Here is a 57,671-nt window from a genome sequence, read left to right on the forward strand (position 1 = left end):
GTGGAGCGCCATTTCCGGCAAGACCACCCGCTCCCACTACAATGATTAAATCATCGCCAGGTTTCACTGCTATCGTACAAGTAGCGCTGCTACCCCCGCCTCCGCCTCCGCCCCCTGCACCACGCCCTTTTGCGCCTAAATCAAAAGCTCCCCCACCTCCCCCACCCCCACCCCCCGAGCCGATAACAGTGAATTTTAATTCATTGATTCCATTAGGGGCTTTAAACGAATAAGAACCCACTTGATTATAGATTGCAGTGGTAGCATGGGTAGGTATGATAATACTGGTTGCTAGTAGTCCAAATAATAACGAGAGAGAAGGTTTTAATGTAGGTGTGAAGGGCTCTCTGATGTCAAATATGCTAGTCGTTCTGTTTTGTAACATGATTATATCTCCTTGTAAGATTTTGAATGTCCATTGAAATGGATTTATATTGTCTTGTATTGGATATGGCGAGGTGAATATAGCTTTGATTTTTTGCATGGCGACCTGTTAAAACTAATAGTTTTTTATATCGTTTTGGAATGAATTTGCAAATCTTAGAAGAAAAGTGGCAGATTTATTAAATTCCCCCTGTGCTATTCAGTTTGGTTTTTCAGGGCGACCTTGGCCACTGGAAATTATTAGTTTTCCAGTGATGTCTTCGATTTTGTCGACGAACCGAGAGGTGCCGGTAAGCTGGCCGCGCTGGAGTGACTCCCTTATAAGTTTTAACTCGTGTGTTGGGATAACCTGTTCCATAAATAATTTATAGCGTTCACGCCGAATAGATTCGGTTGGTCAAAGTTCATAGAAGCAAGGATCATCGTCCAGCCAGTTATTCAGGGAGGGTGGTGGCGCTGAATGACACTGTTGCGTCGGGGTTANGTGGTGGCGCTGAATGACACTGTTGCGTCGGGGTTAAGGTGTAAACCTATGGGTAAGGGTATTTGAAGGTGAGTTGAACGCTAAGGTGAGCCGAGCCAGAGTGTTAAAACGTATTGATGAAAAAAACGCCGAGAAAGGCGGTTTTTTCGTCTGGAGTTACGCGGAAACCAGGTGTTCTATTGAACAATAAAGCGTAAATTTTGAGAGATTACAGTGTAAGTGTTGCTGGCATTGGTCTGCTCATAGTAAAGGTCGTAAGTGCCGGCTTTTGCAAACTTGTAAGCGATTTCGGATACAAAATGCTCTGCCCTATAATTTAAGAAACCTTGCAGTGTTTGCAGCGTTAGTAATGATTGAACAGGTGTTATGGTAGGAAGACCGGCAGAAGGCACCGGATAAAGATGGTAGATGACTGTGTCATTTATCCGCGTATTCTGATCAAGTAAGTGCAAAACAGAGATGTAGCGGTTGGCTATGCTGAAAATAGGAAGGACTTGCGGTGGCGACGTAAATGTTCCTGGCGGTGTCGCATTGTAAATTTTGGGTTGGACTCCGGAAGAAAAACCGGAAACCGGCGGTAAAGCGATACTCGTTGGTGTTGGCATGATTACTCCGGCTCAAGCCGATCTCGTTGGAAGCAATGTCCAGCGGTATTCGAAGGGGGGAGTTGAACGCTATGGTTAAGGTAGGTCTGGATGTTCCGTAAGAAGAGTGATCGCATAATCACTCATTTGGTCGTTAGGAGGGGAAAACTGCACCGGTACATTGAAGTTTCCTGCACTATCAGTCTGTCCCTGAGCTACAGCTATCCACGCGGGCTGTACACCTTGTATGAAGGGCTTAATCCAGAAAAATATTCCTGTATACGGAAAGCTAGTAGTTTCGTTAACTACCAAGGAGCGATATGGGCCTTCGCTGGGTGTAATGTTTGTAATATTTTGGCGTGCCATGATCAAAGTCTCATTTGAAGTTCGACTGGTGACAATACATAAAGCTTTTGGGATTGCCGGGTGATCTTGCGTTAGGGGTTTTATGTTCGTGGATTTGTAAGATGGCAGGTACTGTCAAAGTTGATAGTTTTTTATCTTCATTTGCGATAAAGGATTCTGCTTTATCGCAAATCAGAACAGTAGAAGGGCTAATTAGGTCAGAAATTTTCATAAGAAACCCGCCGAGACAGACTGTGTGAAAACCTAGCAATCTGCGCGGTGCTCAAAGAAAATGCTCCGTATCGAAAGATACGGAGCATTTTCTTTTCGTTATGGCTTACATCCAAGGACAGTCCCGCAGTCAGACCAGCCTGTTTCCGGTCTCGTTGGAAGAGTTGATCCCCGAGGATCACCTCGTTCGAGTCATTGACCTGTACGTCACTAAACTGGATCTGGTGCAACTGGGCTTTGATAAAGCGCAGCCTAAAGGCACAGGGCGCCCCTCTTATGATCCTGCCGATCAGCTAAAGCTCTACCTCTACGGTTATTTCCAGCGCATCCGTTCATCCCGGCGTCTCGAAGCCGAGTGCCAGCGCAACATCGAAGTGATGTGGCTGATCAACCGCCTCAAGCCCGACTTCAAGACCATCGCCGACTTCCGTAAAGACAACAAACCCGCTTTTATCGCGACGTGCCGGGCCTTCGTCCAGTTTTGCCGCACAGCGGGTTTGATCGCGGGTGATTTGGTGGCGATTGATGGCAGCAAGTTCCAGGCTGTTGCTTCATCGCGGCGCCATACGAGTTTGCACCGGCTCAAGCACCAGGAGCAGAAGCTGGACAAACGCATTGCCCAGCACCTGGCCGATCTGGATGAGGCGGATAAAACCGAAGCCGACGAGAAGGTTGACCGTAGCGCGATCAAGACGGCTTTAGCGCAACTTGAAATCAGGCATTCCAACAACCTGACGTGCCAAGCGCTGATGAAATCAATGGCACTTGAGCAATTCAATACCCACGAAAGCGATGCTCGAATGATGCGCACGCACAAAGGGCCGCGGGTCGGGTACAACGTACAGACAGCCGTAGATGCCGAACATTGCCTGATTCTGCATCATGAAGTGACTCAGGACAGCGATGATCGTAAGCAGCTTGAACCGATGGCCAAGGCCGCCAAAGAGCAACTGCAACAAGATGAACTGACGGTCATTGCTGATATGGGCTATTCAAATGGCAAGCAGTTCCAGGCTTGTGAGGATGAAAACATAACGGCTTATGTACCGTCGGCTCGGTCAAGCAACTCCTGCGGCAAGGAACAGGCGTTCTTCGACCGAACGATGTTTACCTACGACGCGTCGCAGGATCGCTATCAATGTCCCACCGGTAAATCGCTGGCCTTTAAACAGATCAGCAATAAGGGTCGTATCTACCAGGCGGCGGTCAGTGACTGCGCAAGCTGCCCGTTAAAAGCGCAATGCACCGACGCCCAACGCCGATACATCTCACGCCACGTGCACGAAGAAGCTTTCGAGCGAATGGAACGGCGAATGCAAGCACACCCCGAAATGATGGTCAGCCGAAGATCCATCGTGGAGCATCCTTTCGTCTGAAGCAGTGGCTGTTTGGCAACGCTCGCTTCTTGCTGCGACAGCTTGAAGGCGCGAGGGCTGAAATGGCCTTGGCGGTGAGCGCCTATAACCTGAAACGAGCGATTAACGTGTTGGGTGCACGCCAGATGATGGCATTGATGGGTTGAAAAGCCTTTTTTCGTCTGCCGTACACTCAAAAGCCAACGCCCCGAGCAAGTCGGGGCGTTGGCTTGAAGCGCCTTCAGTGTGTTTTCACACAGTCTGGAGAGGCGGGTTTCTTATTGGAGAGAATTGGTTAGCATTTGCTCCAGCCGAGCCGCGATTACTCCTTCAATCGAAAGGATGCTNTTGGTTAGCATTTGCTCCAGCCGAGCCGCGATTACTCCTTCAATTCGACGTGATCCAGTGTCTGGTTCACCGCCAGTTCACCGAGCATGACCACTTGCGCAATGCCCAGCAGGGTCTTGCGATGGGAGGTCTCCAGCAATGCTGCGAAATTGTTGAGCATGACAGTAGCCGAGCCGAGTGTTTCGCTGGCGTTGGCCAGCAGGGCTTCGGTGTTGTACTTCGGGTTGGCGAGGTACATGGACTCGGGTTCGACGGGTTCAACCGATCAGGTTGAGTTAAAGGGCAAACCCTGCAGTGTTTAACTGCAGGGCGCGGTGGCTTTTAACCTTGACTTGAGACCGNACTCGGGTTCGACGGGTTCAACCGATCAGGTTGAGTTAAAGGGCAAACCCTGCAGTTAAACACTGCAGGGCGCGGTGGCTTTTAACCTTGACTTGAGACCGGCTAATGGGTGTCCCCTTTTCTGTCGCTCCCCTTTTCTGTCCGTCCCCTTTTCTCTGATGAACGTGATGAACCAGCCCCGACACTACGTCAGCGTTGATATGCGTCTTTGTGCCTCCGTGAGCTATTTTTAGAAATAGATATAGCGAAAAGTGAGATAGAAACTAATGTTTACTTCCTGAGGTTCTAGAAAACTATCATTTTTAACAGTACTTTTTTTACGCAGGAGGGGGCAAAGTAAAAACTCGTCAATCGAAAGGATAATATTAAAATGAAATCCAGAATGATCTACAAAATTGAGACGCTTGTCGAAGCGGGAGATCCATTAGAAGTTAAAACGAAAGATGGTCAGTCCATAAGTGGTAAGTTGACAGGAGTGGATAATACTGCAAATGCTTTCATTGTGACGACAACAGACGGTAGAGTTAAATCTGTTAATGTAAGTGATATTGAGGTTCTGAAGATTGATGAATCTGATCATCATCAACCTTATTATTACCATGAGGTTAGGCTCGTTCCTATCGCTGCAGCCCTTACGGCAATAGTTTGTACAGCAGTCATTGGTGCTATTGGGACGGTCGTTCGTTGTGCCATGAACGAATATCACCTAACAGGAGGATGGCACCCACAATAACGTTACTAATCAGGCAAGTCGCTACCACTTGTTCATATCCAGCTTAAAAAGAAAGGGGCGGATTTATTAAAGCAGGTTTATTAAATTGTCCCCTTTTTTTGCGTGGGGGCAGTGAAGAAATAAATCAGTCCTTTTTCTTTCTTGCAAGTGTGCGATTGCTTGATATGTTTCAGAGCTTCTAGGTATAAGTTGCTAAAAGTGTCTAGCCCTCATGTTTGATTGGCAGCGTATGGTCTTGTTGGGGTAGTAGTAGTGAATTAACTTAATCATAATTTTTGGTGGTGTATAATGCCTAGCTATAAAGTCGTGCCGGCTCTCAGTATTTTTTACTCGGATAGCAACTTCCCTGCCGAGAAGGAAATAGGGTTGGACCCTAAGGATCCGAATAATGTTGCGTACAAAAAATACAATAAGCCCTTCGCCCAGTATCAGTTTTTGGGTGGATGTAATTTAAAAATTTCAAAAAATTCCATTGTTATTCAGTCGGGTGATCAGCTTGATTATTATGGTGACAATTTAACTGCGGGAAATACAGCGGCAAGTTTTCAATATGCCCACACCTTTCAGAGTTATGGGGCTGGGGTTTCGCAGGAACATCTGATAATGGTCGGTATGCCAGCCCTGAACATGCTTGGTCTAGGGCTCATTGAATTTTATGGGTCTTTAACTTCGACTAGTACAAATACAGTTTATGTTTTTTCTTCGTCGTTCATAACGATAGTTTAGCCTTGATTTAAAGCATGGCTAAAACTTTAGCGGGGTCAAGAGTAGATGTTTTCGTGATTCGTGCATAATTAAAAGACTCGCCATGATGCGGGTCTTTGCTTAAAAAATGAGGGATCTGTCATTGCAAACCCGTTTAAAGGCGGGTTTGCAATTGGGGGTATTTAGTTCGCATCGCTCCAACCGAGCCGCGATTACTCCTTCAGTTCGACATGATCCAGCGCCTGATTCACCGCCAGTTCACCGAGCATGACCACTTGCGCAATGCCCAGCAGGGTCTTGCGATGTGAGGTCTCCAGCAATGCTGCGAAATTGTTGAGCATGATGGTGGCCGAGCCGAGTGTTTCGCTGGCGTTGGCCAGCAGGGCTTCGGTGTTGTACTTCGGGTTGGCGAGGTACATGGGCTCGGGTTCGTTGGTGGAGGCCATGATTTGGGCGGCCGGGTTGAGGTAATGGTCGAGGGCGCGCTCGGCGGCTTCGTGGAGTTTTTTTGAATTGAGGGATTCGTAGGGGGATGCCGGGTCTGTGACCGGCGGGTTAGGTGTAGGTTTAATCATTTGCTAGATACCTGATTTGGAGTACCTCCGCTCTGGCTACTAAACAAAGTGGAGGTAACTGTACGCAGGTTAGTAGACCGGGGTATCTAGCAAGCCGGCGCACCCAAAGGTGCCCTGCGCACAGCCACCATCAAGCGCAGGTAACGAAATGCCTGACTGACAGTTGCTTGTACATCCAGCTAGAAACCACGGGCTACTAAACCCGATCACTGGGAATCAGTGATGCGAATCAAGTTACCGGCGGCCCTCCAGGCGCACAAGCCGGCGGATTCTGGCGTACCTGTAGGCGGCGACGCAAGCCGTTGTAGGGGGCATGAAGTAACGCTGAGTGTCTTTAAACGTGGGCGTTTAAGTGGGGGCTGTGGCGAGGAGGCTTGCCCCCGTTCGGCGGCGTAGCCGTCGTAAACTGGGTGTGCGCTGTACCAGCAAGAATGGGGTGGCAGGGTTTGGGGCTGCTATCGCAGCCCAACGGGGGCAAGCCCCCTCGCCACAATGGGTGGATTCCTGCGGGTTTTGCGGATGCCCGGGGTCCTGGGATTACGTATCGTGATCGATATCCAGCCTGCTGAACGTCACTTCCCCGCCCTCGCTGGTGTACCCAGTGTTGTCCTGCACATAAGCCCCGGCCTTGAAGTACAGCGGTTTATCCCTCCACATCGCGCTGATGTCGGTGTCCCACTGGTAGCCCGCCGCGCTGATGCCCAATGCTCCACCTGGGCTGAGGTGGATGAGGTAGGAGAATTCCTGATTGAGTTTCACGCCAGTGGCGATGGTGATGACCCGGGCGGTGTCGTCGTCGGGGTGCATGCGGACTTTGGCGACGATGTTGCCGGTCGAGGTGGAGGTTTTGTATTGATACTCGACCTTCACCAAGGGCTTTTGGCTCTTATAGGCGTGAATCTGGCCAATGACGATCTTGCCCGAACTGGGCACCTGGTTGACCGCCAGGGTCGCTCGCAGGAAATTGTCGGCGTCGGGGTAGTGCCAGTTTTTCAGCGTGCCGTTGCTGTAGGTTTCGCGCAGTTCGGTGCGAGGGTAGATCGCGTTTTCCGTGCGGGTGCCGGTGACCGGGGTCCAGAAAAACAGGGTGCCGGTGTCGGAGTGGAAGTATTGATCCTTGAAGCCGTCCACCAGCTTGGTGGTTTCGACGGTGTACGGCGGGCTGCCGACAGGAACGCTGAGGTTCCAGGTTGCGAGATCGATCATAATTCAAGCTTCCACATTTTTTTACTGCACGCACGTGCCAGAAGCTCTAGCCCGCGCCTTCGGGGGGGGGGTCTTTATAAGCGTAGAAGAAATCTTTGTTAATGCCCGTACGGCAGATGGTTGACGTCAACAACCTGTCGAAGTGCCATCTTTCCCGGTTTCCGGGGGCCTGCAGGACTTACCGTTAGTCGGCTTGTGAAACTTTGTCTAAATGGTGGCGCACTGACAGCTTCTGCTTTCGGGGATCCGGGTCTAGAGTGAAGTCGCAATAGGTGACCGGTTTTCACAAGAGACCGGCCTGACGTCCCGCACAAGAGATGCAGCATGGAATGCGCACAACCTATGCCAGCTGAAGGCAACTCAATCCTTTTAATTGTCGATGATTACCCTGAAAACCTGCTCAGCATGCGCGCATTGTTGCAGCGCCAGGACTGGCAGGTGATGACCGCGGCTTCCGGTTTTGAAGCCCTCAACCTTTTACTCGAACACGATGTCGACCTGGTGCTGCTGGATGTGCAGATGCCGGGCATGGACGGTTTCGAGGTGGCGCGCCTGATGCGTGGCAGCCAGCGCACCTGCCTCACGCCGATCATTTTCCTGACCGCTAACGAACAGTCTCAGGACGCTGTGATCAGGGGCTACGCCAGTGGCGCGGTGGATTACCTGTTTAAACCGTTCGACCCGCAAATTCTCAAACCCAAAGTCCAGGCGTTGCTCGAGCACCAGCGTAATCGCCGCGCCTTGCAGCGGTTGAGCCATGACCTGGAAGTCGCCCGGGCCTTCAATGCCTCGGTGCTGGATAACGCTGCCGAAGGCATTTTGGTGGTGGGTGAGGACGGGCTGATTCGTTTTGCCAACCCGGCGATGTCGCGCCTGCTCAATGCCACGGTGCATGACCTGCAAGGCAAAGAGTTTCTGGATTTCCTGCAAAAACCGCACATCCCGATCTGGGCCGATTCCGAGCTGTTTGCCGGTTACAAACGCGGTGAAACCCTGCGCCTGCACGATGCGCTGCTGCGTACCGCGCCCGGTCAGCAAGTGCCGGTGGCGTTGTCTTGCGCGCCGTTGCCCGCCGAACAACATGCGATGGTGGTGACGGTGCTGGACATGTCGGTGGTGCGCCATCTGCATCAGCAACTGGAGTTCCAGGCGGTGACCGACCCGCTGACCGGGCTGCTCAATCGCCGGGGTTTCTACCAGACCGTTGAAAATCTGCTGCTGCGCGGCGAACGCTCCGACAGCACTTGGGTGCTGTTGTACCTGGACCTCGACGGCTTCAAGCGGGTCAATGATTCCCTCGGCCACGATGCCGGCGACCGGGTGCTGCGTTGGGTGTCCGAGCAATTGAAGGCGTGCCTGCGGCCCTTCGATATTCTGGCGCGGATGGGCGGCGATGAGTTCACCGCGCTGCTGGACCTTGAACTCCCCGAGCAGGCGGCGAAGATTGCCGAAAAACTCATCGAGCGGGTGTCGGTCTGTCAGCAGATCGATGGCATGGACATCGCCTTGGGCGCCAGCATCGGCATTGCCACGTACCCTGATTGCGGGGCGAATCTGGACGGGCTGATGCGCGCGTCCGACATCGCCATGTACGAAGCCAAACGCGCCGGGCGTCAGCAATATCGCTTCTACGATCACGAAATGAACGGCCGTGCGCGCTCGCGGTTGATGCTTGAAGAAAGCGTGCGCACGGCCATCGAGAACCGTGATTTCAACCTGGTGTATCAGCCCCAGGTGGCGATTGCCGACGGGCAGATTCGCGGCTTCGAGGCGTTGTTGCGCTGGCAGCACCCAAGTGTCGGCGATGTACCGCCGGGGCTGTTTTTGCCGTTGCTGGAAGAGGCGCGGTTGATCAGTCGCCTGGGCAGCTGGATTTATCATCGCGGGGCCAAACAACGCAAAGCCTGGGAAACCTTGTTTGCCGAAGACCTGGTGCTGGGGGTCAGTTTGAGCAGCACGCAATTCGGGTTGCCCAACCTGGTCACCGAGCTGCGTCAGGTACTGGAGCGCCATGGTTTGAAGCCGCGGCAACTGGAGGTCGAGGTCACCGAAGAGGCCCTGATGCTTAACCCCGACGAGACCCGCAAGCAACTGCGTTTGCTGCGCAATCTGGGGGTGCGGGTGGCGCTGGATGATTTCGGCGCCGGGGCGTGTTCGCTGGCGCATTTGCGGGACCTGGAACTGGACACGCTCAAACTCGACCGGCACTTGATCGCCCGGCTGCCGGGGTCCGAACGGGATGCGGCGCTGGCGCGCAGTGTCATCGATTTGTGCAAACAGTTCGGCCTGCTGGTGATCGCCGAGGGGGTTGAAACGGTGGCGCAATATGAATGGCTGCAAGCCAACGGTTGCCAGTATGTGCAGGGCTTTCTGGTAGCACGGCCGTTGATGGCCGAGGACACCCGTCACTTTGTGGAACCGTTCGACTGGAGCGCGCTGACGAGTTGAATTCGCTACACTGGCGACCTTTTCGTGACTCGTGTTGCCGCCCCAATGACCGTGTTGAAATACCTCCAGGCCTATCCCGCTGCGTTGCAGGACCAGGTTCGCCAACTGATCGCCGAAGGGCGGCTGGGCGATTACCTGAGCCAGCGGTATCCGGAAAAACACGGGGTGCAGAGCGACAAGGCGCTGTACGCCTATGCCCTGGACCTCAAGCAGGAATACCTGCGTAACGCCCCGGCCATCGACAAGGTGTTATTCGATAACCGCCTGGACCTGACCCACCGCGCGCTTGGCCTGCATACCGCGATCTCGCGGGTGCAGGGCGGCAAGCTCAAGGCCAAGAAAGAAATTCGGGTGGCCTCGCTGTTCAAGGAAGCGCCCTCCGAGTTTCTGAAAATGATCGTGGTGCATGAGCTGGCGCACTTCAAAGAATCGGATCACAACAAGGCGTTCTACAAGTTGTGCGAACACATGTTGCCGGGCTATCACCAGGTGGAGTTCGATTTGCGGGTGTACCTGACTTGGCGGGATAGGCAATAGAAGATCAAGCTCAAAAGGAGCTACAGATGGATGTGAGCAAAACCAAGAGCAGCTTCTACCGCCGGTTGTACGTGGCGTACCTGATCGACAGCGGGCTGGCCAGCAACGTCCCGGCGTTGACCGAAGTGACCGGCATGCCCCGACGCACGGCCCAGGACACCATCGCGGCGTTGGCGGACCTGGATATCGTCTGTGAATTCGAGCAGGAAGAAGGCGCGCGCAACCATGCGGGGCGCTATCGGATTCGCGAGTGGGGGGCGATTGATCGGGGGTGGATCGAGCGTAATCTGCGGCAGATCAAAGCGGTGCTCGAGTATCCCTGATCGTTCCCACGCTCTGCGTGGGAATGCCTCAATGGACGCTCTGCGTCTGCTCTTGGGACGCGGAGCGTCCCGGGCTGCATTCCCACGCAGAGCGTGGGAACGATCAGCGTGGGAACAATCATTGCGGGCGGCGCATCCCGATATGCGGAATCTGATCCTCCAGATATTCCTCACCCACCACCACAAACCCGTACCGCCCGTAATACCCCTGCAAATGTGCCTGTGCCGAGAGGTAGATCGGTACCCCGGGCCAGTGCTTTTCGGCCTGTTTCAACGCCTGATTCATCAACTCATGCCCAAGCCCGGCACCGCGTGCCGGGGGTGCAATGATCACTCGGCCAATCACCACGTCGCCGCCTTGTAATTGCGGATCGAGCAATCGCAGGTAGGCCACCAGCCGATCCCCGTCCCAACCCATCAGATGGCAAGTGTCCCCTTCCAGATCCTGACCATCGACGTCCTGATAAGCGCATTGCTGCTCGACGACGAATACCTCGGCGCGTAGCTGCAAAATGGCGTACAGCTGCTCTTTGCCCAGATCGCTGTGGTGTTTGCAGACCCAATCGATTGTCATCTTCAGATTCCTTGAACAACGTTGCTCCGATACTAGGCGTCCTGGCCCGGGATGTCTTTATGGCAGAGAAATCTGTGATAAAGCCCAAAATGCCATCATTCATTTCTCGCGAAACTGCCTTCTTTGTGTAATCTGCGAAGAAGCGCTGTGCAATGACCTCAATGAACTAATGTTAGGAGCCGGGTTTCGCCGGTAAAGGGCCCGGGAGTTTTGGCTGAAAAACACGTCGGGCAGCCCGCCCGCTAAGGATTTTCTGGCATGCCGCGATTGCATCGAGCCTTTGCATTGATTGGGTTGCTGTTGCTGACACAGACCGCTGCAGCGGAAAAACTGCGTCTGGTCGCCGATGCCTGGCCACCCTTTACCGACGCCACGCTGGTCAATGGCGGTGTGGCCACGGACATCGTCAGCACCGCACTGGCCCGAGCCGGTTACGCCAGTGGTTTCGAACAGGTGCCGTGGGCGCGGGCCTTGTTTGGGGTGGGCGAGGGACGTTACGACGTACTGGTCAACACCTGGTACACCGACGAGCGCACGAAGCTGGGGCAATTTTCCGGCGAGTACCTGCTCAACCGCGTGCGCTTTCTCAAGCGCAAAGACACGCCAATCGAATTCAACAACCTGCAACAACTGCACACCTTCCCGATAGCGGTGGTCCGCGGTTATGCCTATTCGCACGAATTCGACGACAATGTGTCATTGCAGAAGGTGCCGGTGCATAACTTCGCCATGGCCGTGCGCATGGTTGCGGCCGATCGGGTCAAGCTGACCCTGGAAGACGAGTTCGTTGCCCGTTATTACCTTGCTCGGGAGTCACCCAAAGTGCGCAATGCCGTGGAGTTCCTGCCCAAGCCGTTGAGCGAGAACAGCCTGCATATTCTGGTGAGCCTGAAAAATCCGCAGCATGAACAGATCGTCGCCGGTTTCGACCGCGAGATTGCGGCGATGAAGGCTGATGGGAGTTATGAGAAGTTGCTCAGGCAGCATGGAATGTGATCTGAAAGGCCTGCGGTGCCTGAGCTGACGCTGCAAATCTCAGGCTTCGCTCGTGTCCTTGATCAAATGCGCCGCCAACGTGCGCAACGGCCCCAGTTGCCGACAGATCAATGCCAGTTGCGTCTGCACCAGCCGCTGCCCTTCATCGATTTCATCCGGCATCTGCTCAAGCTCATTGGCCAGTGCTTCTTCCTCATCACTCTGAATCGCAACCGGCTGTTTGCTCGCCAGGCCTTGGGCGATCTCGTCGAGGCTGGCGGCCAGATTCACGCCGGCGCCGTCGATCAAGTGCTCACGTACGCCCGTCGGCAGTTGGGTTTCACGGTGTGCCCCCAGTCCCGACAAATAACTGAGCAAGGTGTGCGATAGCACCAGGAAACGGAACCCGACATCCGCTTCCTTACGGAAGTGCCCCGGCTCCATCAGCATGTTGGCCAGCGTCGTCGACAACGCGGCGTCGGCGTTGTGCGCGTTACGTCGGGCCAGGCGATAAGCCAGGTCATCGCTTTTGCCCGCGGCGTATTGCTGCATGATCTGGCGCAGGTAAATGCTGTTGCAGGTCAGGGTATTGGCCAGCACTTTGTTCAGGCGTCGACCCTGCCAGTCTGGCAGGAACAGAAACACCGCCAGGCCGGCGATCAGGCTGCCCAGCAAGGTATCGAACAGTCGCGGCAGAAGCAGCCCGTAACCGTCACCCACCTGGTTGAAGCAGAACAGCACCATGACCGTAATGGCGGCAGTCGCCAGGGTGTAGCGGGTGGTGCGGTTGGTAAAGAACACCACCCCGGCAACGATGGCGAAACTCGACTGGACCAACGGGTTGGGGAACAGATCGAACAGCGCCCAGGCGACGGTCAGACCGATGGCGGTGCCACTAATCCGCTGGCCAAGTTTACGGCGAGTTGCGCCATAGTTCGGCTGACAGACAAACAACGTGGTGAGGATGATCCAGTAACCTTGCGAGGGGTGGATCAAATGCACCATCGCGTAGCCGACGCTCAATGCCAGGGGCAGGCGCAGGGCGTGGCGGAATAGCAAGGAGGTTGGCGTCAGCTGTGTGCGCAACCGCACCCAGACATCCTTGAGGTTACGTGGCGAACGGTCGAGCAGGCTGCTGTCGGTGGCGTCTGCGAGCGCATCAGGGTTGCTGGCGTCGCTGAGCAAACGGTCGAGGGTGCCGAGGTTGGCGGCCAATGCCCGCAACGAACGCAACAGGCCGCGCCAGGCCGGATTGCTCTGGATGCGCAGGTGTTCGAGGGAAGCGTGCAGGTCGCTCAGGGCTTCGGCGAAGTTTGGGTCATAGATGAACGGCTGGCGCATCTGGATCGATTCAGCCAGCGCGCGGCAGGCCTTGCCTTGCTGGCGCAGCAGGCGCTGACAGCGGAACAGCACGTCGCTGTGGAAGAACGCCTCGGCCAGCGCGTTGTAAGGGTAGTGCGAGGAGCTGGCGCGCTCATGGATGTCCTGGGCGAGGAAGTACAGCTTCAGGTAACGGCTGAGTTTCGAGCCCGGCCGGCCATCGCCGACCCGGTGCAGAATGATTTCCTTGGCGGCGTTCAGGGCCGCCACCACCCGACCGTTCTGCTGGGCCAGCTCCAGGCGACGCGCTTCCACGTCCATCTGCCGGATCGGTTCGAACAGCGACGATTTCAGTTTCAGGTAATAACCCAGTTCACGGAACAACCGCGCCAGGCTTTGCTGCACCGGCTGATTGGAAAACAGCGCCTGCCACAGTACCGAGAGCAAGCCATACCACGCCGCACCGGCCACCAGCAGCACCGGCTCGTGCCAGAAATCAGTGACCGCGCCGCCGCGCTGGTCCACACCGATCATGGTGTACACCGACAGAATCAGCGTCGCTGAAGCAATGGCGCCATAACGTTCGCCCAGCGCGCCGAGCATGGTCAGGCAGAAACTGGCCAAGGCAAAGGCGATGATAAAGAGGATGGGGTAGGGGAAGAGCAGTTCGACGGACAGGGCCGCGACCATAAAACACACCAGCGTCACGGCCAGTGCGTTGAGGCGGCCCTGCCAACTGTCGTCGGTTTCGGCCAAGGCACTGGCGATGATCCCCAGAAACAACGGGATCAGCAGCCCCATTTGATCCTGAGACCAACACAGCGCCATGGTGCCGGTCAGGGCGATGAACACCCGCACGCTGTAACTGAATTTATCCAGCGCCCAGAGGCGACGCAGAGACTGCCGAAATGTGGTCGATGACATGAAGTGCGAAGGCCTTCCGAGGCGATGACGCTAAATTGAGCCACTAATGACGCCGACGCAATGGCGCCGATCACATCAGACAGCAAAATCTGTTCCTTCCTCGTTCTGTGTTGCCTGTCAGGACGTCTTCGCGGGCAAGCCTCGCTCCTACAGGGATTTAGGTGACCCTTGTAGGAGCGAGGCTTGCCCGCGAAGAACGATAACGCGATCGGTCAGACGTACTGCGCCGCCGCGTAACCGGAGGCCCAGGCCCATTGAAAGTTGAAACCGCCCAGATGCCCGGTGACGTCGAGCACTTCGCCGACGAAATACAGGCCAGGGCTTTTCAGCGATTCCATGGTCTTGGACNATCGGTCAGACGTACTGCGCCGCCGCGTAACCGGAGGCCCAGGCCCATTGAAAGTTGAAACCGCCCAGATGCCCGGTGACGTCGAGCACTTCGCCGACGAAATACAGGCCAGGGCTTTTCAGCGATTCCATGGTCTTGGACGACACTTCGCGCGTGTCGACGCCACCCAGGGTCACTTCGGCCGTGCGGTAGCCTTCGGTGCCGGCCGGCACGACTTTCCAGCTCGCCAGTTTTTCGGCGATGTCCGCAATTTCCGCATGGGTGTACTGCTTCATCGGTTTGGAGACGAACCAGTTATCCGCCAGCAGGTTGGCCATCTTCTTGGTGAAGATTTCACCGAGCAGGGTTTTCAGTTCGCTGTTCGGGCGCTCGACTTGCTGCTGTTGCAGCCAACTCGGTACGTCGTGATCCGGCATCAGGTTGATCTCTACCGTGTCGCCGGATTCCCAGAATGAAGAAATCTGCAAAATCGCCGGGCCGCTGAGGCCGCGGTGGGTGAACAGGATGTTCTCGCGGAAACTCTGGTCGTTGCAGCTCACCAGGCAATCCACCGACGTACCGGACAGCTCGGTGCACAGTTCCTTGAGCTGATCGGTGATGGTGAACGGCACCAGGCCGGCGCGGGTCGGCAGCAGGTCGTGGCCGAACTGTTTGGCCACCTGATAACCGAAACCGGTGGCGCCGAGGGTCGGAATCGACAGGCCGCCAGTGGCGATCACCAACGATTCGCAGGTGATCTGGCCCAGCGTGGTGTCCAGCAGATAACCGCTTTCGAGCTTTTCGATGGTCTGGATCGAGGTGTCCAGGTGCAGGCTGACGCCGACCTGATCGCATTCATCGAGCAACATTTCGAGAATGTCGCTGGATTTGTTATCGCAGAACAGTTGGCCGAGTTTTTTCTCGTGGTACGGCACGCCGTGTTTGGCCACCAGACCGATGAAGTCCCACTGGGTGTAGCGCGCCAGTGCGGATTTGCAGAAATGGGCGTTCTGCGAGAGGAAATTGCCCGGTTCGGTGTACATGTTGGTGAAATTGCAGCGCCCACCGCCCGACATGAGGATTTTTTTGCCGGCCTTGTTGGCATGGTCAAGCAACATCACCTTGCGCCCGCGCCCGGCGGCGGTCAGCGCACACATCAACCCTGCGGCGCCAGCGCCAATGATCACGACTTCGGTAGAGCGCAAAACGGTGTCCTCACACAATGATCGTTCCCACGCTCTGCGTGGGAATGCCGCCATGGACGCTCTGCGTCCGCCGTTATGTGACGCGGAGCGTCACGGGATGCATTCCCACGCAGAGCGTGGGAACGATCGGCAATCTCTTACAGGATGCGCACGCGCAGCGAACGGCCTTTGATTTTACCGTCGTTCAGCCGCTGCAAGGCTTGCTTGGCGATCCCGCGTTCCACGGCCACATAGGCCTGGAAGTCGAAAATCGCGATCTTGCCGACCTGGGCACCCGGGATGCCGGCATCGCCGGTCAGAGCACCCAGAATGTCACCCGGACGCACCTTGTCTTTACGGCCCGCACCAATGCACAGCGTGCTCATTGCCGGCAGCAGCGGCCCGCCGCCTTGAGACGTGAGGTTATCCACCTGATCCCAATTCAACGGCGACTTCTGCAGTTGCTCGATGGCTTGGGCGCGGTGGGCTTCGGACGGTGCAACCAGGCTGATGGCGATGCCTTTCTCGCCGGCACGACCGGTACGGCCGACACGGTGAATGTGGATTTCCGAGTCACGGGCCAGTTCGACGTTGATCACCATGTCCAGCGCATCGATGTCCAGGCCGCGGGCGGCGACGTCGGTGGCGACCAGCACCGAAGTACTGCGGTTGGCGAACATCGCCAAGACCTGGTCACGGTCACGCTGTTCCAGATCGCCGTGCAAACCCACGGCGCAGATGCCTTTGGCGGTCAGGTGATCGACGGTTTCCTGAACCTGCTGCTTGGTGAAGCAGAAGGCCACGCAGGACGCTGGGCGGAAGTGACCGAGCACCTTGGTCACCGCGCTCATGCGTTCTTCCGGGGAAATCTCGTAGAAACGCTGCTCGATCTGGGTGTCGTCGTGGAACGCCTCAGCCTTCACTTGTTGCGGGTTGCGCATGAACTTCGACGCCAGCTGCTTGATGCCCACCGGATAGGTGGCGGAGAACAGCAGGGTCTGGCGACGCTCCGGGCACTGGGCGATGATTTCTTCGATGGAATCGTAGAAACCCATGTCGAGCATACGATCGGCTTCGTCGAGGATCAGCGTGTTCAGGCCATGAAGCACCAGTGAACCCTTGCGCAGGTGTTGCTGGATGCGTCCCGGGGTGCCGACGATGATGTGCGCGCCGTGTTCCAGGGATGCGATCTGCGGGCCGAAAGACACGCCGCCGCACAAGGTCAGGACCTTGATGTTGTCTTCGGCGCGGGCCAGACGGCGGATTTCCTTGGCGACCTGGTCGGCCAGCTCACGGGTCGGGCAGATGACCAGCGCCTGGCAACCGAAGAAGCGCGGATTGATCGGGTTCAACAGGCCGATACCGAAGGCCGCGGTCTTGCCGCTGCCGGTCTTGGCCTGGGCGATCAGGTCCATCCCCTTGAGGATCACCGGCAAGCTTTGCGCCTGGATCGGCGTCATCTGGGCGTAACCGAGGGAGTCGAGGTTAGCCAGCATGGCGGCGGACAGCGGCAAAGTATTAAAAGCGGTGGCGATGGTGGTCACGGGACTGGCCTGCAAAACAAAATGTCGCGCAGTGTACCAGTCCGATGGCCATTCGCCCTAAGGCTCTATGTGTTCTTCCGGATGTCTGACGCGCCGTCCGTCAGTTCTGGACAGTTGCGAAAAAATCGTCGCGGCCAACATGGCCATGATTCCGACGGTCACGAATGTGAGTTGAAATGCGCCCAAAACGGTATCAACGCCATCGTTTCCGATCTCTGCGGTAAAGCCACCCAGCAACGCACCGGCACAGGCTACACCGAGGCTCAGGGACAATTGCGCGACCACCGACAGCAAACTGTTGCCGCTGCTGGCGCTGGCGTCATCGAGGTCGATCAGGGTCACGGTATTCATCGCGGTGAACTGCAAGGAGTTGATCGCTCCCAGAATCGCCAACTGGGCCAGCAACAGCCAATACGGCGTCTGCTCGCTGACCAGGCCCATGCTGGCCAGCATGATCCCCAACGCCAGCGTGTTGCCGGTCAGCACGATGCGGTAGCCGAAACGCTCGATCAGCGGCCGCGCCACCGACTTGGCGACCATCGCCGCCGCGGCCAGTGGCAGCATGCTCATCCCGGCCTGAGACGGCGAATAACCCAACGCCACTTGCAGCAGCAAGGGCACCAGGAACGGCAACGCGCCGCTGCCAAGACGGGCGAACAGGTTGCCGAGGATGCCCACGGCGAAGGTCCGGGTCTTGAACAGCGACGGCGCGAACAACGGATTATCGATGTGCCCGGCGCGCAACCAATAGGCCGCCAGACACGCCATGCCGCCAAACAGCAGCAACATCACCCGCAAGTGCGGCAGGTGCAGCTCGCCCAGGCCTTCCATGGCGATGGTGATCAGCACCATCGCCGCGCCGAACAGCAAAAAGCCCAGGCTATCGAAGCGGGTTCGCTCGCTGCCGCGCAGGTCGGGAATGAATTTCCACACCGCGTAGCAACCGATGGCACCCACCGGCAGGTTGATCAGGAAGATCCAGTGCCAGGTCAGGTATTGCACCATCCAGCCGCCCATGGTCGGGCCGATCAGGGGGCCGAGCAGGCCGGGAATGGTGATGAACCCCATCATCCGCACCAGCTCCGAACGCGGGTACGCACGCAGCACCACCAGTCGTCCGACCGGCAACATCAAGGCACCGCCCAGGCCCTGGATCACCCGGGCGCCGATCAGCATGCTCAGAGTGCTCGACAAGGCGCAGAGCAATGAGCCGATGCTGAACAGCAGGATGGCGCCGAAGAAGATCTTCTTGGTGCCGAAACGGTCGGCGATCCAGCCGGAGGCGGGGATCAGCAAGGCGACGGTGAGCATGTAGGCGATGATCACGCCTTGCATGCGCAGCGGGTCTTCGGCCAGGTCCCGGGCCATGGCGGGGAGGGCGGTGTTGAGGATTGTCCCGTCGAGGGACTGCATGAAGAAGGCAATGGCGACGACCCACGGCAACCAGCGGGCAGTGACAGCGTCGAGAGGTGGGCGGTTGGGCATGGGGCCTCTTGGTGTCGGAAATGATCGTTCCCACGCTCGGCGTGGGAATGCCTCAATGGACGCTCTGCGTCCGCTTCGGTAGGGACGCGGAGCGTCCCGGGCTGCATTCCCACGCCGAGCGTGGAAACGATCTGTCAAACGTGGGAGCGATCTGTGTCAGAGGGTCAAGGTCAATCGGCTGACCAACGCCCCCGGCAGCAACGCCGAAGACGTATTCCGCTGGCTGTAGGTACTGGCCGACAACATCAGCTCGCGTTCCTCGGTCAACGCTTCCAGCTGCGAACCGAGCAGGCTGTAGGCGCTGTCGTCAAAACGCATGGTGCTGACCGGTGCCTGAATCTCGCCGTTCTCGACCCAGAAGGTCGCGAACCGTGTCATGCCGGTCAGGCGTGCTGCCGGTTGGTCCGAGTAGTTCAGGTACCAGAGGTTGCTGATGTACAAACCGGTGCCCAGTCGCTTGAGAATCTCAGCGTCAGGCAACGCGCCGGCCGCCATGTTCAACGCACTCGGCGATTCACCGCCGCCGGCACCGTTGGCGGTCAGGCCGTATTCGGCGGCGCTGCGTGAACCCACCAATTGGTCGCCCGCCTTGCCATCAACAATCAGCCTCAGATCGCTGCGCGGGTAACCTTCACCGGAGAACGCCGGGCTCAGGGAACCGCTGACTTTTTCATCCAGCGACACCAACGGGCTGAACGAACTGTCGCCACCGTAGAGCTTCTGCAACGGGCTACTCTTGCTGGCAATCGACTGCGCCGAAAAACCGCCCCAACTGAGCATGCCCATGATTTCTTCCAGCGCTGCTGGTGCGAGGTACGCGCGGTACTGACCCGGTGCCAGCGTGCGCAATGGCCGACCCAGAAACGCCAACTGCTCGCGGGCCTGCTGGAAGCGCCTGGCAAAGCCTTCGCTGTTCCAGTCGTGCCCGGCATAGCTGGCTTTCACCGCCTGACCGTTTTCATGGAACAGGCTGAAATCGAAGTTGAAGCTGTTGGCCTGATGCCAGCCGAACGCGCCCGAGGAGCTGGCGAAGCCACGACTGATCGGCCCGGCGGCATAGAAGCCGACCAAATCGAGCCCCTCGGCGGCCTGAGTGATTTCAGCGACCACCTGCTCGGTGTCTGGCAACGGATGATCCTGCACGTTGTTGCTCTGCCAGTGGTCATGGTTGAGCAGCAGGTAGGGGTCCTGAGGCAGCAACGGCAGGGTGTCGCGCAACTGTTGCAGCCCTTCGGCCAGACGCTGAAGGTCGACTTCCGGGTCGCCCGACAACGTGATGTCGAGGTCGGCGTGGCGACCAGCGTTGATCAGTTTGAGGCCGACGCTCGCCTGCTGCACCTGCCCGGCCTGACGGACCTTGGCGTGGTTGAAACGCACGAAGGCCGACGATTCGGCGGCATAGCTGAGGGTGAATTGTTCAGGCTCGCGAATCGCTTCGCGCAACCAGTTGACCAGTGTTTCAAATGACTCGGCCTGACCTTTGACTGTACTCATCAGGCGTCTCCTCCAAACACATCAACGTTGCTGAACACACAGGCCGGCGACGCATGGCCGACGCGGATCACCTGGTTCGGTTCGCCCTTGCCGCAGTTCGGCGTGCCCAGCACCTTGAAGGTACTGGCGTCGCCGACAGCGCTGAGGCTTTTCCAGAACTGTGCGGAAATCGCCCGGTAGTTGGGGTTTTTCACCACGCCCTTGAGTTCGCCGTTTTCGATCAGCTGAGCCCATTCGCAGCCGAACTGGAATTTGTTGCGCGCATCGTCGATGGACCACGAACGGTTGGTGCTCATCAAGATGCCGCGTTCGATGTTGCCGATCATTTGTTCCAGCGGCTGATCGCCCGGCTCGATGTTGAGGTTGGCCATGCGATCGATCGGCGGACGGTTCCAGCCGCAGGCGCGGCTGTTGGCAACGCCGTCCATGCCAGCCCGAAATTGCGAGAGCGCGCCGCCCAATGGCCGCAGCAACAATCCTTCCTTGATCAGAAATTGCTTGCTGGCGGCGGTGCCTTCGTCGTCATGGCCGTAGCTGGCGAGTTGTTCGGGGATGTCCGGGTCGAACGTCACGTTGAGCAGTGCGGAGCCGTATTGCAGGCGGCCGAAGTCTTGCGCCTTGACGAAACTGGTGCCGGCGTAATTGCGCTCATCGCCCAGGATGCGGTCCAGCTCCAGCGGGTGACCGATGGACTCGTGAATCTGCAGCATCATCTGGTCGGGCATCAGCAACAGGTCGCGCGGGCCTTGCGGGGTGTTCGGCGCCAGCAGTAATTGCAGTGCCTGATCGGCAATCTTCGGCCCGGCACCGATCAGGCCGCAGCGGCTGATCACATCAAAGCCGCCCTGCTGGCCGAAATTCTCACGGCCCAGGGTGCGGGTCTGGCTGTCGCTGCCGTCGTAGGCGGTGACGTCCATGCTCGGGTAGACGAAACGCTGAGCCTGGCGCAATTCGGCGCCGGCGCTGTTGAGGTAGATCTGCTCAACGTTGGTGATGCCGATGCTCGCCTGCCAGTTCACCAGGCGTTCGTCCTTGGGCACGGCGGCGGATTCGGCGCCGAGCAGTTGGTAGCAATCGCTCAGGGACGGGAAGGACTGGTCGACGTTCGGCGAGAAGTAGTCGGCGCGGTCGCTGGAAACGGCTTGCTCGCGCAGGTCGAGCAGGGCATGGGGCTTGAGGCGACGGGCTTGTTGCTCGGCTTTCTCCAGCGCGGCTTGCAGGCCGGACTGGGACAAGTCGTTGGTGGCGGCATAGGCTTCGACGCCGTTGACCCGAACGGTGAGCATTGCGCCTTCGTCCTGGCTCAGGCTCGGCGGTTCGGCGACGTTCTTGCGCACCGACAGATGCTGGCCGGACTCGCGCACATAACGCAGCGAAAAGAATTCAGCGCCCGTGCGCAACGCAGCGAAGCGCTGCTTGAGCTGGGGGTGGAAATCGAACATTCGGGAACCTCCTTGGTATGGAGTGGCGGCGAATCGGTGTTGCGAGGGGGGTGAAACGTTTGCGTGGCGCTAGATTAGGCCTGCGTGGGGGCAGGATCAAGCGAAGAGGGTGTAGGGGGGGATTTACCGCTTGAGTCGGCTGATCGTTCCCACGCTCTGCGTGGGAACGCCGCCACGGACGCTCTGCGTCCGCTGTGTGACGCGGAGCGTCACTGGATGCATTCCCATGCGGAGCATGGGAACGATCACTGCGACTTACTGCGCGGTAGGGCTCACATCCCGCAACGGCTTGCCACGCACCGGTGCACCGCCGGCCACGTAATACTTGGCCTTGCTGCGCGGCAGTGGTTTACGGCCGCGGATCTTGTCGGCGATTTTCTCGGCCATCATGATCGTTGGTGCGTTCAGGTTGCCGGTGGTGATGATCGGCATGATCGAGGCATCGACCACGCGCAGGGCTTGCAGGCCATGCACACGACCTTCGCCATCGACCACGGCCATCTCGTCGGTGCCCATCTTGCACGAGCAGGATGGGTGGAACGCGGTTTCGGCGTGCTCGCGGATGAACTTGTCCAGCTGCTCGTCGGTTTGTACCTCGATGCCCGGGCTGATTTCGCGACCACGGAAAGCGTCCAGCGCCGGCTGTTGCATGATTTCACGGGTCAGGCGGATGCCATCGCGAAATTCCTGCCAGTCCTGCTCGGTGGCCATGTAGTTGAACAGGATGCTCGGGTATTCGCGCGGATCCTTGGACTTGGCCTGGATGCGACCGCGGCTTGGCGACCGCATGGAACCCATGTGTGCCTGGAAACCGTGCTCTTTCACACCGTTGCTACCGTTGTAGTTAATCGCTACCGGCAGGAAGTGGTACTGAATGTTCGGCCATTCGAATTCCGGACGGGTGCGGATGAAGCCGCCGGCTTCGAACTGGTTGCTGGCGCCGATGCCGGTGCCGTTGAACAGCCACTCGGCACCGATGGCCGGTTGGTTGTGCAGCAGCAGCGACGGGTACAGCGAGACCGGTTGGGTGCAGGCGTATTGCAGGTACAACTCAAGGTGATCCTGCAGGTTTTCACCGACGCCCGGCAGGTCGTGGACCACCGGAATATCGAGCTTTTTCAGCAGTTCGGCCGGGCCGACACCGGAGCGTTGCAGGATCTGCGGCGACGCGATGGCGCCGGAGCACAGCAACACTTCTTTGCGGGCACGGACTTCAACGCGCTCTTCAGCCGCGCCGATCAGGTAGCGCACGCCGACCGCACGCTTGCCTTCGAAAAGAATTTTGTCGGTCAGGGCGTGGGTGACGATGGTCAGGGTCGAACGCTTCTTGGCGATGTCCAGGTAACCGCGAGCGGTACTGGCGCGACGGCCTTTGGGCGTCACGGTGCGGTCCATCGGGCCGAAACCTTCCTGCTGGTAACCGTTCAAGTCTTCGGTACGCGGGTAACCTGCTTGTACGCCTGCTTCAACCATCGCACTGAACAGCGGGTTGTTGCCGGCTTTCGGCGTGGTCACGCTGACCGGACCGTCGCCGCCGTGGTAGTCGTTCGGGCCGATGTCACGGGTTTCCGCCTTGCGGAAATACGGCAGGCAGTCGAGGTAGGTCCAGTCTTCCAGGCCGGGCAGCTTCGCCCAGCCATCATAGTCCATGGCATTGCCACGGATGTAGCACATGCCGTTGATCAGCGAAGAACCACCCAGGCCCTTGCCGCGACCGCATTCCATCCGGCGACCGTCCATGTGTGGCTCTGGATCGGTTTCGTATGCCCAGTTGTAGCGACGACCTTGCAGCGGGAACGCCAAAGCCGCCGGCATTTGCGTGCGGAAATCCAGACGGTAATCCGGGCCGCCCGCTTCGAGCAGCAGCACGGTGACGCCTTCGTCTTCAGTCAGACGGGTCGCCAGGGTGTTACCGGCTGAACCGGCACCGATGATGATGTAATCGAATACTTGGGACATTAAATGCACCCTCTTTGAAGTTGGTCAGGTCGCCCGTAGCAGCTGCCGAGGCACGAGGCTGCGTTGGGCTGCGCAGCAGTCCCCGAGGGCGGCCCTTCGGACCGCAACGCAGCCTCGTGCCTCGGCAGCTGCTACAGGTTGTGCGCGGGTGCCTTAGAACACTGAGGCGTAATCGCCCAGTTCGACCTGTACCGATTTGATGCGTGTGAAGTTGTTCAGCGAGCTGATGCCGTTCTCACGGCCCACGCCCGACTGCTTGTAGCCGCCGACCGGCATCTTGGCGTCGGACTCGCCCCAGGCGTTGATCCAGCAGATACCGGCTTCCAATTGATGAATCACGCGGTGGGCGCGGTTCAGGTCTTTGGTGACAACGCCGGCCGCCAGGCCGAAGTCGGTGTCGTTGGCGCGACGGATCACTTCTTCTTCGGTTTCGTAGCTCAGGATGCTCATCACCGGCCCGAAAATTTCTTCGCGCACGATGGTCATCTCGTCGGTGCAGTCGGTGAACACGGTCGGCGCCACGAATGCGCCTTTGGCGAATTCGCCGTCAGTCAGACGATCGCCGCCGCACAACAGGCGAGCGCCTTCTTCCTTACCTTTGGCGATGTAACCCAGCACGCTTTCCATGTGGGCGAAGCTGACCAGTGGGCCGAAGTTGGTGTTTTCGTCTTGCGGATTGCCGACGCGGATGCGTGCAACGCGCTCAACGATCTTGGCTTCGAACGCGGCTTTGAGGTGGCTCGGCACGAACACGCGAGTGCCGTTGGTGCAAACCTGGCCAGAGCTGTAGAAGTTGGCCATCATCGCGGTGTCGGCGGCGCGATCGAGGTCGGCGTCGTCGAAAATGATCAGCGGGGATTTGCCGCCCAGTTCCATGGTCACGTCTTTGAGCGTGGAGGCGGAAGCGCTGGCCATGACTTTCTTGCCGGTGTCGGTGCCGCCGGTGAAGGAGACTTTTTCGATGCGTGGGTGCTCGGTCAGCCAGGTGCCGACTTCACGGCCGCTGCCGGTCAACACGTTGAACACGCCAGCCGGCAGGCCCGCTTCGGTGTAGATTTCGGCCAGTTTCAGAGTCGTCAGCGAGGTGACTTCGCTTGGCTTGAAGATCATCGCGTTACCGGCCGCCAGGGCTGGAGCGGATTTCCACAGGGCGATCTGGATCGGGTAGTTCCACGCGCCGATACCGGCCACGATGCCCAGCGGCTCGCGACGGGTGTAGACAAAAGAGGTAGTGCGCAGCGGGATCTGCTCGCCTTCGATGGCTGGTACCAGGCCTGCGTAGTATTCCAGCACGTCAGCGCCGGTGACGATGTCGACGTAACGGGTTTCGGAGTACGCCTTGCCGGTGTCCAGGGTTTCCAGGGCGGCCAGTTCATCGTTGCGCTCGCGCAGGATGTCCACGGCACGACGCAGGATGCGCGAACGCTCCATGGCGGTCATCGCGGCCCAGATTTTCTGGCCCTTTTCGGCACTGACCACTGCACGCTCGACGTCTTCCTTGGTCGCACGCTGTACGGTTGCGAGGACTTCACCGTTAGCCGGGTTGATGGCTTCGAAGGTGGCGTCGCTGCTGGCGTCGGTGTAACCGCCATCGATGTAGAGTTTTTGCAGTTCGAAACGGGCCATAGTGTCCTCGCAAGTGCATTAAGTGGTTGGCAGGGGTTGAGCGGTTTTATGTGTGCTCTGACTCACCTGCTTGGCCAGTTGGAAATCCATGTATTCGTAAGCGATCTGGTGCGCCTGCGCGGTGTCGAAAGCATCTCCCGACAGCGCGCCGCGCAACCACAAACCGTCAATGAGGGCTGCCAGGCCACGGGCGGCGGTGCGCGCATCATCGAGCGGCAACACACGGCGGAACTGGCAGCACAGGTTGGAATACAGACGGTGATCGTTGATCCGCTGCAACCTGTGCAAAGACGGGTGGTGCATGCTGGCGGCCCAGAAGGCCAACCAGGTTTTCATTGCCGGGCCATTGACCTGGCTGGCGTCGAAGTTGCCTTCGATAATCACCTGGAGGTGGGCCCGTGGGCTGTTGTCCTCCAACGCATGACGGCGCGCGGTGACGTTCTCGCTGAGGACGCTCATCAGGTACTGCGCCGTGGCGGCGATCAGGCCGTTCTTGTCCTGAAAGTAGTGACTGATGATGCCATTCGAGACGCCGGCCAAACGGGCGATCAGCGCAATGCTGGCGTCCCCCATGCCGACCTGATCGATGGCCTGCAAAGTGGCTTCGATCAATTGCTGGCGGCGGATGGGTTGCATACCGACCTTGGGCATCTTGCACATCTCCTTAGGCCTTCCGGTGGACGAAATTCGGCTACCGGATTGAGGGCCAGTCTATTTTGTTTTGATTGAACGTTCAATCAACAAAGAATAAGATCTGCGACAATTCGTCGCTGCTTACAGATTTTTCCTACATGTAAATGACGATAAACCGACATCCAAAAATGCTCGAAACCCATACGCAGACGCGTTCCAGGGGTTTCGGGCTTTTTTCGGGGTGTCTTTATATCACCCGCCGGTCGGCTGCCAACTAATCGATTGGTCGGGTAACGCGTTGCCTTGTGTTCTTCTCTCGCACTGCCCGGAGCATCTGTGCCATGAGTTCTGCCTCTCTAATAAAGACCCCACCCGAGAAGGTGGCGGTCAACGGTTGGGTGTTCTACACCTCTACCGCGTTGATTCTGTTGTTGACCGCCATTCTGATCATCGCCCCGCAAGAGGCCGGCAGAATGCTCGGCATTGCCCAGGCCTGGTTGTCCCGCAGCTTCGGCTGGTATTACATGGTGGTGATCGCCGCCTACCTGGTGTTTGTGGTGGGCCTGGCGTTTTCGTCCTACGGCAAGCTCAAGCTGGGCAGCAAGGACGATACTCCGGACTTCAGCTACGGCGCCTGGGCGGGGATGCTGTTCTCGTCGGGTATCGGCATCTCGCTGCTGTACTTCGGTGCGTCCGAGCCGCTGGACCATTACTTCAATCCGCCGGAAGGCGTGGCCGGCAGCAACCTTGCCGCCCGTCAGGCAGTGCAGCTGACATTCCTGCATTGGGGCCTGCATGGCTGGGCGATCTACGCTTTGGTCGGCCTGGCCGTGGCGTACTTCGCTTACCGTCATAACCAGCCGCTGGCGTTGCGTTCGGCGCTGTATCCGCTGGTCGGCGAGCGTTGGGTCAAAGGCGCGGCCGGCCATGCGGTGGACGGCTTCGGCATGTTCGTGACCCTGCTGGGGCTGGTGACGAACCTGGGGATCGGTTCGCTGCAAGTGTCGTCGGGACTGGAAAACCTGTTCGGCATGGAACACAGCAACACTAACCTGCTGATCGTGATCATCGTGATGAGCACCGTGGCGACCATCGCTGCCGTGTCCGGCGTGGAAAACGGTATTCGCCGTCTGTCCAACCTGAACATCGTGCTGTTCAGCGGTCTGCTGATTTTCGTTCTGCTGTTTGGCCCGACCCTGCACCTGCTCAACGGCTTTGTGCAGAACATCGGTGACTACCTGAACGGCGTGGTGCTGAAGACCTTCGACCTGTATGTGTACGAAGGCGACAGCGAGAAGTCCGACCGCTGGTTGGGCCTGTGGACCCTGTTCTACTGGGCCTGGTGGATTTCCTGGGCGCCATTTGTCGGCATGTTCATCGCGCGTATTTCCCGTGGTCGCACGGTGCGAGAACTGGTGGCCGGCGTGCTGCTGATTCCACTGGGTTTCACCCTGGCATGGCTGTCGATCTTCGGTAACTCGGCCCTGGACCTGGTGATGAACCATGGGGCGGTGGAACTCGGCAAGACGGCGCTGCAACAGCCGTCGATGGCGATCTACCAGTTGCTTGAGCATTACCCGGCGTCGAAAGTTGTAATTGGCGTGTCGATTTTTGTCGGCTTCGTGCTGTTCCTGACCCCGGCGGATTCCGGCGCGGTAATGATGGCCAATCTTTCGTGCAAGGGCGGCAACGTCGACGAAGATGCGCCGCACTGGCTGCGGATTTTCTGGTCGGTGGTGATCACCCTGGTGACCATCGGTCTGCTGTTCGCCGGTAACTTCGAAGCCATGCAAACCATGGTGGTGCTGGCGGGACTGCCGTTCTCGGTGGTGCTGGTGTTCTTCATGTTCGGCTTGCACAAGGCCATGCGTCAGGACGTGCAGATCGAACAGGAGCAAGCGGAACTCGCGGCACGCGGTCGTCGCGGTTTCAGTGAGCGTTTGACTCAGCTGGATCTGCAACCGAATCAGTCGATCGTTCAGCGTTTCATGGACAAGCAAGTCAGCCCGGCGCTGGAAGAGGCCGTAGTTCAACTGCGTGGCAAGGGCCTGGACGTGCAAACGTTGCTGGGTAAAGCCAAGCGTTGCATGGGCCTGCGGATCGAGATGGAAGAGGGCAACCCGTTTGTCTACGAAGTGAGCCTGGACGGTTATCTGGCGGCGGCGAGTGAAACGGTGTCGGCCGAAAGCGCCGATGAACCGCGCGCACGTTATTACCGAGCCGAGGTGTACTTGCACAACGGCAGCCAGGACTACGACTTGATGGGCTTCACTCAGGATCAGATCACCCGTGACGTGCTCGATCAGTTTGAAAGCCATCGGCAGTTGCTTGGCCGGGTTTATAGCTGAGTAGCGATATGATCGTTCCTGCGCTTTGCGTGGGAACGCCAAGGGGCTCAATTGAGCCCCTTTTTTGTGCCTCGTTGATCGATTGTGGCGAGGGGGCTTGCCCCCGTTCGGCTGCGAAGCAGTCGTAGATCCTGGTTACGCGATCTATCTGAAATACCGTGGTGTCTGGATTGGGGTCGCTTCGCGACCCAACGGGGGCAAGCCCCCTCGCCACAGTAGTCAGCATTCCAGATCCAATCTGTGCACAAACAAAAACGCCGCGATCATCTCGCGGCGTTTTTGTGTCTGCTGTCTTGATTACCCCAGGTTCTTGCCGAGCAGTGCGTGGTACAGCTCGCTGTCGCCGAGGATCCCGACCACTTTGTTGTTGTCGTGCAGCACCAGCTTGTTGCCGGTCTGGTAACGAATCTGCAGCGCGTCGCGCATGCCGATGTTGGAGTCCACCAGCGTTGGTCGACGGCCCAGGGCTTCAACCGCTTGCCCCGGTATCCAGTTCTGCAGGTCCAGGCTTGAGCCGTTCTGGCGTGCGCCTTTGATGGTGTTGCCTTCGGCCAGGTCCAGCCACGAATCGCCACCCGGGTCCAGGCACACCGAACCGTTGATGCGTTTGCAGTTGTCCAGGGTGCGCATCAGGCTGCGACCGCACAGTACGTTCAGCGGATTGGTGTGAGCGACGAAGGTGCGCACGTAATCATCCGCAGGGTTCAGGACGATTTCTTCCGGCTTGCTGTACTGGATGATCCGGCCGTCTTTCATGATCGCGATACGACTGCCCAGCTTCAGGGCTTCATCGAGGTCGTGGCTCACGAAAACGATGGTCTTGCTCAGTTTGCGTTGCAGTTCCAGCAGTTCGTCTTGCAGACCCTGGCGGATCAGCGGGTCGAGGGCCGAGAACGGTTCGTCCATCAGCAGAATGTCGGCATCCATCGCCAGCGCACGGGCCAGGCCGACACGCTGCTGCATGCCGCCGGAGAGCTCATTGGGTTTCTTGTTACGCCACTGGGTCAGGCCCACTAGCTCAAGTTTCTCGTCCACCAGTTTGCGGCGTTCTTTTTCGGGGCGACCCTGCATTTCCAGACCGAAACTGATGTTCTCGCGCACCGTCAGCCAAGGCATCAGGGCGAACTTCTGGAACACCATCGCGATGCGCTTGGTGCGCATCATCTTCAGTTCCGCCGGGGTGCAGGAGGCGATGTCGATCTGTCGCCCTTCATGCTCGACGAACAACTTGCCACGGCTGACGGTGTTGAGGCCGTTGATGCAGCGCAACAGGCTGGATTTGCCGGAGCCGGACAGGCCCATCAGTACACAGATCTCGCCTTTCTCGATGTCCAGGCTGGCTTTTTCGACACCGACGATTTGCCCGGTCTTTTTCAGGATCTCGTTGCGGGTCATGCCCTGGTCGAGCAGTTTAAGAGCCGCGCGTGGGTCTTTGGAGAAGATCACGTCCACGTCTTCGAAGCGAATAATGCTCATGCGTCACCCCCTACTTTGGCTTCGGGTTGTTTGCAGATACGGTCGAGCATGATCGCCAGCAGTACGATCGCCAGGCCTGCTTCGAAGCCCAATGCGATATCAGCAGTGTTCAGTGCGTTGACCACGGGTTTGCCCAGGCCGTCGGCGCCCACCAGTGCCGCAATCACCACCATCGACAACGACAGCATGATGCACTGGGTGATACCGGCCGCGATGCTTGGCATGGCGTGGGGCAGTTCGATGCGCGAGAGCAACTGACGGCGCGAGCAGCCAAAGGCTTTGCCGGCGTCCATCAGTTCGTCCGGAACATCGCGGATACCCAGGTAGGTCAGGCGGATGGGCGCGGCAATCGCGAACACCACCGTCGAGATCAGGCCAGGGACCACACCCAGACCGAAGAGGGTCAGGGTAGGAATGAGGTACACGAAGGTCGGTACGGTCTGCATCAGATCGAGCACCGGCCGCATCAGTGTGTAGAACATCGGTTTGTGCGCGGCGACGATGCCCAACGGCACGCCGATCAGCACGCACACCAGGGTGGCGAACAACACCTGGGCGAGGGTTTCCATGGTTTCCTGCCAGTACCCCAGATTGAGGATCAGCAGAAAGGAGGCGACGACAAAAACGGTCAGGCCCCATTTGCGTTGGATGAAGTGTGCCAGTAGCGCGATGAGGCCGATCAATGCCAGCGGGTTGAACCAGGTCAGCGCAAAAGTCACGCCGTGGATCATCGTTTCCAGTGACACGGCGATGGCGTCGAAGGTATTGGCGCCGTGTTGCGTCAACCACTCAACGAAGCCCGCGATGTACTGGCCTAAAGGTATTTTCTGATCAATCAGCATGGTAGTGAACGTCCGCATGCAAGGAAATAAACAGCCCGGGCGGGCGAGCCCGCCCGGCGTAAGCGATTTTACTGTGCGAGCTTGGCTTTCACGGCCTCCAGGCCAGGTTTACCGTCAATGGTGGTCACGCCAGCCAGCCAGGTATCGAGCACCTGTGGATTCTTTTTCAGCCAGGCCTTGGCAGCTGCATCAGGCTTCATTTTGTCGTCCAGGACGTTGCCCATCAGCGTGCTTTCCATGTCGAGGGTGAACACCAGGTTTTTCAGCAACTGACCCACGTTGCTGCATTCCTGTACGTAACCCTTGCGGGTGTTTGTGTAGATGGTCGCCTGGCCGAAGTTCGGGCCGAAGAACTCGTCGCCGCCCGTCAGGTACTTCATCTTGAATCGTGTGTTCATCGGGTGTGGCTCCCAGCCCAGGAACACCACGGCGGTGTTGCGGCGCTGGGCGCGATCGACTTGCGAGAGCATGCCTGCCTCGCTGGACTCGACCACCTTGAAGCCGGCGTCTTTCAAGCCGAAGGCGTTCTTGTCGATCATGCTCTGAATCAGGCGGTTGCCGTCGTTACCCGGTTCGATGCCATAGATCTTGCCGTCGAGTTCTTTCTTGAACTTGGCGATGTCGGCGAAATCCTTCAGACCTTTGTTATACAACTCTTCGGGGACGGCGAGTGTGTATTTTGCGTTTTCCAGATTAGCGCGCACTGTCTCCACGGTGCCGGCATCGCGGTAGGCCTTGATGTCGTTTTCCATGGTCGGCATCCAGTTACCGAGGAACACGTCCATGTTCTTGCCGTCGGCCAGGGATTTGTAGGTCACCGGCACGGAAATCATCGTGGTTTTGGTCTTGTAGCCCAGGGCGTCGAGAACGACGCTGGTGGTGGCGGTGGTGACGGTAATGTCCGTCCAGCCGACATCGGAGAAGTTTACGGTGCTGCATTGGGCCGGTTCTGCGGCGTGAGCCAAAAACGGCAGACTCAGCATGGCGGCCAACAACAACGACGGGGAACCTTTCATAGGGGCGACTCCTTGGTGTTTTTTTTGGCAGTGTTCCGACTGTGGACCACCGCACTTATCTGTTGCGGTTGGATGGCGTTTTGGAGACAGCTCTACCACGGCGCCTTGCAATCGAGTCGATACGATCATGTACCAGTGAAAATCTGACGCCTACAGGGTGCGTCGTAACCAGTACAGGGAGGGTCGCATCCAGTGTCGGTGACGTCGTTTACAGCTTTTTTCAGCCCGATTTGTCCCTCTGAACCGCAAAAAAACGGCGAAAACATTGCGCGAGAGACACGCGGCGCTGGTGGGCATGAGTGCGTCGGTGTGAGACGTTGAACGACATGGTAAAAGCCTGATGATGCGGCCATCTCGACGGATTGCAGCTTGAGCGTAGCAGCTCCGTCACTGGGCGCTTTTGCGCCTGGAGCAGGCACATCCAGGAGTTCAGCAGCAATGGCTATCAGTGTTTTCGACCTGTTCAAAATCGGCATCGGTCCTTCCAGTTCGCACACCGTGGGGCCTATGCGCGCCGCGGCGCTGTTCGTGCAAGGTTTGCGCGAGCGGGGACTTCTAGAGCAGGTACGTCGCGTCGAAGTTCAACTTTATGGATCGCTCTCGGCCACTGGCATCGGCCATGGCAGCGACAACGCGGTGATCATGGGCCTGATGGGCGAGTGGCCGGACGCGATCGACCCGTCGCAAATCGGCATCCATATCGCGGCCCTGCGCGAAACCCAAACGCTGTTGCTCGACGGCCATCTGGCGGTCCCGTTCATCTGGGCCCGGGACATGCGCCTGATCGACGAAAACCTGCCGTTCCATCCCAACGCCATGACCCTGGTTGCCGAAGGCGATCACGGCGAGCTGCATCGCGACACCTACTATTCCATCGGCGGCGGGTTTGTCGTCGATGAGGCGCAAGCTTGCAGCGGCGTGGTGGATCTGGATCACACCGTGCTGCCTTACGACTTCTCCAGTGCGGTCGAATTGCTCAGCCTGTGCAAGAAGCACAACCTGCGCGTGGCCGAATTGATGATGGCCAACGAGAAAGTCTGGCGCAGCGAAGAAGAAATTCGCAGCGGCCTGATGAAACTCTGGCGCGCCATGCAGGACTGTGTAGAGCATGGTCTCAAGCACGAAGGCATCCTGCCCGGCGGCCTCAATGTGCGCCGTCGTGCGGCCAAGTTGCACCGCAGCTTGCAGGAACTGAACAAACCCAACGTGATCGGCTCGACCCTGAGCGCGATGGAGTGGGTCAACCTGTTCGCCCTGGCGGTCAACGAAGAAAACGCTGCCGGCGGGCGCATGGTCACGGCACCGACCAACGGCGCGGCGGGGATCATTCCGGCGGTGCTGCACTACTTTATGAAGTTCAGCGAGGCAGTGACCGACGCCAATGTGGTCGATTACTTGCTCAGCGCCGCGGCGGTGGGGATTCTGTGCAAGAAGAACGCTTCGATCTCCGGTGCCGAAGTCGGTTGCCAGGGCGAGGTCGGTTCGGCTTGCGCCATGGCGGCGGCCGGGCTGGCGGAGGTTCTCGGCGCCACGCCGGAGCAGCTGTGCAACGCGGCGGAAATCGGCCTGGAACACAACCTCGGCCTGACCTGCGATCCGGTGGGCGGGTTGGTGCAGGTGCCGTGCATCGAGCGCAATGCGATTGCGGCGGTGAAAGCCATCAACGCGGCGCAGATGGCGCTGCGAGGCGACGGTCAGCACTTTATTTCGCTGGACCGGGTGATCCGCACCATGCGTGATACCGGTGCCGACATGCACGACAAATATAAAGAGACCTCACGCGGTGGGTTGGCGGTCAGCGCGGTTGAGTGCTGAGACGGCGCATTACCTATAGGAGCTGGCTTGCCAGCGAAAGCGGCGTACCTGATCCACTGCGTCGCCCGGTTCGCCAGCAAGCCGGCTCCTACAGACAGCGTTGAACCAGTCAAAATTGCGCACCAAGTGAACACCCGCACCCAAACGCGCCACCTTTTGGCGCGTCGCAAACAGGCAAGCCTGCCTCACCGATCGGGGATCCAGTTCAAGCCCTGACCGTCCGTCACCCGTGCCTGCGGTGACACTCTTAACAGGCACGTCGCAGACCTGTTCCCACAAGTGCTACCGATTTGCTCACACGCAACGGGGCAGCGGGTTTGCGGCCCTTGATGGCACTTATGACCTCTTATCTCTGCGCGCCATATCCAGACGCATCGCGACGTCGTTTTCAGGAGTTATTGAACGCGCATTCAATTTTAGGCATGGCATTTGCTCTGTCATTACAAAGCCCGTCTCCCGCGCGAGAACGATGGCAATAAAAAGAGCCTCCGCCTGAGGCCATCACCCGCTTTGTGTGAGGAGATACCGCGATGACGACGTTCAACTCCGGGGCCCAACCCCAGAACCGTGCGCCTCAATCCATCGGCTTTTTGCTGCTGGACAATTTCACGCTGATTTCTCTGGCCTCCGCAGTGGAACCCCTGCGCATGGCCAACCAATTGTCCGGCCGCGAGCTGTATCGCTGGACCACACTCACCGTCGATGGCGGTCAGGTCTGGGCCAGTGACGGTCTGCAGATCACCCCCGACGCCGCCATGCACAAAGCGCCGCCTCTGGACACCGTCATCGTTTGCGGTGGTATCGGCATCCAGCGCACCGTAACCCGCGAGCATGTGTCATGGCTGCAAAGCCAGGCGCGTCAGTCCCGTCGTCTCGGCGCGGTCTGCACCGGCAGCTGGGCCCTGGCCTGCGCCGGCTTGCTGGACGGTTTCGATTGCAGCGTGCACTGGGAATGCCTGGCGTCGATGCAGGAAGCCTTCCCGCGAGTGGCCATGAGCACCCGGCTGTTCACCCTCGACCGTAACCGTTTCACCAGCTCCGGCGGCACCGCGCCGCTGGACATGATGCTGCACCTGATCAGCCGCGATCACGGTCGTGAACTGTCGGCAGCGATTTCGGAGATGTTCGTCTACGAGCGCATCCGCAACGAGCAGGATCACCAGCGCGTGCCACTCAAGCACATGCTCGGCACCAACCAGCCGAAGCTGCAGGAAATCGTGGCGCTGATGGAGGCCAACCTCGAAGAGCCGATCGACCTCGACGAGCTGGCGGTGTACGTCGCCGTTTCCCGTCGTCAGCTGGAGCGGTTGTTCCAGAAATACCTGCACTGCTCGCCGTCGCGTTACTACCTGAAACTGCGCTTGATCCGCGCTCGGCAATTGCTCAAGCAAACGCCGATGTCGATCATCGAAGTGGCGTCGGTGTGTGGGTTCGTGTCCACGCCGCACTTCTCCAAGTGCTACCGCGAATACTTCGGCATTCCGCCGCGTGACGAGCGCGTGGGCTCCAACACCACGCAACAAGTGGCGATGATGCCGCTGCCGCAAGCACTGGTGCTGTCGCCGTTGTCCGGGCCGCTGTCGGCGTTGAGCCAGGCGCGCAATGAGTCGACTTTCGCTAGCGTAAGGCTCTAAAACGCGCGGGCTATTGTGGCGAGGGGGCTTGCCCCCGTTGGGTCGCGCAGCGGCCCCAAGATTTTACGACTGCTGCGCAGCCGAACGGGGGCAAGCCCCCTCGCCACAGGTCAGGCGCTACGGCTTTGCTGATACTCCGCCAACGCAGGCAGCAATTGCTTGTCGATCGCCTGGCGCACGGCCGGTAGAATGGTCGCGCTGCTGGTGTACATCTGCTTGACCATGGTCCGAAGCGTCATGGCCCGTACGTCGTTCAAACCCCGTACCGCACACTCGCAAGCCTCCTGTGCGGTGGCGCCAGTGGGCACTTCAAATCCCAGCGCCTTGAGCTGGCCCAACAAGTCTTCCTGGTCAATCAAATCGGCGTGCATCATGACGCAATCCTTCTTCTGGGAACGGTGTCGTGGCTCGATTCTGGTAGGGGTGGTGGGCGTCGGCAAGGACGATTTGTCGCAATGGCAGCATTGGCTATGAACATGTCGTTTTCGGCTAACTTGCTAGCGAGAAGAGGGGGCACACTGGACTCAGCTGGCTTCACGAAGGTTTGGTCACCCTCGCGCAACAGCTCCTCAACAGTACCCTCCTCAGCTCCGATCCTGTCACGGCTTGATCGGGGTTTTTTTTGCTTTGTTGAAAAGCAAAAGATCGCAGCCCGCAGGTTGCGATCTTTTGGCGGTTTACCGTTGCAACACCAAAATGCGCGACAGCAATTCATCCCGGTCGACATAGCACCCCTGGAAATGGCGGGCACCGGTGGCGGGGTCGAAGGCGTTGCGGGCGTGGAGGGTGCGGCGGTTGTCGAAGCACCACAGTTCGCCGGAATTGAGCCGCGTCATCACCCGGAAGCGCGCTTCGCGGGTCATTGCAATGAAGCGCCGGTAAGCACGATAGAGCCTGGGCATCTGCTCCACCGAAGCATCGAACGGCCCACGCAGAAAGTTCGCCATGCGGATTTCCGATACCTGCCCTGACGTATCCAGCGCGATGATCGGCGCCAGGCAGCGGTAGTCGCTGTGACGATCCTTGTTGCGGAACTCTACGGGGATTTCACACAAGGCCTGAAACGCCTCGGGATCTTCCTGGCGCAAGGTTTGGGCGATGGCAAAACCATCGACGAAAATACTCTCGCCTCCGTCGGCGTCATTGACCAGGCAATGCAGAAATTGCAGCCCCGGTTGCAACTCCCGGGTCGGCAAATCGCTGTGCAGTGGCAGGTTGAAGGCGGTGTAGGCATTGCTGTCGGCATCGGCCTTGGATTGCACGTTGAACAGCACGCCGAAATTGCTCTCGCGGATGAACGAAATCCGCTGGGCGATCAGCTTCAGCGAGCCCGGCTCGGTGGGTACGCCGCGCACTTGAGTCAGGCCGATATCACGCACGGCCAACAGCCATTGCAGCAAGGCGTCGTTGTTCTCCATCAGGGCCTGGTATTCGAAAACTGGCAGCTGCAAATCACTGTACCAAAGCCTGGCTCTCGGTTTGCCGGCCTGGCGTTCAGCGCGAGACTCATCGTCATAGGCGTGGGCCCGCAGCCAGCCCGGATCGAAGCGGCTGAGATGACCGTCCTGCCAATCGACGCACAGGCATCCTTGAGCATCGACCGTGGCGTTTTCAGGCATCAGATGCTCGGCGACATCGACGATCTCCAGCACCTGCTCGCGGGTCACCGTGTAGACACATTTCGGGCACGGGCAGTTGTCCCGCAGCCATTGATGATGAAAAGGGCTGACCCGACCGTCCGCCCACGTCACTTGAATGCGGTCCGCCAGGGTGTGCACGGCGGTCAACGCGCTGATCAACGGATAGGTACGGAAATCGGCAAAAGCGGCGGCGGTGTTCATGGCGAGCTCCTTATTGTTTTTCGGGCGGTAACGCGATCACCCGGCCGATCCAGGCGGGTGCGGGCAGGTCGGCCTGCTCGGCGACAATGGCCTGCAGCTTGCTCAAGGTTTCGTCGCTGAACGGTGCGGAGCGCGGCCCGGCGAGATCGACGTGCAGCAGCATTTGTTCATTGCCCGCCAGTTCCTTGTCACCGCCCACCAGATGCAGGCTGTGGTAGAGGTGCAGGCGCTTGCGATCATGGCCGATGATCTGCGTGTGCACCTCGACCTCGGCATCGAGCTTCACTTCATGCAGGTAGTTGAGGTGCAGTTCGAGGGTGAACAGCGAGTTTGCGCTGGCTTCGCGGTTGTTGCTGTCCATGCCCAATCGATCCATCAGCGCGTCGGTGGCGTAGCTGAAAATCAGCAGGTAGAAGGCATCGCGCAGGTGGCCGTTGTAGTCGACCCAGTCGGGGATGATTCTGGTTTGGTAGGTGGTGAGGGTGGGCATGATTCTCTCCAGGCATGATCGGGGGATGATCGTTCCCACGCCCCGCGTGGGAATGCAGCCCGGGACGCTCCGCGTCCCAAGAGCGGACGCAGAGCGTCCATTGAGGCATTCCCACGCAGAGCGTGGGAACGATCAGTGTGGAGGGGTTACTCGCTGAACGTCATGCCGTGCTTGGCCTTGGTGGTCTTCACCGCCTCCAGCACCGCCAGCAGGCAATCATCACGATAGCGCTCCAGCGCCGAGATGCTGTGCTTGCCCAACTGATCGCTGGTGCCATCCACCACATCATCGATCAATTTGTCGGTCAGCTCCGGTGCCGGCAGATAGGTCCACGGCAACTGCAACGCCGGCCCGAACTGCGCCATGAAGTGGCGCATGCCCGCATCGCCACCCGCCAGGGTGTACGTCAGGAAGGTGCCCATGAACGACCAGCGCAGGCCTGCGCCAAAACGAATCGCATCGTCGATTTCACCGGTGGTCGCCACGCCGTCGTTAACCAGGTGCAGCGCCTCGCGCCACAACGCTTCGAGCAAGCGGTCAGCGATAAACCCCGGCACTTCCTTGCGTACATGCAACGGGCGCATCCCCAGGGATTCGTAGACTTTCATCGCCGCTTGCACCGCTTCTGGTGCGGTGTTTTTACCGCCGACCACTTCCACCAATGGCAGCAGGTAAACCGGGTTGAACGGGTGCCCGACCACGCAGCGTTCCGGGTGGGTAGAACTCTCGTAGAACTCGCTCGGCAGCAGTCCCGAAGTGCTGGAACCGATCAACGCATTGGGCTTGGCCGCCGCGCTGATTTTGCTGTGCAGTTCCAGTTTCAGTTCCAGGCGCTCAGGGGCGCTTTCCTGAATGAAATCCGCGTCGCGAACGCATTCTTCGATGGTGGCGACAAAGCGCAGCCGATTTTGCGATGCGCCGGGTGCCAGGCCTTGTTTCTCCAGTGCTCCCCAGGCATTGGCGACGCGTTTGCGCAGCGCCGCTTCGGCGCCGGGCGCCGGGTCCCAGGCCACCACATCGAGGCCGTGGGCGAGGGCGCGGGACACCCAGCCGCTGCCGATGACACCGCTGCCCAGCGCTGCGAAGGTTTTGATATCAGTGATAAAGCTCATGGCGACTTCCTGAATGAGTTCGGTGATCCCTGTAGGAGCCGGCTTGCCGGCGAAGGCGGTTTCAGCACCACCGAACATGGCGGCGGATGTGCCGGCCTCTTCGCCGGCAAGCCGGCTCCTACAGGGGGGGATGTATGGGTCAGCCGCGTTTGGTCAGGCCCATTTTTGCCCGGCCTTCAGCCGGGGTCAGAACCCGGGCGCCGAGGCGGCTGAGGATTTCCGAGGCGCGTTCGACCAGTTGGCCGTTGGTCGCCAATACGCCTTTGTCCAGCCACAGGTTGTCTTCCAGGCCGACCCGCACGTTGCCGCCGAGCAGCACCGCTTGCGCCGCCATCGGCATCTGCATGCGTCCGATGCCGAACGCCGCCCAGACCGCATTGGCCGGCAGGTTGTCGACCATGGCTTTCATGGTGGTGGTGTCGGCCGGCGCGCCCCACGGAATGCCCAGGCACAGCTGGAACAACGGGTTATCCAGCAGGCCTTCCTTGATCATCTGTTTGGCGAACCACAGGTGACCGGTGTCGAAGATTTCCAGCTCGGCCTTCACGCCCAGCTCTTGAATGCGTTTGGCCCCAGCACGTAGCTGCGCAGGGGTGGACACGTAAATGGTGTCGCCATCGCCGAAGTTCAGGGTGCCGCAATCCAGGGTGCAGATTTCCGGCAGCAGTTCTTCGACGTGGGCCAGACGGGTCAGCGGGCCGACCAGGTCGGTGTTCGGGCCGAACTCCATCGGGTTTTCGCCCGCGCCGATTTCCAGGTCGCCGCCCATGCCGGCGGTGAGGTTGACGATGATGTCGACGTCCGCCTCGCGGATGCGCTCCATCACTTCACGGTACAGCGCCACGTCACGGCTGAACTTGCCGGTTTGCGGGTCGCGAACGTGGCAGTGGACCACGGTGGCGCCCGCCTTGGCGGCCTCCACGGCGGCGGCGGCGATTTGTTTCGGGGTGACCGGCACGTGTGGGCTTTTGGCGGTCGTGTCGCCAGCACCGGTGAGTGCGCAGGTGATGATGACGTCGTGGTTCATTAGGCGGTTTCCTTCAGGCGTAGTGATCCGTCGCGCAGCCACGGCGGGCCGCGCAGCGGTGATTTCAGTGATTTATTGGCTGGTCAGCTTCAGGTTTTCAGCGGCCGGTTTGCCATCGAAAGTGGTCACGCCTTCAAGCCAGCGTTGCTTGTCTTGCGGGTGATCCTTGAGCCATTGTCTGGCCGACTCGAAGGCGTCCTTGTGATCGAGCAGCGGTTGCATCATCCGGCTCTCGTCTTCGGCGGTGAACGTCAGGTTGCTCAGCAGGCGGCCGATGTTCGGGCATTGCTGCGCGTAGTTCGGCGCGGTGACGGTCCAGACCGTGGCCATGCCTTCGTTCGGGCCCAGGGCGTCGTCGCTGCCGGTGAGGTAGGTCATCTGCACGTTGACGTTCATCGGGTGCGGCGCCCAGCCGAAGAACACCACGGCTTCCTTGCGGCGCACCGCGCGATCCACTGCCGCCAGCATGCCGGCTTCGCTGGACTCGACCAGCTGGAACTTGCCCAGGCCGAACTGGTTCTTGGCGATCATCGCCTTGATCTGGGTGTTGGCGCCCGAGCCAGGTTCGATGCCGTAGATTTTGCCGCCCAGTTCTTTTTCGAACCTGGCGATGTCGGCGAAGGTTTTCAGGCCCTTGTCGGCAAGGTAAGTCGGTACCGCGAGGGTGGCGCGGGCGTCCTTGAGGCTTGGCGCTTCAAGCACCTTGACCTGCTTGGCATCGACAAACGGCGTGATGGTCTGGGTCATCAGCGGGTTCCAGTAGCCCAGGAACAGGTCCAGGCGCTGGTCACGAATGCCGGCGAAGACGATTTGCTGGGAGGCGCTGGTTTGTTTGGTGCTGTAGCCGAGGCCGTCGAGCAGGACTTGGGTCATGGCGCTGGTGGCGATCACGTCGGTCCAGTTCACTACGCCCATGCGCACGTTCTGGCACGACGCGGGTTCGGCCGCCATGACGCTGGCGCTCAAGAAAGCGGTACCGCTGAGTGCAAGAACACAGCTGCTGATCAGTCGTTTCATGTCGGGTTCCTCGGCAGGTCGTTATTGTGGGGTCCGGTGTCTGATGCGCCGGTGATGCCAAGTTACGCAGCAAAGTCCTTGTGAAAACGCACTGCGGCGACCAGCTCTTGCACTGCGGCGACCTGCGCACTTGAATGCCGCTGGCAAGTGGCGTATCAACGTCCACACGCTACCCGCCCTCTCGCTACCTGCCATCGAGTGCGCTCCATGTCCCAGGATTTCTACTTCTTGTTGATGCCGGGTTTTTCGGCGATCGGTTTCATCTCGGCGATCGAGCCACTGCGGGTCGCCAATCGCTTTCGCGGCGAGCTGTATCGCTGGCATGTGTTGAGCGCTGATGGCGGGGCGGTTCTGGCCAGTAACGGTATGTCGGTCAACGCCGATGCCGCGCTGGAACCGCTGAAGAAAGGCGCGACCCTGCTGGTGGTCGCCGGTTTCGAACCGCTCAAGTTCATCACCCCGGCCCTGGAGCATTGGTTACGTCGGCTGGACAACGAAGGCGTGACCCTTGGCGCCATCGACACCGGCAGTTTCATCCTCGCCGAAGCCGGCTTGCTCGACGGCCATCGCCTGACCCTGCACTGGGAAGCCATCGACGCCTTCAAGGAATCCTACCCACAGCTCAGCGTCACCCAGGAACTGTTCGAGATCGACCGCCGCCGCATCACCTCCGCCGGCGGCACCGCCTCCATCGACCTGATGCTCGACCTCATCGCCCAGGCCCATGGTCCGGAACTGGCGATTCAGGTCAGCGAACAATTCGTGCTCGGCCGCATCCGTCCGCGCAAAGACCACCAACGGATGGAAGTCGCCACGCGGTATGGCATCAGCAACAAGAAACTGGTGCATGTCATCGGGGAGATGGAACAGCACAGCGAACCGCCGCTCAGCACTTTGGAGCTGGCGGAATCGATCAAAGTGACCCGGCGTCAGCTAGAGCGCCTGTTTCGCCTGCACCTCAACGACACGCCGAGCAATTTCTATCTGCGGTTGCGGCTGGAAAAGGCGCGGCAGCTGCTGCGCCAGACGGACATGAGTGTGTTGGAAGTGAGTATCGCCTGCGGGTTTGAATCGCCGTCGTATTTCACCCGCAGTTATCGGGCGAGGTTTGAACGGTGCCCGCGGGAGGATCGTCGGCAAAGCCAAAAGGCCTGAAACCGGCCTCCTACAGGATTTGTGTCGCTACTTCTTCATCAGCGCCGAGCACGCCGCTTTGTAAGCCTCATGCTGATACTTGTTCAGCGTGGCCGGCAGTTCGAAATTGAACTTCTTGCTCTGCGCATTGATGGTCTGCGGTGACAGCAGCGTCACCTCGCAATTTTCCAGCAACTGGAAAATTCCCTCGATCTTGAACGTGGTCGGCCCGCCGGCGAATTCGCCTTTCTTGCTGCGCTTCTTGATCGCGATCCGGTCGATGGAATTCTCGCGCACAAACGACGCGACCTTCGCGGCAAAGACTTTGACGTTGGCGGCTTCGTCGTCATCGTCGAGGGCGATTTTCCTGGTGTTCAGTTCGACGTGGCTCAGGGCCTGGCCGTCGAGGGAGGCCACGGCGATGATTGCTTCGCTGCCTTTGATTTCGATGCCGCAGATGTTCATGGCGCATGACCTTTGAGAGAACCGTTTGGGTGGTGGATGTTGACGCAGTCACGAGTTGAAGTCATCCGCACCCGCCATTTTCGAAGCGTCGACCGCTTGTCGGGAATGTCGTGTGACCTGTTATTTCTGACAGTAGACGCCGCCTGGGGCGGCTGCATAGATTGATCAGGGAGCCAACCAGGTTTTGATATTCATCAATTGCGATCTGCCACAGGAGTTGCGCAATGATTATCAGGAAAGACATTCGCTCGCTAACGGCCGCCGAAAGGGACCTCTTTATCAACTGTGTATTGGAGCTCAAGCGCCGAGGCATTTATGACGGGTACATCCACGCACACCATAAGGTCATGATCCCTACCGTCAAACCAGACGAGCCACAGCATCCCGACTATCGCAATGGCGCACACCAAGGGCCGGCATTTCTGCCATGGCATCGAGCATTTCTGCTGCAGTTTGAGGCTGCTTTGCAAACTGTGGATAGCAACGTGAGTGTGCCGTACTGGGATTGGTCCGCTGATGCAACCAATCCGAAACAGTCGCTGGTGTGGACAAAAGAATGGATGGGGGGCGATGGCGATCCGAATGATCATGAACGGGTTCAGGACGGCCCCTTCGCCTATGCCAAGGGAGACTGGGACCTGGAACCTTATCCTGAGTACGGATATACGGAGCCGGGCCTGAGGCGGGAATTCGAAAAACACGTCACGTCACTTCCGAATCAAAACGATATCGGTATGGCGATGAAGGAGCAGTTTTACGACATGCCGCCCTACAGTGCCAGCCCGTTCAACCTTGGCTTTCGCAATCGTCTGGAGGGCTGGATTACCCAAGTGGCCGATCCCGATGTCACCACCCCGGGATCGCAATTGCATAACCGTGTCCATTTGTGGATCGGTGGTCACATGTATTGGATGATTTCTCCAAGTGATCCGGTGTTCTTTCTGCACCACTGTTTCATCGACAAGATTTGGGCGGACTGGCAGGCGAAAAAGCAAAAAAACGACCCCAAATGGGCACCATGGTACGCTCCGATCAACGGGGGGCCGCCAGGGCACAACTATAACGATAAGCTCTGGCCGTTTCCGCAGACAGTCAGGGCCGTCATGGATATCACTGCGCTTGGCTATCAGTACGAACCTGTCTCGCTTTTTCAGCCAAGTTTTCCAAAATCGCCGTTCATGGCGCAATGATTCTTAACATGGCCGATCCGCGCCCCTGCCCCTGCCCCTGCCCCTGGCGCGGCAACGCCCGTCACTCCTGCCCAATCGACTCCAAAAACTCCGACCGCTCATCACTCATCCTTGCCACGCAATCATTCTGCGCAATGGTGAATGCCTTGCTGCCGCTCGTCGCCGGGAACGCTTCCACCGCGCAATCGGCCTCCCGGGTCTTCAGCCACTGCTGTTGCGCGGTCTTGATTTTGGCGGTGATGTCGGTCAATTGTGCCTTGTTGTTGCCGTAGCGCGTTTGCATGCGTTCGCTCAGGCTTTGGTAGTTGTCGCTCAGCAACTGTTCGGCGGTGGTTCTGCTGTAGGTTGAGCATTCCAGGGTCTGGATTTCGTTTTCGACGGCGTCGCAGGGGTTGTCGTCGGCCTCTTCGGCCGCCTGTACGCCGGTCGCTATCAATGCCAAAGCCAGGAAGATCGTTTTCATTGCGTCACCCTAAATTCAGTAATGCGGCGAATTCTGGCCCATGCACAAGCCCTTGAACAGGTGTGCGATGACGTCCGGCGATGACCCTTTGTCGCTGATTGACGCTTTCGGCAAACCCCCTGTCGTTTTTGCACCCGGCTGCCCCGTCCCTCAGGCATATGCTGGCCCCAAAGCGCCGGCACACGATTCGGCGCATGAATCGCTAATAGGGGACAGCCTGATGAGCCCAGCCGAATTACACGCCGACAGCATCGTTATCGACGGCCTGATTATTGCCAAGTGGAACCGTGAGCTGTTCGAAGACATGCGCAAGGGCGGTCTGACCGCGGCCAACTGCACCGTGTCGGTGTGGGAGGGCTTCCAGGCCACCGTCAACAACATCGCCGCCAGTCAGAAGCTGATTCGCGAGAACAGCGACCTGGTGATCCCGGTGCGCACCACCGCCGACATCCGTAAAGCCAAAGAGCAGGGCAAAACCGGCATCCTGTTCGGCTTCCAGAATGCTCACGCCTTTGAAGACCAGATCGGCTATGTCGAGGTCTTCAAGCAGTTGGGCGTCGGTATCGTGCAGATGTGCTACAACACCCAGAACCTGGTGGGTACCGGTTGCTACGAGCGCGATGGCGGCCTGTCGGGTTTCGGCCGTGAAATCGTGGCCGAGATGAACCGCGTCGGCGTCATGTGCGACCTGTCCCACGTCGGCTCGAAAACCTCCGAAGAAGTCATCCTCGAATCCAAGAAGCCGGTTTGCTACTCCCATTGCCTGCCGTCGGGCCTGAAAGTGCACCCGCGCAACAAATCCGATGAAGAACTGAAGTTCATCGCCGATCACGGCGGTTTCGTCGGCGTGACCATGTTCGCGCCGTTCCTGGCCAAGGGCATCGATTCGACCATCGACGACTACGCCGAAGCCATCGAATACACCATGAACATCGTCGGCGAAGACGCCATCGGCATCGGCACCGACTTCACCCAGGGCCATGGCCAGGACTTCTTCGAATACCTGACCCATGACAAGGGCTACGCCCGCCGTCTGACCAGCTTCGGCAAGATCATCAACCCGCTGGGCATCCGCACCGTGGGCGAGTTCCCGAACCTGACCGAAACCTTGCTCAAGCGCGGCCATTCCGAGCGCGTGGTGCGCAAGATCATGGGCGAGAACTGGGTGAACGTCCTCAAGGACGTTTGGGGCGAATAAGCCGCCGCACCTGAAGAATCCTTTCCCCCGGCCGTCCGTGCCGGGGGCAACACAACAAATTTTCTGGAGTTAAGTTTCCATGGCCAAGATCGCCCCGCAATTGCCAATCGAAGTCGACAGCGAAACCGGTGTCTGGACCTCCGACGCCCTGCCGATGCTGTATGTGCCGCGCCATTTCTTCGTCAACAACCACATGGGCATCGAGGAAGTGCTGGGCGCCGACGCCTACGCCGAAATCCTCTACAAGGCCGGCTACAAGTCCGCTTGGCACTGGTGTGAAAAAGAAGCCGAATGCCACGGCCTGGAAGGCGTCGCGGTGTTCGAACACTACATGAAGCGCCTGTCGCAACGCGGCTGGGGCCTGTTCAAGATCCAGGACATCGACCTCGACAAAGGCACCGCCAGCGTCAAGCTCGAACACTCCGCATTCGTCTATGTGTACGGCAAGGTCGGGCGCAAGGTCGACTACATGTTCACGGGCTGGTTCGCCGGCGCCATGGACCAGATCCTGGCCGCTCGCGGCAGCAAGATCCGCACCGTCGCCGAACAAGTCTACGGTGGCTCCGAAGAAGGCCACGACGACGGTTTGTTCACCGTCAAGCCGTTGTAAGTCGAGGACCCCGCCATGGCTTTCGAAGCAATGTTCCAACCGATCCAGATCGGTAAACTGACCATCCGCAACCGCGTGCTCAGCACCGCGCACGCCGAGGTCTACGCCACCGACGGCGGCATGACCACCGATCGGTATGTCAAGTATTACGAAGAGAAAGCCAAGGGCGGGATCGGCCTGGCGATTTGCGGCGGTTCGTCCGTCGTCGCCGTCGACAGCCCGCAGGAATGGTGGAGTTCGGTGAACCTGTCCACCGACCGCATCATTCCGCACTTCCAGAATCTGGCCGACGCCATGCACAAGCACGGCGCCAAGATCATGATCCAGATTACCCACATGGGCCGTCGCTCCCGTTGGGATGGCTTCAACTGGCCGACGCTGATGTCGCCGTCCGGCATACGTGAACCGGTGCACCGTGCCACTTGCAAAACCATCGAGCCGGAGGAAATCTGGCGGGTGATCGGCAACTACGCGCAAGCTGCGCGTCGCGCCAAGGCCGGTGGCCTGGACGGCGTCGAACTGTCGGCCGTGCACCAGCACATGATCGACCAGTTCTGGAGCCCTCGGGTCAACAAGCGTACCGACGAATGGGGCGGCACCTTCGAAGGCCGCATGAAGTTCGGTCTGGAAGTGCTCAAGGCCGTGCGCGCCGAGGTCGGTGACGATTTCTGCGTGGGCATGCGTATCTGCGGTGACGAATTTCACCCCGATGGTCTGTCCCACGAGGACATGAAGCAGATCGCCAAGTATTACGACGACACCGGCATGCTCGACTTCATCGGCGTCGTGGGTTCGGGTTGCGACACCCACAACACCCTGGCCAACGTGATTCCGAACATGAGTTATCCACCGGAGCCGTTCCTGCACCTGGCGGCCGGTATCAAGGAAGTGGTCAAGGTTCCCGTGCTGCACGCGCAGAACATCAAGGACCCGAACCAGGCCACCCGTATTCTGGAAGGCGGTTACGTCGACATGGTCGGCATGACCCGTGCGCACATCGCCGACCCGCACCTGATCGCCAAGATCAAGATGGGCCAGGTCGACCAGATCAAGCAGTGCGTCGGTGCCAACTACTGCATCGACCGTCAGTATCAGGGCCTGGATGTGTTGTGCATTCAGAACGCGGCGACCTCCCGTGAATACATGGGCTTGCCGCACATCATCGAAAAGACCACCGGTAAAAAACGCAAGGTGGTGGTGGTCGGTGCCGGCCCGGCGGGGATGGAAGCCGCTCGCGTGGCTGCCGAACGTGGCCACGACGTGACCCTGTTCGAGAAGAAGGAATTCATCGGTGGGCAGATCACCACGGCGTCGAAAGCGCCGCAGCGTGACCAGATCGCCGGTATCACCCGCTGGTATCAGCTGGAACTGGCACGGTTGAAAGTCGACCTGCGCCTGGGCACCGCGGCGGATGCACCGACCATCATGGACCTGCGTCCGGATGTGGTGGTGCTGGCGGTGGGTGGTCATCCGTTCCTGGAGCAGAACGAACACTGGGGCGCGGCTGAAGGCCTGGTGGTCAGCAGTTGGGACATCCTCGACGGCAAGGTCGCGCCGGGCAAGAACGTGCTGGTCTACGACACCATTTGCGAGTTCACCGGCATGTCGACGGCCGACTTCCTCGCCGACAAGGGCAGCCAGGTCGAGATCGTCACCGACGACATCAAACCGGGCGTGGCCATCGGCGGTACGTCGTTCCCGACTTACTACCGCAGCATGTACCCGAAAGAAGTGATCATGACCGGCGACATGATGCTGGAGAAGGTCTACCGCGAAGGCGACAAGCTGGTGGCGGTGCTGGAAAACGAATACACCGGCGCCAAAGAGGAGCGGGTGGTGGACCAGGTGGTCGTCGAGAACGGCGTGCGTCCGGACGAAGAAATCTACTACGCGCTGAAGGAAGGCTCGCGCAACAAAGGCCAGATCGACGTCGAAGCCTTGTTCGCGATCAAGCCGCAGCCATGCCTGGAACAGAGCGGCGACGGCTACCTGCTGTTCCGCATCGGCGACTGCGTGGCCCAGCGTAACGTTCACGCGGCGATCTACGACGCGTTGCGGTTGTGCAAGGATTTCTAAGCCACTGAACTGATCGTTCCCACGCTCTGCGTGGGAATGCCTCAATGGACGCTGCGCGTCCGCTCTTGGTGTGACGCGCAGCGTCACGGGCTGCATTCCCACGCAGAGCGTGGGAACGATCATAGACCCCGAGGTCTTTGGGAGCTCCACATGTTGAACACCCTTCTTCCAATTCTGTTGTTCGCTGCCCTGGGCCTGGCTGTCCTGGGCGCGTTGCGGCGGGTGGCTATGTGGCGTCAGGGCCGGGCTTCGAAAGTCGACCTGATCGGCGGTCTGTTCGCCATGCCCAAGCGTTACATGGTCGACTTGCACCACGTCGTTGCGCGGGACAAATACATCGCCAACACCCACGTCGCCACGGCCGGTGGTGCGGTGGCGTCCATTGTGCTGGCGATTCTGGTTCACGGTTTCGGCCTGCATAACCGCATCCTTGGTTATGCGCTGCTGTTGATGACGGCGGTGATGTTCGTCGGTGCGATCTTTGTGTTCCTGCGCCGCCGCAACCCGCCGGCCCGCTTGTCCAAAGGCCCGTGGATGCGCCTGCCGAAAAGCCTGCTGGCGTTCTCGGCGTCGTTCTTCCTGTTGACCCTGCCGGTGGCAGGCATCCTCCCGGAAAACTTCGGCGGTTGGGTGTTGGCGGCGATTCTCGGCGTCGGTGTGCTGTGGGGCGTGTCGGAACTGTTCTTCGGCATGACCTGGGGCGGGCCGATGAAACATGCCTTCGCCGGTGCCCTGCACCTGGCCTGGCACCGTCGCTCCGAGCGCTTCGGCGGCGGTCGTTCCACCGGTTTGAAGCCGCTGGATCTGAACGATCCCGACGCACCGCTGGGCGTGGAAAAACCCAAGGATTTCACCTGGAATCAACTGCTGGGCTTCGACGCCTGCGTGCAGTGCGGTAAATGCGAAGCCGCGTGCCCGGCGTTTGCCGCCGGCCAGCCGCTGAACCCGAAAAAACTGATTCAGGACATGGTCGTCGGCCTGGCCGGTGGCACCGACGCAAAATTCGCCGGTAGCCCGTACCCCGGCAAACCGATCGGCGAACACGGCGGCAATCCACATCAACCGATCGTCAACGGTCTGGTGGACGCTGAAACCCTGTGGTCCTGCACCACGTGCCGTGCCTGCGTCGAGGAATGCCCGATGATGATCGAGCACGTCGACGCCATCGTCGACATGCGCCGCCATCTGACCCTGGAAAAAGGCGCCACGCCGAACAAGGGCGCCGAAGTCCTGGAGAACCTGATCGCCACCGACAACCCGGGCGGCTTCGCCCCGGGCGGGCGGATGAACTGGGCGGCGGATTTGAACCTGAACCTGCTCAGCGAGAAGAAATCCACTGACGTGCTGTTCTGGGTTGGCGACGGTGCGTTCGACATGCGCAACCAGCGCACCCTGCGCGCCTTCGTCAAAGTGCTGAAAGCGGCCAAGGTCGACTTCGCGGTGCTGGGGCTTGAAGAGCGCGACAGCGGTGACGTGGCCCGGCGTCTGGGCGACGAAGCGACCTTCCAGCTGTTGGCCAAACGCAACATCCAGACCCTGGCCAAATACCGCTTCAACCGCATCGTCACCTGCGATCCGCACAGTTTCCACGTGCTGAAAAACGAGTACGGCGCCTTCGATGGCAACTACCTCGTGCAGCACCACAGCACCTACATGGCGGAGATCATTGGCGAAGGCGCCCTGAACCTCGGCCAGCACAAAGGCAACAGCGTGACTTATCACGACCCGTGCTACCTCGGCCGCTACAACGGCGAATACGAGGCACCGCGCGAAGTGCTGCGCGCCCTGGGCATCGAGATCAAGGAAATGCAACGTTCCGGTTTCCGTTCGCGCTGCTGCGGTGGCGGTGGCGGTGCGCCGATCACCGACATTCCGGGCAAGCAACGGATCCCCGACATGCGCATGGAAGACATCCGCGAAACGGGCGCCGAACTGGTGGCCGTGGGTTGTCCACAGTGCACCGCGATGCTTGAAGGCGTGGTCGAACCACGGCCATTGATCAAGGACATCGCCGAACTGGTGGCTGATGCGCTGCTCGAAGACGCCGCGCCGGGAAAGCCTTCGGCACCGGCCAAACGTGAACCTGCGGAGGTGCATTGATGAGCGACATTATCCGCCGCGACCCTCGCGCTGAATGGATCGCCCGCAACCGTCTGCACCCGCTGCACGCGGCCATGCAACCGGTGCAACACAGCTGGATGGGGCCTAACGGCGTCATTCGCAAGAATCCCCACGGGATCGGTTTTATCGGTCCCAACGGCATCAAGCGCATTGACCGCAGCGGCGCTCAGCAGGGCGGGGCGACTAAACGCTCGGCCGCGGTTGAAGTGCAATTGCCGCTGCATCAAGTCCCTGCACCGGCGTTCTACATCAGCGTGGTGCCGGACATGGTCGGTGGCCGCTTGAGCAGCCATGATCGCGATTTGCTCGGCCTGGCCCATCAGTTGGCCGGCAAGGACGGCGCGGTCTTGGCGGTGGTCTTCGGTGAGCACAAGGAAAGCGCCTTTGCCACGGCTGGCGTTGACCGCTTGCTGGTGCTGGAAGGCGACGAATTCAGCGGTTATGCACCGGAGCAACGGGTCCAGGGCCTGCGGGCTGTGGATAACCAGTTCAGCCCGCGTCACTGGTTGCTGCCGGACAGCCGCAGCGGTGGCGGCGAACTGGGTCGGCGTTTTGCCGCCGCATTGGGCGAGCGCCCGGCCACGCGGGTCTGGCAGGTCAAGGATCAGGAATGCATCGGCCGCGCCGGTGCCGGTTTGCAGGACCTTGCGCGGCCGGTGGCCCGCTTGATTCTGGCGGCTGCCGAATGCGCCGAACCGGTCAGCGAAACCCGTCACGAAGCGTTGCCGGTGGAGTTATCCACAGCGGTCGCCCGCAGCCTGTCGCGGATCGAAGACCTGGGCGCGGTGGCGGTGGACCCGGCGGCGATTCCGATGGCCGAAGCCGAATTCATCTTCTCCGGCGGCAACGGGGTCAAGGACTGGGGACTTTTCCACAGGACGGCCGAAGCGCTGGGCGCGACCGAAGGTGCGTCGCGGGTGGCGGTGGACGATGGTTTCATGGCGCGCGACCGGCAGGTCGGCGCGTCCGGCACCTGGGTGACCGCACGGGTTTACGTGGCGGTGGGGATTTCCGGGGCGATCCAGCACCTGCAAGGCATTGGTGCCTGCGACAAGGTGGTGGCGATCAACCTCGATCCGGGTTGCGACATGATCAAACGGGCCGACCTGTCGGTGATCGGCGAAAGCGCCGAGATTCTTCAAGCCTTGATCGATGCGGTAGCGGCTTACCGCAACGACGCCAAGCGCGATGCGGCTTAAGGGAAGGAAAGGGTTATGAGCACGAAAATCATCAGCCTGGTGTCCATCGGCGCCCACCCGACCTCCGGCCGGCCACGCCGCGCCGAGCAGGATGCGCGGGCCGTTGAGCTGGGTCTGCAACTGGCTGGGGATAACCTGCAAGTGCTGCATGCCGGCGACGTTGCGGAACCAGCGCTGCGTGCCTATCTGGGCATGGGCCTGGGACAGTTGCATGTGCTGGAGCAACCGGTCGGCGCGGATGCACTGCCGGCATTGACCGATTATCTGCGTGACGCCGGAGCACAGGTGGTACTGACCGGCAGCCAGGCGGAAACCGGCGAAGGTTCGGGTATGTTGCCGTTCCTGCTGGCCGAAAGCCTTGGCTGGCCGCTGGTGGTGGGGTTGGCGCAAGTCGAATCCATCGACGGCGGTTCGGCGCTGGTGCTGCAGGCCTTGCCTCGCGGCCAGCGTCGGCGCTTGAAAGTGCGCCTGCCGTTTCTGGCGACTGTGGACAACGCCGCACCCAAGCCTCGGCAGAGCGCCTACGGTCCGGCGCGACGCGGGGTGTTGCAGGCGGATGAAGTGGAAGTGGTCGACGATGAATTGCTGGCGGTGGCCACGCTGCAACCGGCCAAGCCACGACCCAAACGCCTGAAAGTGATCAAGGCCAAGAGCGGTGCAGACCGCATGAAAGCCGCGACGGCCAAGGCCAGTGGCGGCGGCGGGCAAGTGCTCAAGGGCGTGACCGCACAGGTGGGCGCTGAAGCCATCCTCAAGTTGCTGATCGAAGAAGGCGTGGTTCGCCAGGGGTGAGCGACGGCAACAACCGGTCATGGGACTGTCTGCCTGGCCGGTTGTCACGCCTCAACCTGAGTGCGCTAAAACGGTTGCTCATTTTCTGTGGAGTCACATCAATGGAAGTTGAAATTCGTCCGGCTCTGCGCACGGATGCGCGGGAGATTGCCCGTTTGTTCCAGATTTCGTCAGAGGGAGCTTCGGATTACATCTGGAGCCAGCTGGCGCAGCCCGGGCAGGATCTGCTGGAGGTGGGTGCCACTCGTTACGCCCGTGAAGATGTCGATTTTTCCTATCAGAACTGCCTTGTCGCAGAGGCTGACGGACAGGTCATCGGCATGATGCACAGCTATGTGATGCGTCACGATCCGTTGGCGGCTCCCATGACCGATCCGGTCCTGGCGCCTTACGCCGATATGGAAGTCCCCGATACCCTCTATATTTCGAGCCTGGCCCTGCATGAAGGTTGGCGCAACAAGGGCTTGGGCGTGCGCTTTCTGGAGCACGCTCAACAGCGTGCCGATCAACTGGAACTCGAAGGTCTGAGCCTGATCGACTATGCCGCGAATACCGGGGCCCGGCGTTTTTATGAGCGCCATGGTTTTGGGATCGTCAAAACCTGCCAGGTCGTTCCTCATCCGATGATTCGGGTGACGGGGGATGCCTATCTCATGCATCGGCCTTAAGGGCTCCCATTAGTGGGGCGAATATTTGGGTTACCCACAATCCCTGTTAACGCTTCTGTGGATAACATGTTCGCCCCTCGCTACACCCCATGCCAATCAAGCCCTGCAGCCCTCCGTACAAAAAACAACCAACCTAATTCACGGTTTTTTCGGGCTTTTTCCACAGAATAGCTTCGCTCACGAGCCGACACTTGCCCCCAATCTCTGTTGGCGCTTCTGTGGATAAGATGTTCGCTCTGCGCTGCAAGCCATATAAAGCGTGGCTTTCAGTGAATTGATCAAATAATGTCCAAATGCGCGTTTTCCCTCGCCAAAGTCTCCGCAAACCCCGAATTCTCAGGGCTTTCAGCGGTTTTCCACAGAACCTGCAAAATTGCCCCCAAAGTCTGTTGGTGCTTCTGTGGATAAGGTGTTCGCCATCCCCTGAACGCCATGTAAACCGTGACTTTCAAGAATTTGATTAAAAAATAGCCAATGCCTGGCTGAAACCCTGTTCCTGGATAAGTCACGGTTTTTCTTCAGTTTTTATGAGGAAAATTGGCCCGTCATCCACAGTTGTCCCCATTAGCTGTGGGTGGAGATGTGGATAACTTGTTCGCCAAACCCTGCAAGCCACGGCCCNGTCCCCATTAGCTGTGGGTGGAGATGTGGATAACTTGTTCGCCAAACCCTGCAAGCCACGGCCCATATAGGCCCGAACGCGATAGATCAGATTTCGTACAGGTCTAAGGCACTTCCTTGACTTCGATCTGTCACCTGTCTTCACTTTCACGGCATCAGGACAGTCGTCTCTTATCCACATCTGGTTCAGGGAGAACGCGTGATGGATAGCCAGCTACATCGCTCGCACCCAAACGCCTGCATAACCTGTGTTCCGACACCTGCAACCTTGCTGCGTAAACGGATTCACCGTCGCGCCGCCAATCAGCGCGCTCGCCTATAGCGCCTGACCCTTTTCCCCATGCGATAACGCAGCTGCCATTGAGGCCCGACCGTGCCCGGTGACCAGGCGTTCGTTCGTCTATCGATTGCAGGCAACCGCAGAGTTGCCCTATCTGCCTGAGAGGAAATGACCCATGACACGGATCGCCACGCCCATCAGCGACATCAAGGAACATTACGACGTGATCGTCATCGGCTCCGGCTACGGCGGCGGGATCGCGGCGTCGCGCCTGTCCCGGGCCGGCAAGCGGGTATGCCTGCTGGAGCGAGGCCGGGAAATCCGGCCCGGCGAATACCCCAATACGATGCTGGCGGCCACTGAAGAGCTGCAAGTGCATGACCCGGACGGGCATATCGGCTCGCGCACCGGGCTGTTCGACCTGCACGTCAATGCCCAGCAGAACGTGGTGGTCGGTTGTGGGCTGGGTGGCACGTCGCTGATCAATGCCAACGTCTCGCTGGAACCGGAGCCCGGCGTGTTCGACGATCCGCGCTGGCCGCTGGCGGTGCGTGAACACCGCGACACGTTGCTCAAGGATGGATACGCCCGGGCCCGGGAGATGCTCAAGCCCAATCCGTACCCGAACACCGCACCGAACCTGCCCAAACTCGACGCGAACAAAAAGTCCGCGGAATACCTCAAGCAAGACGCGCACTTCTACAAGCCGCCGATCAACGTGACCTTCGACAAACTGCCGAACAACCTCAACCACGTCGGTGTCGAGCAGTTGCCATGCAACCACTGCGGCGACTGCGTGTCGGGCTGTAACAACAAGGCCAAGAACACCACGCTGATGAATTACCTGCCGGATGCCTGGAACCACGGCGCGGAGATTTTCTGCCAGGCCGAGGTGCGGCATCTGGAGCGCGACGGCGATGGCTGGATCGTGCATTTCCAATACCTGGACAGCGGCCGCGAGAAGTTCTCCGCGCCAACGCTGTTCGTCAAGGCTGACATTGTCGTGGTGTCGGCCGGCACCCTGGGCTCCACCGAAATCCTCCTGCGCTCTCGGGACAAAGGCCTGTCGACCTCCAATCAGCTCGGCGAAAACATGAGCGGCAACGGCGACATCCTCGGTTTTGGCCACAACTGCGATGAAACGATCAACGGCATCGGTTTCGGCGCCCATCCGGCCAAGGAAATGGAACCGGTCGGTCCGTGCATCACCTCGATCATCGACATGCGCACCGAAGGCGACTGGCGCAGCCGCATGGTCATCGAAGAAGGCTCGATCCCCGGCGCGCTCGGCCGACCCATGGTGCCGAGCATGGCCGCGTTCGCCGGGCTGATCGGCAAGCCCACCGATGACAGTTTCACCGGCAAGCTCAAATACGCGGCGCGCGAATCCGAAAGCTTCCTGCGCGGCCCGTATCACGGTGCCCTGCACAACATGCAGACCTACCTGATCATGAGTCACGACGACGGCAAGGGGCGCATGGTGCTCGACAGCAACGATCAGTTGCGCATCGACTGGCCGGGCGTTGGCGAGCAGGAAAACGTCAAGATCGGCAACGAGCGCCTGCACCAGAGCACCAAGGCCTTGGGCGGGATCTGGGTCGAGAACCCGATCTGGACCGAGCTGCTCAAACACAGCATCGTTTCCGTGCACCCATTGGGCGGTTGTGTGATGGGTGAGGATGCAACGCAAGGCGTGGTCAACCACAAGGGCCAGGTGTTCAGCGGCGCCAGCGGCACCGATGTTTATGCCGGGTTGTACGTGGCTGACGGCGCGGTGATTCCGACCTCCCTGGCGGTCAATCCGCTGCTGACCATCTCCGCCGTGAGCGAGCGCAACATGGGCCTGCTGGCCGCCGATCGCGGTTGGCACATTGACTACACGCTGCCCTCGGCGCCGCGCAAACCGGTGGCGGCGCCGACCCTCGGCGTGCAGTTCACCGAAACCATGAAGGGCTATTTCTCCAAAGACTTCACCCAGCCCCAGGGCACCGATCTCAAGCTCTACGAAGCGGCGGCCAAACGCGGCAAGTCGGATAACTCGCCGATCGAGTTCACCCTGACCATTACCGCCAATGACCTCAACCGCATGATCAAGGAGCCGGAACACGCCGCGACGCTGGTTGGCACCCTGGAGGCGCCAGGTCTGTCGCCGGAACCGCTGACCGCCAGCAATGGCGTGTTCAATCTGTTCGAGGAATATCAAGAACAGGTTGGCGTGCGGCATATGAACTACGACATGAAACTGACCGCCGAGGACGGCAGCGATTATTACTTCAGCGCCTTCAAGACGGTGCCCGAAGACAACGGCGTGCTGAACGTCTGGCACGACACCAGCACCCTCTACGTGACGCTGTATCGCGGGCCGGACAAGACGGGCGAGGTGATCGGTTCGGGGGTGATGCACATCGAGCCGGTCGATTTCGCCAAGCAGATGACCACCATGAAGGTGCTCAACGCACGCAACGAACGCGAGCGCATTGATGGGCTGGCGCGGTTTGGCAAATTCTTCGCCGGCATCTTGTGGGAGAGCTACGGCGGGGTGTTCGCCGGCGACATCTATTTCAACCCCGATGCGCCGCCCCGGCAGAAGCGGCCGCTGGATGCGCCGACGCCGAGCGTGCAGTTCTTCCAGACCGAAGACAGCGTCCAGCTACGCCTGACCCGTTATCAGGGCGGCAGCAAAGGGCCGGTGATGCTGGTTCATGGCCTGGGGGTGGGCTCCAATATTTTCTCCACCGACACCATCCAGACCAACCTGCTGGAATACCTGTGCAAGCACGAATACGACGTCTGGCTGCTGGATTTCCGGGTCAGCATCCTGCTGCCGGCCAGCAAACACGAATGGAACGGCGACCAGATTGCCCAGTACGACTTCAAGGCCGCCATCGAGCATATCCAGCAGGCAACCCTCGCCGCTGACGTGCAGTGCGTGGTGCATTGTTACGGCGCGACGACCTTCTTCATGTCGCTGCTGGCCGGGTTGCAGGGCGTGCGTTCGGTGGTCTGTTCGCAGATTGCCGCGGACACGGTGGTCGCCACGGCAACGGGACTCAAGGCTGGTCTGCATCTGCCGGGGATGCTCGACGCCATCGGCATCAAATCCCTCACCGCGTATGCCGACAACAAGGAGAGCTGGTTCAACAAACTCTACGACAAGGCCCTCAACATCTACGCCCGCATTGAGGCTCAGGGCTACTGCACCAATCCGGTGTGCCATCGCATCACCTTCATGTACGCGTCGCTGTACCGCCACGACACGCTCAACGAAACCCTGCACGACAACCTGCACGAGCTGTTCGGCGAGTCGAACATGCAGACTTTCGAGCACCTGGCGCTGATCCTGCGCAAAGGCCATCTGGTGGACTTCAAGGGCCAGGACGTCTACATGCCGCACTTCGACCGGCTGACCATGCCGATCTGCTTCATCAGCGGCGAAGACAACCAGTGCTACTTGCCCGAAAGCACGCTCAAGACCTATGAGCGCGTGTGCAAAGTCCATGGGCCGGAGCGCTACAGCCGGCATGTGGTGCCGGGTTACGGGCATATCGACTGCATGTTTGGCAAGAATGCGGTGATCGATGTGTACCCGATCATCCTGGAGCATCTGGAGAAAACCGCTCTCGGCTAGGTGATCGTAGGTGATCGTTCCCACGCTCCGCGTGGGAATGCATCCCGTGACGCTCTGCGTCACACAAGCGGACGCGGAGCGTCCATGGCGGCATTCCCACGCGGAGCGTGGGAACGATCTGGATCTGGGGAAAAATATGGACAGTTACATCCGCTGGTTTCAACGCTTCATCTGGATAGGCATTGTGATGAACATGGTCTTCGCGATTCCGGCGCTGTTCGCGCCGGCGTTGCTGACCTCGATGCTCGGAATGCCACCCCAACTCTCCGATCCTTGGCTGGAGAACGCCGGCATGTTGCTGGTGGGGATCAGCCTTTTTTACATGCCGTCAGGCTTCAACGCGCCCAAATACGTGGTGCATTCGTGGCTGTGCGTGTTGTCGCGGCTGGTCGCCGTGGCGTTCTGGATCTACTTGATCAACACCAGCAACCAGGCCCAGGTGTTCGTGCCGATGCTGATGGGCGATCTGAGCATGTTCCTGATCCTCGGGATTCTGCTGTACCTGGGCAGCTCACCGGCC

Annotated in this window: 46 protein-coding genes and 2 pseudogenes (1 of these 48 running past the window's edge); 21 read left to right on the top strand and 27 right to left on the bottom strand. The window is 59.2% G+C overall.

Annotation, left to right across the window (positions count from 1 at the left end; all coding sequences use genetic code 11):
• Both HCU66_RS08290 and HCU66_RS08295 read right to left on the bottom strand, forming a co-directional pair.
• Nucleotides 1-484, bottom strand: a 484-nt coding sequence (locus HCU66_RS08290) for a glycine-rich domain-containing protein (RefSeq protein ID WP_420908047.1), incomplete at its 3' end; no start/stop codon positions are given.
• Between the two features lie 560 nt (nt 485-1,044).
• Entirely contained in the window at nt 1,045-1,473 is a 429-nt protein-coding gene (locus tag HCU66_RS08295) for a hypothetical protein (RefSeq protein WP_205888024.1), read from the bottom strand.
• Nucleotides 1,474-2,129: 656 nt separating this feature from the next.
• Here HCU66_RS08295 and HCU66_RS08300 point away from each other — a divergent pair.
• Nucleotides 2,130-3,550, top strand: a pseudogene (locus HCU66_RS08300) (IS1182 family transposase).
• Between the two features lie 212 nt (nt 3,551-3,762).
• On the opposite strand, the pseudogene HCU66_RS08305 reads toward HCU66_RS08300, so the two are convergent.
• Nucleotides 3,763-3,981 (bottom strand): annotated as a pseudogene (locus tag HCU66_RS08305) (DUF6124 family protein); the annotation flags it as partial.
• Between the two features lie 462 nt (nt 3,982-4,443).
• Here HCU66_RS08305 and HCU66_RS08310 point away from each other — a divergent pair.
• Together HCU66_RS08310 and HCU66_RS08315 are read left to right on the top strand one after the other, a co-directional pair.
• Nucleotides 4,444-4,806, top strand: a complete 363-nt coding sequence (locus tag HCU66_RS08310) for a hypothetical protein (protein WP_205888025.1) — start codon at nt 4,444-4,446, stop codon at nt 4,804-4,806.
• A 288-nt stretch (nt 4,807-5,094) separates the two neighbouring features.
• Nucleotides 5,095-5,532 carry a hypothetical protein gene (locus HCU66_RS08315; RefSeq protein ID WP_205888026.1) on the top strand — a complete coding sequence of 146 codons (438 nt, stop codon included), beginning with the start codon at nt 5,095-5,097 and terminating at the stop codon, nt 5,530-5,532.
• 191 nt (nt 5,533-5,723) lie between these two features.
• Here the strand turns inward: HCU66_RS08315 and HCU66_RS08320 are convergent, their stop codons facing one another.
• Together HCU66_RS08320 and HCU66_RS08325 are read right to left on the bottom strand one after the other, a co-directional pair.
• A complete protein-coding gene (locus HCU66_RS08320; protein ID WP_205888027.1) occupies nt 5,724-6,086 on the bottom strand; it encodes a DUF6124 family protein in 363 nt (120 codons plus the stop codon).
• Nucleotides 6,087-6,623: 537 nt separating this feature from the next.
• A complete protein-coding gene (locus HCU66_RS08325) occupies nt 6,624-7,292 on the bottom strand; it encodes a polysaccharide lyase family 7 protein (protein ID WP_205888028.1) in 669 nt (222 codons plus the stop codon).
• Nucleotides 7,293-7,616: 324 nt separating this feature from the next.
• Between HCU66_RS08325 and HCU66_RS08330 the strand changes: the two genes are divergently transcribed.
• Genes HCU66_RS08330 through HCU66_RS08340 form a run of 3 tightly spaced genes read left to right on the top strand, consistent with a single transcriptional unit; the run spans nt 7,617 to nt 10,600 of the window.
• On the top strand, nt 7,617-9,740 hold the full coding sequence (locus HCU66_RS08330) for a putative bifunctional diguanylate cyclase/phosphodiesterase (protein ID WP_205888029.1): 2,124 nt from the start codon (nt 7,617-7,619) through the stop codon (nt 9,738-9,740).
• Between the two features lie 45 nt (nt 9,741-9,785).
• Nucleotides 9,786-10,277, top strand: coding sequence for a M48 metallopeptidase family protein (locus HCU66_RS08335; protein ID WP_205888155.1), 492 nt, complete (start codon nt 9,786-9,788; stop codon nt 10,275-10,277).
• Nucleotides 10,278-10,303: 26 nt separating this feature from the next.
• Nucleotides 10,304-10,600 (top strand): winged helix-turn-helix domain-containing protein, encoded by a 297-nt coding sequence (locus tag HCU66_RS08340; protein ID WP_007937940.1) that lies wholly within the window; start codon nt 10,304-10,306, stop codon nt 10,598-10,600.
• A gap of 118 nt (nt 10,601-10,718) precedes the next feature.
• On the opposite strand, the gene HCU66_RS08345 is transcribed toward HCU66_RS08340, so the two are convergent.
• Entirely contained in the window at nt 10,719-11,174 is a 456-nt protein-coding gene (locus tag HCU66_RS08345) for a GNAT family N-acetyltransferase (protein ID WP_205888030.1), read from the bottom strand.
• A 258-nt stretch (nt 11,175-11,432) separates the two neighbouring features.
• On the opposite strand from HCU66_RS08345, the gene HCU66_RS08350 reads away from it, so the two are divergent.
• Nucleotides 11,433-12,170 carry a substrate-binding periplasmic protein gene (locus HCU66_RS08350; protein ID WP_205888031.1) on the top strand — a complete coding sequence of 246 codons (738 nt, stop codon included), beginning with the start codon at nt 11,433-11,435 and terminating at the stop codon, nt 12,168-12,170.
• 39 nt (nt 12,171-12,209) lie between these two features.
• On the opposite strand, the gene yccS is transcribed toward HCU66_RS08350, so the two are convergent.
• The 10 genes from yccS to betI form a co-directional block, all read right to left on the bottom strand.
• Nucleotides 12,210-14,393, bottom strand: coding sequence for a YccS family putative transporter (gene yccS, locus HCU66_RS08355; protein WP_205888032.1), 2,184 nt, complete (start codon nt 14,391-14,393; stop codon nt 12,210-12,212).
• Nucleotides 14,394-14,605: 212 nt separating this feature from the next.
• Nucleotides 14,606-14,731, bottom strand: a complete 126-nt coding sequence (locus HCU66_RS08360) for an NAD(P)/FAD-dependent oxidoreductase (protein WP_205888033.1) — start codon at nt 14,729-14,731, stop codon at nt 14,606-14,608.
• Between the two features lie 16 nt (nt 14,732-14,747).
• On the bottom strand, nt 14,748-15,926 hold the full coding sequence (locus HCU66_RS08365; protein WP_205888034.1) for a BaiN/RdsA family NAD(P)/FAD-dependent oxidoreductase: 1,179 nt from the start codon (nt 15,924-15,926) through the stop codon (nt 14,748-14,750).
• Between the two features lie 137 nt (nt 15,927-16,063).
• Nucleotides 16,064-17,401: an ATP-dependent RNA helicase DbpA gene (gene dbpA / locus HCU66_RS08370; RefSeq protein ID WP_241015421.1), complete on the bottom strand. Its 1,338-nt coding sequence runs from the start codon at nt 17,399-17,401 to the stop codon at nt 16,064-16,066.
• A gap of 105 nt (nt 17,402-17,506) precedes the next feature.
• A complete protein-coding gene (gene mdtD, locus HCU66_RS08375) occupies nt 17,507-18,934 on the bottom strand; it encodes a multidrug transporter subunit MdtD (RefSeq protein WP_205888036.1) in 1,428 nt (475 codons plus the stop codon).
• A 156-nt stretch (nt 18,935-19,090) separates the two neighbouring features.
• Nucleotides 19,091-20,428, bottom strand: coding sequence for a TldD/PmbA family protein (locus HCU66_RS08380; RefSeq protein WP_205888037.1), 1,338 nt, complete (start codon nt 20,426-20,428; stop codon nt 19,091-19,093).
• Complete coding sequence (locus tag HCU66_RS08385; protein WP_205888038.1) at nt 20,428-21,870, bottom strand: TldD/PmbA family protein; 1,443 nt, start codon at nt 21,868-21,870, stop codon at nt 20,428-20,430. The genes HCU66_RS08380 and HCU66_RS08385 overlap by 1 nt, the downstream gene beginning before the upstream one ends.
• Nucleotides 21,871-22,125: 255 nt before the next feature.
• On the bottom strand, nt 22,126-23,829 hold the full coding sequence (gene betA / locus HCU66_RS08390) for a choline dehydrogenase (protein ID WP_205888039.1): 1,704 nt from the start codon (nt 23,827-23,829) through the stop codon (nt 22,126-22,128).
• A gap of 153 nt (nt 23,830-23,982) precedes the next feature.
• Nucleotides 23,983-25,455 carry a betaine-aldehyde dehydrogenase gene (gene betB / locus HCU66_RS08395; protein WP_205888040.1) on the bottom strand — a complete coding sequence of 491 codons (1,473 nt, stop codon included), beginning with the start codon at nt 25,453-25,455 and terminating at the stop codon, nt 23,983-23,985.
• A gap of 18 nt (nt 25,456-25,473) precedes the next feature.
• On the bottom strand, nt 25,474-26,106 hold the full coding sequence (gene betI / locus HCU66_RS08400) for a transcriptional regulator BetI (RefSeq protein ID WP_205888041.1): 633 nt from the start codon (nt 26,104-26,106) through the stop codon (nt 25,474-25,476).
• Nucleotides 26,107-26,486: 380 nt separating this feature from the next.
• On the opposite strand from betI, the gene HCU66_RS08405 reads away from it, so the two are divergent.
• Nucleotides 26,487-28,436 carry a BCCT family transporter gene (locus HCU66_RS08405; RefSeq protein WP_338136419.1) on the top strand — a complete coding sequence of 650 codons (1,950 nt, stop codon included), beginning with the start codon at nt 26,487-26,489 and terminating at the stop codon, nt 28,434-28,436.
• A 297-nt stretch (nt 28,437-28,733) separates the two neighbouring features.
• Here the strand turns inward: HCU66_RS08405 and choV are convergent, their stop codons facing one another.
• From choV to HCU66_RS08420, 3 genes are all read right to left on the bottom strand, one after another.
• A complete protein-coding gene (choV, locus tag HCU66_RS08410; RefSeq protein ID WP_205888043.1) occupies nt 28,734-29,912 on the bottom strand; it encodes a choline ABC transporter ATP-binding protein in 1,179 nt (392 codons plus the stop codon).
• A complete protein-coding gene (gene choW / locus HCU66_RS08415) occupies nt 29,909-30,754 on the bottom strand; it encodes a choline ABC transporter permease subunit (RefSeq protein ID WP_205888044.1) in 846 nt (281 codons plus the stop codon). The genes choV and choW overlap by 4 nt, the downstream gene beginning before the upstream one ends.
• A 68-nt stretch (nt 30,755-30,822) precedes the next feature.
• A complete protein-coding gene (locus HCU66_RS08420; RefSeq protein ID WP_205888045.1) occupies nt 30,823-31,770 on the bottom strand; it encodes a choline ABC transporter substrate-binding protein in 948 nt (315 codons plus the stop codon).
• A 438-nt stretch (nt 31,771-32,208) separates the two neighbouring features.
• Between HCU66_RS08420 and HCU66_RS08425 the strand changes: the two genes are divergently transcribed.
• Together HCU66_RS08425 and gbdR are read left to right on the top strand one after the other, a co-directional pair.
• The gene (locus HCU66_RS08425; RefSeq protein WP_205888046.1) at nt 32,209-33,585 is read left to right on the top strand and encodes an L-serine ammonia-lyase; all 1,377 of its coding nucleotides are present in this window, start codon (nt 32,209-32,211) and stop codon (nt 33,583-33,585) included.
• A gap of 530 nt (nt 33,586-34,115) precedes the next feature.
• Nucleotides 34,116-35,219, top strand: a complete 1,104-nt coding sequence (gene gbdR, locus HCU66_RS08430; protein ID WP_205888047.1) for a choline metabolism transcriptional regulator GbdR — start codon at nt 34,116-34,118, stop codon at nt 35,217-35,219.
• Nucleotides 35,220-35,329: 110 nt separating this feature from the next.
• Here gbdR and HCU66_RS08435 read toward each other — a convergent pair whose 3' ends face one another.
• The 6 genes from HCU66_RS08435 to HCU66_RS08460 all read right to left on the bottom strand — a co-directional run bounded on the left by HCU66_RS08435 (nt 35,330) and on the right by HCU66_RS08460 (nt 40,706).
• Nucleotides 35,330-35,593: a hypothetical protein gene (locus HCU66_RS08435; RefSeq protein WP_205888048.1), complete on the bottom strand. Its 264-nt coding sequence runs from the start codon at nt 35,591-35,593 to the stop codon at nt 35,330-35,332.
• Nucleotides 35,594-35,896: 303 nt separating this feature from the next.
• Complete coding sequence (locus HCU66_RS08440; protein ID WP_205888049.1) at nt 35,897-37,060, bottom strand: gamma-butyrobetaine dioxygenase; 1,164 nt, start codon at nt 37,058-37,060, stop codon at nt 35,897-35,899.
• Nucleotides 37,061-37,070: 10 nt separating this feature from the next.
• Complete coding sequence (locus tag HCU66_RS08445) at nt 37,071-37,550, bottom strand: thioesterase family protein (RefSeq protein ID WP_205888050.1); 480 nt, start codon at nt 37,548-37,550, stop codon at nt 37,071-37,073.
• A gap of 146 nt (nt 37,551-37,696) precedes the next feature.
• The gene (locus HCU66_RS08450; protein WP_205888051.1) at nt 37,697-38,662 is read right to left on the bottom strand and encodes an L-carnitine dehydrogenase; all 966 of its coding nucleotides are present in this window, start codon (nt 38,660-38,662) and stop codon (nt 37,697-37,699) included.
• 139 nt (nt 38,663-38,801) lie between these two features.
• Nucleotides 38,802-39,689: a 3-dehydrocarnitine:acetyl-CoA trimethylamine transferase CdhC gene (gene cdhC, locus HCU66_RS08455; protein ID WP_205888052.1), complete on the bottom strand. Its 888-nt coding sequence runs from the start codon at nt 39,687-39,689 to the stop codon at nt 38,802-38,804.
• A 72-nt stretch (nt 39,690-39,761) separates the two neighbouring features.
• A complete protein-coding gene (locus HCU66_RS08460) occupies nt 39,762-40,706 on the bottom strand; it encodes a choline ABC transporter substrate-binding protein (RefSeq protein ID WP_205888053.1) in 945 nt (314 codons plus the stop codon).
• Between the two features lie 207 nt (nt 40,707-40,913).
• On the opposite strand from HCU66_RS08460, the gene HCU66_RS08465 reads away from it, so the two are divergent.
• A complete protein-coding gene (locus HCU66_RS08465; RefSeq protein ID WP_205888054.1) occupies nt 40,914-41,861 on the top strand; it encodes a GlxA family transcriptional regulator in 948 nt (315 codons plus the stop codon).
• A gap of 27 nt (nt 41,862-41,888) precedes the next feature.
• Here the strand turns inward: HCU66_RS08465 and HCU66_RS08470 are convergent, their stop codons facing one another.
• Entirely contained in the window at nt 41,889-42,305 is a 417-nt protein-coding gene (locus HCU66_RS08470; protein WP_205888055.1) for a DUF3010 family protein, read from the bottom strand.
• 224 nt (nt 42,306-42,529) lie between these two features.
• Here HCU66_RS08470 and HCU66_RS08475 point away from each other — a divergent pair, with 224 nt between their 5' ends.
• On the top strand, nt 42,530-43,495 hold the full coding sequence (locus HCU66_RS08475; protein WP_205888056.1) for a tyrosinase family protein: 966 nt from the start codon (nt 42,530-42,532) through the stop codon (nt 43,493-43,495).
• A gap of 61 nt (nt 43,496-43,556) precedes the next feature.
• Here HCU66_RS08475 and HCU66_RS08480 read toward each other — a convergent pair whose 3' ends face one another.
• Complete coding sequence (locus HCU66_RS08480; protein ID WP_205888057.1) at nt 43,557-43,958, bottom strand: lysozyme inhibitor LprI family protein; 402 nt, start codon at nt 43,956-43,958, stop codon at nt 43,557-43,559.
• Between the two features lie 220 nt (nt 43,959-44,178).
• Here HCU66_RS08480 and HCU66_RS08485 point away from each other — a divergent pair, with 220 nt between their 5' ends.
• From HCU66_RS08485 to HCU66_RS08525, 9 genes are all read left to right on the top strand, one after another.
• Nucleotides 44,179-45,156: a dipeptidase gene (locus tag HCU66_RS08485; protein WP_007907542.1), complete on the top strand. Its 978-nt coding sequence runs from the start codon at nt 44,179-44,181 to the stop codon at nt 45,154-45,156.
• A gap of 79 nt (nt 45,157-45,235) precedes the next feature.
• Nucleotides 45,236-45,766, top strand: a complete 531-nt coding sequence (locus HCU66_RS08490; RefSeq protein ID WP_007926354.1) for a DUF5943 domain-containing protein — start codon at nt 45,236-45,238, stop codon at nt 45,764-45,766.
• 15 nt (nt 45,767-45,781) lie between these two features.
• Nucleotides 45,782-47,842 carry a dimethylglycine demethylation protein DgcA gene (dgcA, locus tag HCU66_RS08495; RefSeq protein ID WP_205888058.1) on the top strand — a complete coding sequence of 687 codons (2,061 nt, stop codon included), beginning with the start codon at nt 45,782-45,784 and terminating at the stop codon, nt 47,840-47,842.
• Between the two features lie 150 nt (nt 47,843-47,992).
• A complete protein-coding gene (gene dgcB / locus HCU66_RS08500; RefSeq protein WP_205888059.1) occupies nt 47,993-49,942 on the top strand; it encodes a dimethylglycine demethylation protein DgcB in 1,950 nt (649 codons plus the stop codon).
• Nucleotides 49,942-51,162, top strand: coding sequence for an electron transfer flavoprotein subunit alpha (etfA, locus tag HCU66_RS08505; RefSeq protein WP_205888060.1), 1,221 nt, complete (start codon nt 49,942-49,944; stop codon nt 51,160-51,162). Before dgcB ends, etfA begins: the two co-directional genes overlap by 1 nt.
• Nucleotides 51,163-51,177: 15 nt before the next feature.
• Complete coding sequence (etfB, locus tag HCU66_RS08510; protein WP_205888061.1) at nt 51,178-51,954, top strand: electron transfer flavoprotein subunit beta; 777 nt, start codon at nt 51,178-51,180, stop codon at nt 51,952-51,954.
• Nucleotides 51,955-52,055: 101 nt separating this feature from the next.
• Nucleotides 52,056-52,622 (top strand): GNAT family N-acetyltransferase, encoded by a 567-nt coding sequence (locus HCU66_RS08515; protein ID WP_205888062.1) that lies wholly within the window; start codon nt 52,056-52,058, stop codon nt 52,620-52,622.
• A 1,076-nt stretch (nt 52,623-53,698) separates the two neighbouring features.
• A complete protein-coding gene (locus tag HCU66_RS08520) occupies nt 53,699-57,151 on the top strand; it encodes a GMC family oxidoreductase N-terminal domain-containing protein (protein ID WP_205888063.1) in 3,453 nt (1,150 codons plus the stop codon).
• Nucleotides 57,152-57,287: 136 nt separating this feature from the next.
• On the top strand, nt 57,288-57,671 hold the beginning of the coding sequence (locus tag HCU66_RS08525; RefSeq protein WP_205888064.1) for a c-type cytochrome. It continues 1,485 nt past the right edge of the window; 384 of the gene's 1,869 nt are visible here — the first part of the coding sequence; the start codon lies at nt 57,288-57,290; the stop codon falls past the right edge of the window.

The sequence above is a fragment of the Pseudomonas frederiksbergensis genome (genome assembly GCF_017114915.1).
In the GTDB taxonomy this organism is placed as follows: Bacteria; Pseudomonadota; Gammaproteobacteria; order Pseudomonadales; family Pseudomonadaceae; genus Aquipseudomonas; species Aquipseudomonas frederiksbergensis_I.

Excerpts from the sequence above, each read along its gene's own strand:
- HCU66_RS08360 (WP_205888033.1), bottom strand. The coding sequence starts at position 14,731 with ATGGAATCGCTGAAAAGCCCTGGCCTGTATTTCGTCGGCGAAGTGCTC.
- HCU66_RS08325 (WP_205888028.1), bottom strand. The coding sequence starts at position 7,292 with ATGATCGATCTCGCAACCTGGAACCTCAGCGTTCCTGTCGGCAGCCCG.
- dgcB (WP_205888059.1), top strand. The coding sequence starts at position 47,993 with ATGTTGAACACCCTTCTTCCAATTCTGTTGTTCGCTGCCCTGGGCCTG.
- HCU66_RS08385 (WP_205888038.1), bottom strand. The coding sequence starts at position 21,870 with ATGTTCGATTTCCACCCCCAGCTCAAGCAGCGCTTCGCTGCGTTGCGC.
- HCU66_RS08350 (WP_205888031.1), top strand. The coding sequence starts at position 11,433 with ATGCCGCGATTGCATCGAGCCTTTGCATTGATTGGGTTGCTGTTGCTG.
- HCU66_RS08465 (WP_205888054.1), top strand. The coding sequence starts at position 40,914 with ATGTCCCAGGATTTCTACTTCTTGTTGATGCCGGGTTTTTCGGCGATC.
- HCU66_RS08470 (WP_205888055.1), bottom strand. The coding sequence starts at position 42,305 with ATGAACATCTGCGGCATCGAAATCAAAGGCAGCGAAGCAATCATCGCC.
- etfA (WP_205888060.1), top strand. The coding sequence starts at position 49,942 with ATGAGCGACATTATCCGCCGCGACCCTCGCGCTGAATGGATCGCCCGC.
- HCU66_RS08485 (WP_007907542.1), top strand. The coding sequence starts at position 44,179 with ATGAGCCCAGCCGAATTACACGCCGACAGCATCGTTATCGACGGCCTG.
- HCU66_RS08295 (WP_205888024.1), bottom strand. The coding sequence starts at position 1,473 with ATGCCAACACCAACGAGTATCGCTTTACCGCCGGTTTCCGGTTTTTCT.
- HCU66_RS08450 (WP_205888051.1), bottom strand. The coding sequence starts at position 38,662 with ATGAGCTTTATCACTGATATCAAAACCTTCGCAGCGCTGGGCAGCGGT.
- betB (WP_205888040.1), bottom strand. The coding sequence starts at position 25,455 with ATGGCCCGTTTCGAACTGCAAAAACTCTACATCGATGGCGGTTACACC.
- etfB (WP_205888061.1), top strand. The coding sequence starts at position 51,178 with ATGAGCACGAAAATCATCAGCCTGGTGTCCATCGGCGCCCACCCGACC.
- cdhC (WP_205888052.1), bottom strand. The coding sequence starts at position 39,689 with ATGAACCACGACGTCATCATCACCTGCGCACTCACCGGTGCTGGCGAC.
- HCU66_RS08480 (WP_205888057.1), bottom strand. The coding sequence starts at position 43,958 with ATGAAAACGATCTTCCTGGCTTTGGCATTGATAGCGACCGGCGTACAG.
- HCU66_RS08320 (WP_205888027.1), bottom strand. The coding sequence starts at position 6,086 with ATGATTAAACCTACACCTAACCCGCCGGTCACAGACCCGGCATCCCCC.
- choW (WP_205888044.1), bottom strand. The coding sequence starts at position 30,754 with ATGCTGATTGATCAGAAAATACCTTTAGGCCAGTACATCGCGGGCTTC.
- HCU66_RS08445 (WP_205888050.1), bottom strand. The coding sequence starts at position 37,550 with ATGCCCACCCTCACCACCTACCAAACCAGAATCATCCCCGACTGGGTC.
- HCU66_RS08310 (WP_205888025.1), top strand. The coding sequence starts at position 4,444 with ATGAAATCCAGAATGATCTACAAAATTGAGACGCTTGTCGAAGCGGGA.
- gbdR (WP_205888047.1), top strand. The coding sequence starts at position 34,116 with ATGACGACGTTCAACTCCGGGGCCCAACCCCAGAACCGTGCGCCTCAA.
- HCU66_RS08380 (WP_205888037.1), bottom strand. The coding sequence starts at position 20,428 with ATGAGTACAGTCAAAGGTCAGGCCGAGTCATTTGAAACACTGGTCAAC.
- HCU66_RS08520 (WP_205888063.1), top strand. The coding sequence starts at position 53,699 with ATGACACGGATCGCCACGCCCATCAGCGACATCAAGGAACATTACGAC.
- HCU66_RS08335 (WP_205888155.1), top strand. The coding sequence starts at position 9,786 with ATGACCGTGTTGAAATACCTCCAGGCCTATCCCGCTGCGTTGCAGGAC.
- HCU66_RS08420 (WP_205888045.1), bottom strand. The coding sequence starts at position 31,770 with ATGAAAGGTTCCCCGTCGTTGTTGTTGGCCGCCATGCTGAGTCTGCCG.
- HCU66_RS08460 (WP_205888053.1), bottom strand. The coding sequence starts at position 40,706 with ATGAAACGACTGATCAGCAGCTGTGTTCTTGCACTCAGCGGTACCGCT.
- yccS (WP_205888032.1), bottom strand. The coding sequence starts at position 14,393 with ATGTCATCGACCACATTTCGGCAGTCTCTGCGTCGCCTCTGGGCGCTG.
- choV (WP_205888043.1), bottom strand. The coding sequence starts at position 29,912 with ATGAGCATTATTCGCTTCGAAGACGTGGACGTGATCTTCTCCAAAGAC.
- HCU66_RS08330 (WP_205888029.1), top strand. The coding sequence starts at position 7,617 with ATGGAATGCGCACAACCTATGCCAGCTGAAGGCAACTCAATCCTTTTA.
- HCU66_RS08425 (WP_205888046.1), top strand. The coding sequence starts at position 32,209 with ATGGCTATCAGTGTTTTCGACCTGTTCAAAATCGGCATCGGTCCTTCC.
- mdtD (WP_205888036.1), bottom strand. The coding sequence starts at position 18,934 with ATGCCCAACCGCCCACCTCTCGACGCTGTCACTGCCCGCTGGTTGCCG.
- HCU66_RS08315 (WP_205888026.1), top strand. The coding sequence starts at position 5,095 with ATGCCTAGCTATAAAGTCGTGCCGGCTCTCAGTATTTTTTACTCGGAT.
- HCU66_RS08345 (WP_205888030.1), bottom strand. The coding sequence starts at position 11,174 with ATGACAATCGATTGGGTCTGCAAACACCACAGCGATCTGGGCAAAGAG.
- HCU66_RS08515 (WP_205888062.1), top strand. The coding sequence starts at position 52,056 with ATGGAAGTTGAAATTCGTCCGGCTCTGCGCACGGATGCGCGGGAGATT.
- HCU66_RS08475 (WP_205888056.1), top strand. The coding sequence starts at position 42,530 with ATGATTATCAGGAAAGACATTCGCTCGCTAACGGCCGCCGAAAGGGAC.
- betA (WP_205888039.1), bottom strand. The coding sequence starts at position 23,829 with ATGTCCCAAGTATTCGATTACATCATCATCGGTGCCGGTTCAGCCGGT.
- HCU66_RS08440 (WP_205888049.1), bottom strand. The coding sequence starts at position 37,060 with ATGAACACCGCCGCCGCTTTTGCCGATTTCCGTACCTATCCGTTGATC.
- HCU66_RS08340 (WP_007937940.1), top strand. The coding sequence starts at position 10,304 with ATGGATGTGAGCAAAACCAAGAGCAGCTTCTACCGCCGGTTGTACGTG.
- dgcA (WP_205888058.1), top strand. The coding sequence starts at position 45,782 with ATGGCTTTCGAAGCAATGTTCCAACCGATCCAGATCGGTAAACTGACC.
- HCU66_RS08490 (WP_007926354.1), top strand. The coding sequence starts at position 45,236 with ATGGCCAAGATCGCCCCGCAATTGCCAATCGAAGTCGACAGCGAAACC.
- dbpA (WP_241015421.1), bottom strand. The coding sequence starts at position 17,401 with ATGCTGGCTAACCTCGACTCCCTCGGTTACGCCCAGATGACGCCGATC.
- betI (WP_205888041.1), bottom strand. The coding sequence starts at position 26,106 with ATGCCCAAGGTCGGTATGCAACCCATCCGCCGCCAGCAATTGATCGAA.
- HCU66_RS08435 (WP_205888048.1), bottom strand. The coding sequence starts at position 35,593 with ATGATGCACGCCGATTTGATTGACCAGGAAGACTTGTTGGGCCAGCTC.